Origin of the sequence: Actinoplanes sp. NPDC049316, from assembly GCF_040677315.1 — a bacterium.
GTDB lineage: Bacteria > Actinomycetota > Actinomycetes > Mycobacteriales > Micromonosporaceae > Actinoplanes.
The window spans coordinates 1-56,401 of the sequence record NZ_JBFAQM010000030.1; the positions used below are offsets into that span (position 1 = coordinate 1).

At 71.8% G+C, this 56,401-nt stretch carries 55 protein-coding genes, 2 tRNA genes, 1 rRNA gene and 1 pseudogene; 48 read left to right on the forward strand and 11 right to left on the reverse strand.

Annotated elements, in window-relative coordinates; genetic code table 11:
• Positions 1–88, forward strand: a 5S ribosomal RNA gene (gene rrf / locus AB0K03_RS32920); the annotation flags it as partial.
• A 154-nt stretch (positions 89–242) separates the two neighbouring features.
• On the opposite strand, the gene AB0K03_RS32925 is transcribed toward rrf, so the two are convergent.
• The gene (locus AB0K03_RS32925; protein ID WP_364693124.1) at positions 243–2,198 is read right to left on the reverse strand and encodes a hypothetical protein; all 1,956 of its coding nucleotides are present in this window, start codon (positions 2,196–2,198) and stop codon (positions 243–245) included.
• On the opposite strand from AB0K03_RS32925, the gene AB0K03_RS32930 reads away from it, so the two are divergent.
• Positions 2,187–3,179 (forward strand): Replicase polyprotein 1ab, encoded by a 993-nt coding sequence (locus AB0K03_RS32930; protein ID WP_364693432.1) that lies wholly within the window; start codon positions 2,187–2,189, stop codon positions 3,177–3,179. The two genes, AB0K03_RS32925 and AB0K03_RS32930, sit on opposite strands and share 12 nt — an antisense overlap.
• Complete coding sequence (locus tag AB0K03_RS32935; protein ID WP_364693126.1) at positions 3,176–4,159, forward strand: HAD-IIA family hydrolase; 984 nt, start codon at positions 3,176–3,178, stop codon at positions 4,157–4,159. The genes AB0K03_RS32930 and AB0K03_RS32935 overlap by 4 nt, the downstream gene beginning before the upstream one ends.
• A 47-nt stretch (positions 4,160–4,206) precedes the next feature.
• Here AB0K03_RS32935 and AB0K03_RS32940 read toward each other — a convergent pair whose 3' ends face one another.
• Positions 4,207–4,542, reverse strand: coding sequence for an alkyl sulfatase C-terminal domain-containing protein (locus AB0K03_RS32940; protein WP_364693129.1), 336 nt, complete (start codon positions 4,540–4,542; stop codon positions 4,207–4,209).
• 122 nt (positions 4,543–4,664) lie between these two features.
• Here AB0K03_RS32940 and AB0K03_RS32945 point away from each other — a divergent pair.
• The 20 genes and pseudogenes from AB0K03_RS32945 to AB0K03_RS33040 all read left to right on the forward strand — a co-directional run.
• Positions 4,665–4,955: pseudogene (locus AB0K03_RS32945) on the forward strand (hypothetical protein); the annotation flags it as partial.
• 527 nt (positions 4,956–5,482) lie between these two features.
• Entirely contained in the window at positions 5,483–5,815 is a 333-nt protein-coding gene (locus tag AB0K03_RS32950) for a hypothetical protein (protein WP_364693132.1), read from the forward strand.
• Between the two features lie 28 nt (positions 5,816–5,843).
• On the forward strand, positions 5,844–6,704 hold the full coding sequence (locus AB0K03_RS32955; protein ID WP_364693135.1) for a TlyA family RNA methyltransferase: 861 nt from the start codon (positions 5,844–5,846) through the stop codon (positions 6,702–6,704).
• A gap of 43 nt (positions 6,705–6,747) precedes the next feature.
• Positions 6,748–7,635, forward strand: a complete 888-nt coding sequence (locus AB0K03_RS32960; RefSeq protein ID WP_364693138.1) for an NAD kinase — start codon at positions 6,748–6,750, stop codon at positions 7,633–7,635.
• Between the two features lie 50 nt (positions 7,636–7,685).
• Positions 7,686–9,431, forward strand: a complete 1,746-nt coding sequence (recN, locus tag AB0K03_RS32965; protein WP_364693141.1) for a DNA repair protein RecN — start codon at positions 7,686–7,688, stop codon at positions 9,429–9,431.
• A 103-nt stretch (positions 9,432–9,534) separates the two neighbouring features.
• A complete protein-coding gene (gene steA, locus AB0K03_RS32970; protein WP_364693148.1) occupies positions 9,535–10,713 on the forward strand; it encodes a putative cytokinetic ring protein SteA in 1,179 nt (392 codons plus the stop codon).
• Between the two features lie 39 nt (positions 10,714–10,752).
• Positions 10,753–11,682, forward strand: a complete 930-nt coding sequence (locus AB0K03_RS32975) for a copper transporter (RefSeq protein WP_364693151.1) — start codon at positions 10,753–10,755, stop codon at positions 11,680–11,682.
• A gap of 95 nt (positions 11,683–11,777) precedes the next feature.
• Positions 11,778–12,641, forward strand: a complete 864-nt coding sequence (locus AB0K03_RS32980) for a hypothetical protein (RefSeq protein WP_364693154.1) — start codon at positions 11,778–11,780, stop codon at positions 12,639–12,641.
• Positions 12,596–14,215, forward strand: a complete 1,620-nt coding sequence (locus AB0K03_RS32985) for a lipid II flippase MurJ (protein WP_364693157.1) — start codon at positions 12,596–12,598, stop codon at positions 14,213–14,215. The genes AB0K03_RS32980 and AB0K03_RS32985 overlap by 46 nt, the downstream gene beginning before the upstream one ends.
• Positions 14,212–15,336, forward strand: coding sequence for a glycosyltransferase family 4 protein (locus tag AB0K03_RS32990; protein ID WP_364693160.1), 1,125 nt, complete (start codon positions 14,212–14,214; stop codon positions 15,334–15,336). Before AB0K03_RS32985 ends, AB0K03_RS32990 begins: the two co-directional genes overlap by 4 nt.
• 89 nt (positions 15,337–15,425) lie before the next feature.
• Positions 15,426–17,588, forward strand: a complete 2,163-nt coding sequence (locus tag AB0K03_RS32995; protein WP_364693435.1) for a hypothetical protein — start codon at positions 15,426–15,428, stop codon at positions 17,586–17,588.
• A 131-nt stretch (positions 17,589–17,719) separates the two neighbouring features.
• Complete coding sequence (locus tag AB0K03_RS33000) at positions 17,720–19,444, forward strand: CTP synthase (protein ID WP_364693162.1); 1,725 nt, start codon at positions 17,720–17,722, stop codon at positions 19,442–19,444.
• A complete protein-coding gene (locus tag AB0K03_RS33005; RefSeq protein ID WP_364693165.1) occupies positions 19,441–20,040 on the forward strand; it encodes an NUDIX hydrolase in 600 nt (199 codons plus the stop codon). Before AB0K03_RS33000 ends, AB0K03_RS33005 begins: the two co-directional genes overlap by 4 nt.
• Positions 20,041–20,120: 80 nt before the next feature.
• Positions 20,121–20,432, forward strand: a complete 312-nt coding sequence (locus AB0K03_RS33010; protein ID WP_364693168.1) for a hypothetical protein — start codon at positions 20,121–20,123, stop codon at positions 20,430–20,432.
• Positions 20,433–20,457: 25 nt separating this feature from the next.
• On the forward strand, positions 20,458–20,919 hold the full coding sequence (locus AB0K03_RS33015; RefSeq protein WP_364693171.1) for a DUF427 domain-containing protein: 462 nt from the start codon (positions 20,458–20,460) through the stop codon (positions 20,917–20,919).
• A 43-nt stretch (positions 20,920–20,962) separates the two neighbouring features.
• The gene (locus AB0K03_RS33020; RefSeq protein WP_364693174.1) at positions 20,963–21,844 is read left to right on the forward strand and encodes a TIGR03560 family F420-dependent LLM class oxidoreductase; all 882 of its coding nucleotides are present in this window, start codon (positions 20,963–20,965) and stop codon (positions 21,842–21,844) included.
• 148 nt (positions 21,845–21,992) lie between these two features.
• Positions 21,993–23,108: an alanine dehydrogenase gene (gene ald / locus AB0K03_RS33025; protein ID WP_364693177.1), complete on the forward strand. Its 1,116-nt coding sequence runs from the start codon at positions 21,993–21,995 to the stop codon at positions 23,106–23,108.
• Positions 23,105–24,034, forward strand: coding sequence for a site-specific tyrosine recombinase XerD (locus AB0K03_RS33030; RefSeq protein WP_364693438.1), 930 nt, complete (start codon positions 23,105–23,107; stop codon positions 24,032–24,034). Before ald ends, AB0K03_RS33030 begins: the two co-directional genes overlap by 4 nt.
• Positions 24,035–24,146: 112 nt before the next feature.
• Positions 24,147–25,079, forward strand: coding sequence for a ParA family protein (locus AB0K03_RS33035; RefSeq protein WP_364693180.1), 933 nt, complete (start codon positions 24,147–24,149; stop codon positions 25,077–25,079).
• Between the two features lies 1 nt (position 25,080).
• The gene (locus AB0K03_RS33040; RefSeq protein WP_364693183.1) at positions 25,081–25,758 is read left to right on the forward strand and encodes a hypothetical protein; all 678 of its coding nucleotides are present in this window, start codon (positions 25,081–25,083) and stop codon (positions 25,756–25,758) included.
• On the opposite strand, the gene AB0K03_RS33045 is transcribed toward AB0K03_RS33040, so the two are convergent.
• Positions 25,749–26,543, reverse strand: coding sequence for a class I SAM-dependent methyltransferase (locus AB0K03_RS33045; RefSeq protein ID WP_364693185.1), 795 nt, complete (start codon positions 26,541–26,543; stop codon positions 25,749–25,751). The genes AB0K03_RS33040 and AB0K03_RS33045 overlap by 10 nt on opposite strands.
• A 52-nt stretch (positions 26,544–26,595) precedes the next feature.
• Between AB0K03_RS33045 and AB0K03_RS33050 the strand changes: the two genes are divergently transcribed.
• Positions 26,596–27,183 (forward strand): TetR family transcriptional regulator, encoded by a 588-nt coding sequence (locus tag AB0K03_RS33050; RefSeq protein WP_364693187.1) that lies wholly within the window; start codon positions 26,596–26,598, stop codon positions 27,181–27,183.
• Here the strand turns inward: AB0K03_RS33050 and AB0K03_RS33055 are convergent.
• From AB0K03_RS33055 to AB0K03_RS33070, 4 genes are all read right to left on the reverse strand, one after another.
• Entirely contained in the window at positions 27,162–27,668 is a 507-nt protein-coding gene (locus tag AB0K03_RS33055) for a DUF6985 domain-containing protein (RefSeq protein WP_364693190.1), read from the reverse strand. The two genes, AB0K03_RS33050 and AB0K03_RS33055, sit on opposite strands and share 22 nt — an antisense overlap.
• 87 nt (positions 27,669–27,755) lie before the next feature.
• Entirely contained in the window at positions 27,756–28,388 is a 633-nt protein-coding gene (locus tag AB0K03_RS33060; protein WP_364693193.1) for a lytic polysaccharide monooxygenase, read from the reverse strand.
• Positions 28,389–28,745: 357 nt separating this feature from the next.
• Positions 28,746–29,012, reverse strand: coding sequence for a sigma factor-like helix-turn-helix DNA-binding protein (locus AB0K03_RS33065; protein ID WP_364693196.1), 267 nt, complete (start codon positions 29,010–29,012; stop codon positions 28,746–28,748).
• Positions 29,013–29,089: 77 nt separating this feature from the next.
• Complete coding sequence (locus AB0K03_RS33070) at positions 29,090–29,455, reverse strand: YciI family protein (protein ID WP_364693199.1); 366 nt, start codon at positions 29,453–29,455, stop codon at positions 29,090–29,092.
• A gap of 354 nt (positions 29,456–29,809) precedes the next feature.
• Here AB0K03_RS33070 and AB0K03_RS33075 point away from each other — a divergent pair, with 354 nt between their 5' ends.
• Positions 29,810–29,962 carry a hypothetical protein gene (locus tag AB0K03_RS33075; RefSeq protein WP_364693202.1) on the forward strand — a complete coding sequence of 51 codons (153 nt, stop codon included), beginning with the start codon at positions 29,810–29,812 and terminating at the stop codon, positions 29,960–29,962.
• Here the strand turns inward: AB0K03_RS33075 and AB0K03_RS33080 are convergent.
• Positions 29,955–30,494, reverse strand: coding sequence for an NUDIX hydrolase (locus tag AB0K03_RS33080; RefSeq protein WP_364693205.1), 540 nt, complete (start codon positions 30,492–30,494; stop codon positions 29,955–29,957). The two genes, AB0K03_RS33075 and AB0K03_RS33080, sit on opposite strands and share 8 nt — an antisense overlap.
• A gap of 49 nt (positions 30,495–30,543) precedes the next feature.
• Between AB0K03_RS33080 and AB0K03_RS33085 the strand changes: the two genes are divergently transcribed.
• From AB0K03_RS33085 to AB0K03_RS33130, 10 genes are all read left to right on the forward strand, one after another.
• Positions 30,544–31,233, forward strand: a complete 690-nt coding sequence (locus AB0K03_RS33085; protein ID WP_364693208.1) for an isochorismatase family cysteine hydrolase — start codon at positions 30,544–30,546, stop codon at positions 31,231–31,233.
• Between the two features lie 29 nt (positions 31,234–31,262).
• Entirely contained in the window at positions 31,263–31,541 is a 279-nt protein-coding gene (locus tag AB0K03_RS33090; protein WP_364693211.1) for a hypothetical protein, read from the forward strand.
• 65 nt (positions 31,542–31,606) lie between these two features.
• Complete coding sequence (locus AB0K03_RS33095) at positions 31,607–33,388, forward strand: hypothetical protein (protein ID WP_364693214.1); 1,782 nt, start codon at positions 31,607–31,609, stop codon at positions 33,386–33,388.
• A 115-nt stretch (positions 33,389–33,503) separates the two neighbouring features.
• On the forward strand, positions 33,504–34,100 hold the full coding sequence (locus tag AB0K03_RS33100) for a hypothetical protein (protein ID WP_364693217.1): 597 nt from the start codon (positions 33,504–33,506) through the stop codon (positions 34,098–34,100).
• Positions 34,101–34,174: 74 nt separating this feature from the next.
• Complete coding sequence (locus AB0K03_RS33105; RefSeq protein ID WP_364693220.1) at positions 34,175–35,758, forward strand: serine/threonine-protein kinase; 1,584 nt, start codon at positions 34,175–34,177, stop codon at positions 35,756–35,758.
• Positions 35,755–36,264 (forward strand): hypothetical protein, encoded by a 510-nt coding sequence (locus AB0K03_RS33110; RefSeq protein WP_364693223.1) that lies wholly within the window; start codon positions 35,755–35,757, stop codon positions 36,262–36,264. Before AB0K03_RS33105 ends, AB0K03_RS33110 begins: the two co-directional genes overlap by 4 nt.
• A 274-nt stretch (positions 36,265–36,538) precedes the next feature.
• Complete coding sequence (locus AB0K03_RS33115; protein WP_364693441.1) at positions 36,539–37,594, forward strand: segregation/condensation protein A; 1,056 nt, start codon at positions 36,539–36,541, stop codon at positions 37,592–37,594.
• A 440-nt stretch (positions 37,595–38,034) separates the two neighbouring features.
• Positions 38,035–38,961, forward strand: coding sequence for an SMC-Scp complex subunit ScpB (gene scpB / locus AB0K03_RS33120; protein WP_364693444.1), 927 nt, complete (start codon positions 38,035–38,037; stop codon positions 38,959–38,961).
• Positions 38,948–39,688: a pseudouridine synthase gene (locus AB0K03_RS33125; protein WP_249612532.1), complete on the forward strand. Its 741-nt coding sequence runs from the start codon at positions 38,948–38,950 to the stop codon at positions 39,686–39,688. The genes scpB and AB0K03_RS33125 overlap by 14 nt, the downstream gene beginning before the upstream one ends.
• A 4-nt stretch (positions 39,689–39,692) precedes the next feature.
• Positions 39,693–40,766: a DUF6183 family protein gene (locus tag AB0K03_RS33130; protein WP_364693226.1), complete on the forward strand. Its 1,074-nt coding sequence runs from the start codon at positions 39,693–39,695 to the stop codon at positions 40,764–40,766.
• An 8-nt stretch (positions 40,767–40,774) separates the two neighbouring features.
• On the opposite strand, the gene AB0K03_RS33135 is transcribed toward AB0K03_RS33130, so the two are convergent.
• Positions 40,775–41,548, reverse strand: coding sequence for a phytanoyl-CoA dioxygenase family protein (locus AB0K03_RS33135; protein WP_364693229.1), 774 nt, complete (start codon positions 41,546–41,548; stop codon positions 40,775–40,777).
• 524 nt (positions 41,549–42,072) lie between these two features.
• Between AB0K03_RS33135 and cmk the strand changes: the two genes are divergently transcribed.
• From cmk to AB0K03_RS33190, 11 genes are all read left to right on the forward strand, one after another.
• Positions 42,073–42,753: a (d)CMP kinase gene (gene cmk / locus AB0K03_RS33140; RefSeq protein WP_364693231.1), complete on the forward strand. Its 681-nt coding sequence runs from the start codon at positions 42,073–42,075 to the stop codon at positions 42,751–42,753.
• A 35-nt stretch (positions 42,754–42,788) separates the two neighbouring features.
• Positions 42,789–44,174, forward strand: a complete 1,386-nt coding sequence (der, locus tag AB0K03_RS33145) for a ribosome biogenesis GTPase Der (RefSeq protein ID WP_364693447.1) — start codon at positions 42,789–42,791, stop codon at positions 44,172–44,174.
• Between the two features lie 94 nt (positions 44,175–44,268).
• A tRNA-Pro gene (locus AB0K03_RS33150) sits at positions 44,269–44,342 on the forward strand.
• Positions 44,343–44,458: 116 nt separating this feature from the next.
• Positions 44,459–45,421 (forward strand): tyrosine-type recombinase/integrase, encoded by a 963-nt coding sequence (locus tag AB0K03_RS33155; RefSeq protein WP_364693234.1) that lies wholly within the window; start codon positions 44,459–44,461, stop codon positions 45,419–45,421.
• 223 nt (positions 45,422–45,644) lie between these two features.
• Positions 45,645–46,601 carry a tyrosine-type recombinase/integrase gene (locus AB0K03_RS33160; RefSeq protein WP_364693237.1) on the forward strand — a complete coding sequence of 319 codons (957 nt, stop codon included), beginning with the start codon at positions 45,645–45,647 and terminating at the stop codon, positions 46,599–46,601.
• Between the two features lie 16 nt (positions 46,602–46,617).
• On the forward strand, positions 46,618–46,881 hold the full coding sequence (locus tag AB0K03_RS33165; protein WP_364693240.1) for a hypothetical protein: 264 nt from the start codon (positions 46,618–46,620) through the stop codon (positions 46,879–46,881).
• Positions 46,882–47,001: 120 nt separating this feature from the next.
• Positions 47,002–48,081, forward strand: a complete 1,080-nt coding sequence (locus AB0K03_RS33170) for a hypothetical protein (protein WP_364693243.1) — start codon at positions 47,002–47,004, stop codon at positions 48,079–48,081.
• 50 nt (positions 48,082–48,131) lie between these two features.
• A tRNA-Ala gene (locus tag AB0K03_RS33175) sits at positions 48,132–48,221 on the forward strand.
• A 531-nt stretch (positions 48,222–48,752) separates the two neighbouring features.
• Positions 48,753–49,049, forward strand: a complete 297-nt coding sequence (locus tag AB0K03_RS33180; protein WP_364693245.1) for a helix-turn-helix domain-containing protein — start codon at positions 48,753–48,755, stop codon at positions 49,047–49,049.
• Positions 49,050–49,244: 195 nt separating this feature from the next.
• Entirely contained in the window at positions 49,245–51,722 is a 2,478-nt protein-coding gene (locus tag AB0K03_RS33185) for a phage/plasmid primase, P4 family (protein ID WP_364693248.1), read from the forward strand.
• Between the two features lie 278 nt (positions 51,723–52,000).
• The gene (locus AB0K03_RS33190; RefSeq protein WP_364693250.1) at positions 52,001–52,918 is read left to right on the forward strand and encodes an MBL fold metallo-hydrolase; all 918 of its coding nucleotides are present in this window, start codon (positions 52,001–52,003) and stop codon (positions 52,916–52,918) included.
• On the opposite strand, the gene AB0K03_RS33195 is transcribed toward AB0K03_RS33190, so the two are convergent.
• Positions 52,919–53,779: a helix-turn-helix transcriptional regulator gene (locus tag AB0K03_RS33195; RefSeq protein ID WP_364693253.1), complete on the reverse strand. Its 861-nt coding sequence runs from the start codon at positions 53,777–53,779 to the stop codon at positions 52,919–52,921.
• Between the two features lie 336 nt (positions 53,780–54,115).
• Here AB0K03_RS33195 and fabG point away from each other — a divergent pair, with 336 nt between their 5' ends.
• Both fabG and AB0K03_RS33205 read left to right on the forward strand, forming a co-directional pair.
• Complete coding sequence (fabG, locus tag AB0K03_RS33200) at positions 54,116–54,820, forward strand: 3-oxoacyl-ACP reductase FabG (RefSeq protein ID WP_364693256.1); 705 nt, start codon at positions 54,116–54,118, stop codon at positions 54,818–54,820.
• Between the two features lie 45 nt (positions 54,821–54,865).
• Complete coding sequence (locus AB0K03_RS33205) at positions 54,866–55,279, forward strand: hypothetical protein (RefSeq protein WP_364693259.1); 414 nt, start codon at positions 54,866–54,868, stop codon at positions 55,277–55,279.
• A 79-nt stretch (positions 55,280–55,358) separates the two neighbouring features.
• On the opposite strand, the gene AB0K03_RS33210 is transcribed toward AB0K03_RS33205, so the two are convergent.
• Complete coding sequence (locus AB0K03_RS33210; RefSeq protein WP_364693262.1) at positions 55,359–56,030, reverse strand: hypothetical protein; 672 nt, start codon at positions 56,028–56,030, stop codon at positions 55,359–55,361.
• Positions 56,031–56,401 lie beyond the last annotated feature (371 nt).

The following is a 56,401-nucleotide window of genomic DNA, read 5'->3' on the forward strand; positions in this document are numbered from 1 at the left end:
CGGTCTCATTCCGAACCCGGAAGCTAAGCCCTCCAGCGCCGATGGTACTGCACTCGGGAGGGTGTGGGAGAGTAGGACGCCGCCGGACTCAACGTACAGTCGAGGGCCTTCCCCTACGGGGGTTGGCCCTCGACTGCTTTTGTGCGTCCGGCGCCTAGTAGCGTTGGACGGACGCTCGACCGGTGTGCCTCGTGCACGCCCGGGCGGTACAGCCGCGGCGCCGGGTGCGCCGCGGAGCTTGATCAGACGTTTACCCGAAGTGCCCCCCGTGGCTGAAGTGCTCCGGCGGCCATCGACCATAGTGCGACGGCAGCGCCGAACGTGGAAGGAAATGACCCGTGAACCCAGGACCGCAGGACGGCGGCAACCGCGACGACGAGGGCCGGCCAGGCCAGGGTCGGGACGGCGGATCCGGCGCGTACCCCCGCGGTGACCGGGGAGACCGGGGCGGCCCGCGCCGCGACGGTGGATCCCGCGGCGGTTACCAGAGTGACCGCGACGGTGGCCGGGGCGGCGACCGCGGCGGATACAGCGGTGGAAACCGCGAGGGCGGCCGCGGCGGATACAGCGGTGGAAACCGCGAGGGCGGCCGCGGTGGGTACGCCGGCGGTGGTCGTGACGGCGGCCGCGGTGGATACAGCGGCGGCGGCAACCCTGACGGTGGCCGCGGCGGTTACAGCGGCGGCGGCGACCGTGACCGTGACGGCGGGCGCGGCGGATACAGCGGCGGCGACCGTGGCGGGTTCCGTGGTGGCGACCGGGACCGGGGCGGGTACGCCGGCGGCGACCGTGGCGGCTTCCGCGGTGGCGACCGGGACCGGGGCGGCAGCTCGGGCGGGGAGCGCGGCGGGTTCCGTGGCGCGGACCGCGGCGGTGACCGGGGCGGCTTCCGCAGCGGTGGCGGCGAGCGCGGCAGCTACGGTGACCGGGGCGGCTTCCGCGGCAACAGCGTGGAGCGCGGCAGCGGCGACCGCGGTGGCTCCCGGACCGGCGGCGACCGCGGTGGATACAGCGGCGGGGATCGCGGCGGGTTCCGCAGCGGCGGCGGCGGTGACCGTGGCGGCTACTCCGGCGGCGACCGCGGGGGCTTCCGCGGTGGCGACCGCGACCGCGGTGGGTTCCGTGGCGGTGACCGGGACCGGGGCGGATACAGCGGCGGTGACCGGGGCGGGTTCCGTAGCGGCGGCAGCGGTGAGCGCAGCAGCTACGGGGACCGAGGCGGCTTCCGCGGAGGTGACCGGGACCGCGGCGGCTTCCGTGGCGACAACCGCGACCGGGAGCGCGGTGGCTTCCAGGGTGACCGGGGTCCACGTGAGGGTGGCTTCCGCGGCTCGCGCGACGGTGCGCCGCAGGGCGACAGGGCTCCGCGTGAAGGCGGCTTCCAGGGCGATCGCGGCCCCCGCCAGGGCGGCTTCCAGGGCGACCGTGGGCAGCGTGACGGTGGCTTCCGGGACCGCGGCGGATATCAGGGCGACCGGGACCGGGGCGGATTCCAGGGTGACCGCGACCGCGGCGGGTACCAGGGCAACCGGGACCGGGGCGGCTCCCAGGGTGACCGCGACCGTGGTGGATTCCGGGGTGACCGGGACCGCGGCGGCTTCCAGAGCGACCGGGGCAACTTCCGGGACCGCGGCGACGCGCCCCGGGGCGAGGGTGGTGCTCGGGGCGGCTTCCAGGGTGGGTCCGGTGGTTTCCGGGGTGACCGGGGACAGGCCGGCGGCCGTCCGCAGGGGGACCGGGGCGGTTTCCGTGATGACCGCGGCGGGTTCCGGGGTGGTGACCGTCCCGGCAACCGCAGCGGTGGCGGCGGTGGATTCCGGACCGAGCGGGACCGGCCGTACGGGGACCGTCCGCAGGGCGACCGCGGGCCGCGCGAGGGTGGCTTCCGGGGCGACCGGGACCGGGGCGGCTTCCAGGGTGACCGCGACCGTGGTGGATTCCGGGGAGACCGGGACCGCGGCGGCTTCCAGAGCGACCGGGGTGACCGGGACCGCGGCGGGTACCAGGGTGACCGGGACCGGGGCGGGTTCCGGGGCGAGCAGGGCCGGGACGGTGAGCGGGGTGCGCGCGACGAGCAGCAGTCCGTGTTCCAGGCCCCCGACATTCCCGAGGACATCGTCGCGGGTGACCTCGACAAGGAGGTTCGCGCCGAGCTGCTGAGCCTGTCGCGGGACACCGCCGACCGGGTGGCGCGGCATCTGGTGGCCGCCGGGACGATCATTGACGAGGATTCCGAGCTGGCGCTGCAGCACGCGATCGCGGCGCGGCGGATGGCGTCGCGGATCTCCGTGGTGCGCGAGGCTGTCGGGCTTGCCGCGTACGCCGCGGGGGACTGGACGACCGCCATCGCCGAGCTGCGGACGTACCACCGGATGACCGGGCGGCAGACGCACCTGGCCGAGCTGGCCGACTGTGAGCGCGCCCTGGGCCGCCCGGAACGGGCGATCGATCTGTTCCGTGGCGCCGACCGCGACGCGATGGACAAGGCGGGCGCGATCGAGCTGCTGATCGTGGCGGCGGGGGCTCGGGGGGACCTGGGCCAGCACGACGCCGCCGTGGCGATGCTGCAGGTCAAGGAGCTCACGACCGACGAGGGCGCGGACTGGGCGGCGCGGCTGCGGTACGCGTACGCCGATGCGTTGCTCGCCGCCGGCCGGCGCGACGAGGCGCGGGAGTGGTTCTCGCGGGCCGCGGCCGCCGACGAGGACGACGTGACCGATGCGGCCGAGCGGCTGCTCGAGCTCGACGGCGTCACCATCGAGGGCGACGACGAGGACGAGGACGACGAGGCGGCCGACGGCGAGCGCGGGCCGGCGGTCGACGGCGCCGCCGGGGCCGACGAGGACGGCGCCGACCTGGACGACGACGAGGACGGGGACGACTCCGAGGAGGACGAGGACGCGGCCTACCACGGTGCGGCGTTCCTCGACGACGAGGAGGACGACGAGGAGGAGCCGGTCGACGGGGAGGACCTCGACGTCGACGCGGGCATCGACTCGCCGGAGGACGAGGACGACGACGCCCAGGACGACGACCTCGTCGGCGACGAGACCGACATCGCCGACGACCCGGCCGCCGGTGACGACGACGAGGACGAGAGCCCGAAGGCCGGCAGCGACGAGTTCGTCGGCGGGCAGGCGGACACCGACGAGCCGCGGGCGGCGGACGGCAAGGCGTGAGCGGTCGGCTGGTCGACGCGTACGACCTGGTCATCTTCGACCTGGACGGCGTCATCTACCTGATCGACAAGCCGATCGCCGGCGCGTCCGAGGCCGTCGAGCGGTTGCGGGCCGGCGGCACCGCGGTCGCGTACGTCACGAACAACGCCTCGCGGCGTGCCGCGGACGTCGCCGGGCTGCTCAACGGCATGGGTGTGCCGGCGGCGGCCGGCGAGGTGCTGACCTCGGCCGGAGCCTCCGCGGCGATGCTGGCCGAGCGGCTCCCCGCGGGTGCCCCGGTCCTGGTGGTCGGTGCGGAGGCGCTGCGGGCGGAGGTCCGCGATGCGGGCCTCACCGTGGTGGAGCGGGCCGAGGACTCCCCGGCGGCGGTCGTGCAGGGGTACGGGCCGGACGTCGGCTGGACGATCCTCGCCGAGGCGTCGCTGGCCGTCCGCGCGGGCGCGCTGTGGGTGGCGACGAACACCGACCGGACGCTGCCCAGCCCGCGCGGGCCGCTGCCCGGGAACGGGTCGCTGGTGTCGGTGCTGCGTACGGCGCTGGACCGGGAGCCGGACGTCGTGGTGGGCAAGCCCGCGCCGACGCTGTTCGAGACCGCCGCGTCGCTGACGAAGGCGCGGCGGCCCTTGACGGTCGGCGACCGGCTCGACACCGACATCGAGGGCGCGGTCGGCGCGGGCATGGCCAGCCTGCTTGTGCTGACCGGGGTGAGCGGGCCGGCCGAGGTGCTGGCCGCGCCGCCGTCGCGGCGTCCCACCTATGTCGCCGCGGACCTGGCCGGGTTGTTCGGTACGGCGGAGGCCGCGCGGATCCCGGCCGCGGCCGGTGAGGCCGGCGGGTGGCGGCTCGCGGACGGGCGGCTGGAGGGCGACGGCTCGGCCGTGGACGCGTTGCGGCTGCTGGCCGCGTACGTGTGGGACGGCGGTAAGCCGCAGGCCGGCTCGGACGCCGCCGCGAAGCTGCTCGACGACTGGCTCGCATAGCCGGCCCATCGGCCGGGCTCTCGTGAGAGGGCCCGGCCGATGCGCTGTCAGAGCAGCTTGCGGAGCTTGAGCAGGTCGAACGGGTTGGCCTTGACGGCGACCTGCCGCGCGGCGATCGCCCGGGTGACGTCCATCCGGCCCGTGACGAGGGCGATGAGATCGTCACTGTTCGCGGTCAGGGCGATCTTCGCCCGTGGGTCGTCACCGTCCGCGATGTCGATCAGGCGGCCGCCGGCGAGCCGGCCGTGGAAGGCCGTCGACAGGTCCGGCACCCGGCAGGCGAGGGTCCGGTCCAGGTCGAGCTTGCCGCGGGTCTCGGCGTGCGCGTCCAGTCGTGCCGCCAGGTCGTGCAACGCTTGCCGGCACTCGTCCACGCTCGCCATTCAGCCCGCTCCCTCCGCGACACCCGATGCCGTACGCACGGTACCCGAGGAGTGGGCCGGGTATGCCTTGTAGCGTGGCACCAGCACGATCCGATGAGGCGCGGGCGTGAGGGGAGAGGGACATGCAGGACGCATGGCGGGCGTATCTGGAGATGGCGCTCGGGCTGACCGAGGCACCACGCAAGCGGGCGCAGAAGGTGGCGTCCGAGTTGCTGACGAAGGGCGGCGCGACCGCCGGGCAGTTGCAGGGACTCGTCGAGGACCTCATGTCCACGGGAGTGGCCAACCGTGAGGCGCTGACGAACATCGTCCGGTACGAGGTGGATCGTGCGCTCGGCATGGTCGGCCTGGCCACCGCCGACGAAGTGTCGGAGCTGACCGCCCGCGTACGCGATCTGGAGAAGCAGCTGCGCGCGGCGCAGGCCCGGGCCGACGCGGCCGAGGGCGGCGCGGCGGACCTGACCATCGCCGAGCCGGGCCCCGCGGCGGTCGTGCCGCCGGCGAAGAAGGCCGTGGTGAAGAAGGCCGTGGCGAAGAAGGCGGTCAAGACGGCGACGCCGAACGCCATGCCCGCGGCCGCCACGACGACCGCTGCGCCGCGCAAGGCGGCGAAGAAGACGGCTGCCAAGGCGACGCCGGCGACGACGGGTCCCGCGGCCGAGGCGCCCGGGAAGGCGGTGCCCGCCAAGGCCACGAAGGTCGCGAAGGCGGCGAAGAAGGCCGCGGCCGAGCCGGCCGGGACCGCTGCGGCGCCGACCGCGCCGGTGAAGGCCGCCGCGGCGGAGACGGTGCTGCCCCCGGTGTCCGGGACCGGCGCGCCGGCGAAGAAGGCTCCCGCCAAGGCCGCCGCGAAGAAGACCGCGGCCAAGAAGACCACCCCTGCGAAGAACGCGCCCGCCAGGAAGGCGGCGGGCACGCAATCCTCGACGCCGGAGGCCTCGTGACGTACCCGAATCAGCAGCCGTCCGCACCGCGCCCGGGCCCGCCGGCCGGCGGGTTCCGTCCGGCGCCGCCGCCCGGCGGCTTCCGGCCCGGGCCGCCGCCCGGGGGAGGGTTCCGTCCGGCGCCGCCGCCGGGGCAGCAGCCCGCGCAGCCGCGGATCGAGGTCAGCCCGGGCATGCTCGACGGGTCGGAGACGACGGGGCACCCCGCCGTCGACGCCGTGCTGCAGTCGCTGGCCAACGCCGCCACGCTCGCTCCCGGCGACCAGATCGCCGAGTACGAGGCCGCGCACCAGGTGCTGCAGGAGACGCTGGCGAGCATCGACCGCTGATGACCCGTACCCGCGAAGGGGTGTCCTGATGGCCCGCCGTGCGCGGTTGGACGCCGAGCTCGTGCGCCGCAAGCTGGCCCGGTCCCGGGAGCAGGCCGCCGCCCTGGTGGCGGCCGGCCGGGTGCAGGTGCGCGGCACCGTGGCGACCAAGGTCGCCACCATGATCGACCCGGCGGATCCGGTCGTGGTGACCGGCGACGACCCCGCCGACGAGTACGTCTCGCGCGGCAGTCACAAGCTCGCGGGCGCCCTGAAGGCGTTCGCGGAGCTCACCGTGCGCGGGCGTCGCTGCCTGGATGCGGGCGCGTCCACCGGCGGTTTCACCGACGTGCTGCTGCGTGGCGGCGCCGCCCACGTGTACGCGGTCGACGTCGGCTACGGGCAGCTCGCGTGGCCGTTGCGCACCGACGAACGCGTGACGGTCATGGAACGGACCAACGTGCGTACGCTCACGCCGGACATGCTCGGCGGGCCGGTGCAGCTGACCGTCGCCGACCTGTCGTTCATCTCGCTGCGTCTGGTGCTGCCCGCGCTGGCCGCCTGCACCGCACCGGACGGCGATCTGGCGCTGATGGTGAAACCGCAGTTCGAGGTCGGCAAGGAACGGGTGGGTTCCGGCGGGGTGGTGCGTGACCCGCTGCTGCGCGCCGAGGCGGTGGTGGACGTGGCCACCGCGGCGGCGGAGCAGGGGCTGGGCGTGGCCGGCGTCGCCGCGAGCCCGCTGCCCGGGCCCAGCGGCAACGTCGAGTTCTTCGTGTGGTTCCGCCGGGGCGCGCCGCCGGTGGATCCGGAGCGGGTGCGGGAGGTGGTCGCCGCCGGGCCCTCCGGCGCGGTAGCCTCCGCCGGGTCGGTACCGACGCCGGATTCGCCCCCCTTGGAGGACGTGTGACCCGCTCCGCGCTGTCAGCCGCGCCGGCCCGGCAGGTCGTCGCATGAGCCGCTCCGCGCTCATGGTGACGCACACCGGCCGGCGGCAGAGCACCCAGCACGCGAAGGCCGTCGCGAGCGACCTGGTCGCGGCCGGTTTCGAGGTGCGGGTGCTCGCCGAGGAGGTGGCCGACCTCGAGCTGCCGCCCGGCGTGACGCCGGTGGACGACCCGAACGCCGCGGAGGGCGTGGAGATCGTGTTCGCGCTCGGCGGCGACGGCACGTTCCTGCGGGCTGCCGAGCTGGCACGCCCGGCGAAGGTGCCGCTGCTCGGCATCAACCTCGGCAAGGTGGGGTTCCTCGCCGAGGCCGAGCTGCAGAACATCGACGAGACCGTGCGCGACATCGTCGCCGGTGACTACACCGTGGACGAACGCCTCACGCTCGACGTGCGCGCCGAGTACGACGGCCGGCTGATCGCCGAGTCCTGGGCGCTCAACGAGGTCAGCGTCGAGAAGGGGCAGCGGGCGCAGATGCTCGAGCTGCTCGTCGACGTCGACGGGCGGCCGCTGTCGCGCTACGGGTGCGACGGTGTCGTGTGTGCCACACCGACGGGCTCCACGGCGTACGCGTTCTCCGCCGGTGGGCCCGTGGTGTGGCCGGAGGTGGAGGCGCTGCTGCTGGTGCCGATCAGCGCGCACGCGTTGTTCAGCCGGCCGATCGTCACCGCGCCGACGTCCACGTTCGTGCTGACCGTGGACCCGTACACGTCGTTCGCGGTGCTGTGCTGCGACGGGCGGCGCACGTGGGACCTGCCGCCGGGGGCCCAGGTCACCGTCGAGCGGGGACAGCTGCCGGTGCGTCTCGTACGCCTCAAGCCGCGCCCGTTCACCGACACGCTCGTGGCGAAGTTCCACCTGCCGGTGGAGGGCTGGCGCGGTAATCGACGCTGATGAGCGGCCCGCGGTGGCAGATTGTCGGTGGCCACCGATACTGTTCGCCTGTGCTGGAGGAACTGCGGATCACCGGGCTGGGCGTCATCGACGACACGACGCTGCGGCTGACGACGGGCATGAACGCCATCACCGGTGAGACCGGCGCGGGCAAGACGATGGTGGTGACCGGGCTGGGGCTGCTGTTCGGCGGCCGGGCCGACGCCGGGCGGGTCCGGGCCGACCCCGGCCGGGCGGTGGTCGAGGGGCGGCTGCGGCTCGGCGGCGCGCTCGGCGACTCGGTGCAGACGCGCATCGCCGACGCCGGCGGCGAGGTCGACGACGACGGGTCCGTGCTGCTGAGCCGCACGGTGACGATCGAGGGCCGCTCGCGCGCCCACGTCGGCGGGCGCAGCATGCCGGTGGCGATGCTCAGCGAGGTCGGCGAGCAGGCGGTGGCCGTGCACGGTCAGTCCGACCAGCTGCGCCTGCTGCGCCCGGCCGAGCAGCGTGCCGCCCTGGACCGTTACGCCGGTCCGGAGCACGAGAAGCTGCTGGAGACGTATCGGCAGGCGTACACGCAGTGGCGCGCGGTGGTGGACGACCTGGCGGACCGTCGGCGCAACGCCCGGGAGCGCAGCCAGGAGGCCGACCTGCTGAAGCTGGGCCTCGACGAGATCAGCCGGGTGGACCCGCAGCCGGGCGAGGACGAGGAGCTGCGCACCGAGCTGCAGCGGCTGGAGCACGCCGAGGGGTTGCGCACGGCGGCCGCGCTGGCCGCTCAGGCCCTGGCCGGCGGTGTGGAGGCGACCGAGGACACCCCGGACGCGACGACGCTGCTGGGCACCGCGCGGCGCACCCTCGAGGCGCAGGCCGGCGTCGACCCGGCCCTGGGCGAGCTGGCCGCGCGGGTGGAGGAGGCGGCCACGCTGGTCGGCGACGTGTCGTCGGAGCTGTCGGCCTACCTCGACCAGCTCGACGCCGACCCGGCCCGGCTGGAGGCCATCTACGAGCGGCGGGCGGCGCTGCGGGCGCTCACCCGCAAGTACGCGGACGACGTCGAGGGCGTCATCGCCTGGGCCGACCACGCCCGCACCCGGCTGGCGGCGCTGGACACCTCCGACGAGCTGCTCGAGGAGCTGGACAAGGAGCGCCAGCGGCTGGCCGCGCAGGTCGCCGAGCTGGCCGGGCGGCTGACGGCGGCCCGCACCGAGGCCGCCGGGCGCTTCGCCGAGCAGGTCAGCGTCGAGCTGGCCGGGCTCGCCATGCCGCACGCGCGGGTGGAGATCGCGGTGCTGCCGCGTTCGGCGGGGCGTGACGAGCCGGCGATCGACGGCCTGGCGGCGGGCCCGGACGGCGCCGACGAGATCGAGCTGCGGCTGATCGCCCACCCGGGCGCTCCCGCGCTGCCGCTGCAGAAGGGAGCGTCGGGCGGTGAGCTGTCGCGGGTGATGCTGGCGATAGAGGTGGTCTTCGCCGGCGCCGGTGGCCCGCCGACGCTGGTCTTCGACGAGGTCGACGCGGGCGTGGGCGGCCAGGCGGCGGTGGAGATCGGGCGGCGGCTGGCGCGGCTGGCCCGGACCCACCAGGTGCTGGTGGTCACGCACCTGCCGCAGGTGGCGGCGTTCGCCGACCGGCATCTCGTGGTCGCCAAGGACACCGGTGGCGCGATCACCACCAGCGGGGTGAAGATCGTGGAGGAGACCGACCGGGCCCGGGAGCTCGCCCGGATGCTGGCCGGTCTGCCGGACTCGGACCTGGGTATCGCGCACGCCGAGGAGCTGCTGGCGGTGGCCGATCGGGAGAAGCGGGCCTGACGGCCGGCCGGCGGTGGCTGGGGCGATCGTTTTGCCCCTTTTGGGGGTGACCTTGTGCATGTCGCGTGCGAGGCTCTCGATCGGCCGTGTCAGGATGGCCGGGATGCGACTTCCCACCTTGCGCCGGACCCGGAGCGTCGAACCCGGGGCTGTTTCCGGCACCGCTCGTCTCGACCGCCGGACCAAGCGCCTGGTCGGGCGGCTGCGCCCCGGTGACATCGCGGTCATCGACCACGTGGACATCGACCGGGTCGCCGCCGACTCGCTGGTCGCCGTCGGCGTCGCGGCCGTGCTCAACGCCAAGCCGTCGATCTCCGGGCGCTACCCGAACCTGGGTCCCGAGGTGCTCGTGCAGGCCGGCATCGTGCTCATCGACGATCTGGGCGAGGACGTCTTCGACCGGCTCAGCGAGGGTGACCTGATCAGCCTCGACAACGACACCGTGCTGCTCGGCGGCGAGCCCGTGGCCACCGGCGTGCGGCAGGACGCGCAGAGCGTGGCCGCCGCGATGGCCGACGCGCGCGAAGGGCTCTCGGTCCAGCTCGAGGCGTTCGCCGCGAACACCATGGACTACCTCAAGCAGGAGCGGGACCTGCTGCTCGACGGCGTCGGCGTGCCGGACATCGACACCCGGATCGCCGGGCGGCACGTGCTGATCGTCGTGCGCGGCTACGACTACAAGGCCGACCTGGATGTGCTGCGGCCGTACATCCGGGAGTTCAAGCCGGTGCTGATCGGGGTGGACGGCGGCGCGGACGCGCTGGTGGAGTCCGGGTACACGCCCGACATGATCATCGGGGACATGGACTCGGTCACCGACGACGTGCTGCGCTGCGGGGCCGAGGTGGTCGTGCACGCGTACCCGGACGGACGCGCGCCGGGGCTGGACCGGGTGCACGGGCTGGGGGTGCAGGCGACCACGTTCCCGGCCGCCGCCACCAGCGAGGACCTGGCGATGCTGCTGGCCGACGAGAAGGGCGCCTCGCTCATCGTCGCCGTCGGCACCCACGCCAACCTGGTCGAGTTCCTGGACAAGGGGCGCGGCGGCATGGCGTCGACGTTCCTCACCCGGCTCAAGGTCGGCGGGAAGCTGGTCGACGCCAAGGGCGTGAGCCGGCTCTACAAGCAGAACATCTCCGGGTCGTCGCTGCTGCTGCTCGTGCTGTCCGCGGTCGCGGCGATGGCCTCCGCGGTGGCCGTGTCGACCGTGGGCCAGGCCTACCTCTCCGTGGCGTCCGAGTGGTGGGACAATCTGGTCTTCCAGTTAGGACAGCTTTTCTAAAGGCGCTACGGCCGCGACAGGACCAAGAGGCTTCTTCCCGTGATCAACTTCCGGTACCACGTGGTGTCGCTCACCGCGGTCTTCCTCGCCCTCGCCATCGGGCTGGTGGTGGGCACCGCCGCGCTCAACGGGCCGGTGGTCGACACCCTCAAGGACCGCGTCGACGCGCTGAGCAAGGACAACAGCAACTACCGCGAGCAGGCCAACCAGTATCGCGACGAGCTGAACCGCAGCCAGGAGTTCGCCACCCAGGTGTCGCCGGCGCTGCTGAACGGCAAGCTCGCCGGCCGCAAGATCCTCGTCGTGGTGCTGCCGACCGGCAAGGACTACGCCGACGGTGTCGCCTCGATGCTGGAGGTGGCGGGCGCCACGATCACCGGCCGGGTGACGGTCGAGGACAAGTTCTTCGACCCGGCGAACGCGTACGAGCTGCTCGACCTCGCGGAGCGGGCGTCGCGGCCCACCGTGCCGGCCGAGGGGCTCCCGCTCAACAGCGACGGCGTGGAGACCTCGAGCGCCCTGCTGGCGCTCGCGCTGCTGCAGAAGGCGCCCGCCGTCACCGAGCAGGACCTGACCGCGGTGCTGACGGCGTACACCGAACCGGGGTATCTCGGGGTCTCCAAGGACATGGCGCCGGGCGCCGAGGCGACCGTCGTGGTCTCCGGACTGCCGCCGGTCGACCGGGACGCGGGCAAGAAGAACCAGAACGCCGTCACGCTGACGACCCAGTTCGCCGTGAACCGGCCGGTCGTGGTGGCCGGCAACGGCATCGGCGACGGCAACCTGATCTCCGAGGTGCGCGGCGACCCGAAGCTGGTCAAGGACGTGTCCACCGTGGACAACGTGAGCACCGCGTACGGCCAGCTGGCGACCGCGATGGTGACGGTGGAGCGGGTCGTGGCCGGCAAGGTCGGCCAGTACGGGGTGTCCGCCGGCGCGACCGCGCTGCTGCCCAAGGCCGCCGGCTGACCCGGCCACGCCGCCGTCCTGCCCGGGCGGGCACCTTCTAGACTCAGCGGTCGGCCGCCGTGGGCGCGGCCCCGGCGAGTCAGGAGAACACGCGCATGGCCAGCAGGGTGAAGTCGTCCGGCATCGGCGCGCTCGCCGCCCGCGCCGCGCTGGCCTGGGTGCGCAGCGATCCGCGCTCCGCCGAGCTGGACCGCACGAACTTCCACGGCCGCACGGTGTCGCTGGCCGGTGGGCCCGCGCTGGCCGCCGGCGCCACGCTGGGCGCTGCGGCCGGGGCTCCCAGCACGGCCGCCGCCGCGGCGGTGATCGCTGCCGGCGCCGCCTCGGGGGCCGTCGGCTTCTACGACGACGTGATCGGCAACCGCCCGGAGCAGAAGAGCGCGAAGGGCTTCAAGGGTCACCTCGGCGCGCTGCGCGAGGGACGGGTCACCAGCGGCCTGGTCAAGATCGCCGGGGTGGGCGCGGCGAGCCTGGCCGCGGCCGCGCTGCTGGCCCGCGACCCGGGGGTGCGCTCGCACCGCGCGCGGGCCCGTGGCGGCGTGCTGCGCCGCTCGGGTGACGTGCTGCTCGGCGCGGGCGTCATCGCCGGCACGGCCAACCTGCTCAACCTGCTCGACCTGCGCCCCGGCCGGGCGATCAAGGCCGCCACGGTCATCGGTACGCCGCTGGTCGCCGGTCGTGGCGGCGCGCTGACCGCGGGCACGCTGGGCGCGGGCGCGGCGCTGCTCCCCGACGACCTGGGGGAGACGATCATGCTCGGTGACGCGGGCGCCAACGCGCTCGGCGCGCTGCTCGGCGTGGCCCTCGCCGCGCGGACCGGGCCGGCCGGGCGTGCGTTCGCGCTGACCGTGCTCGCGGGTCTGACCGCGGCGAGCGAGAAGGTCAGCTTCACCAAGGTCATCCAGGACACCCCGTGGCTGCGCGAGCTCGACGCGCTGGGCCGCCGCCCGGCTTCGTGACCTCCGCGGCCCGCGCCCGTGCGGGGGTGGCCGGCGCCGCCGCCGTCATCACGGTCCTGACCGTCGTGTCGCGGCTGGCCGGCTTCGGGCGTACGTTCGTCTTCCTCCATACGGTCGGCGCGGACGGGCTGGCCAACGTCTACAACGCGGCCAACACCATTCCGAACATCGTGTTCGAGCTGGTCGCCGGTGGTGCGCTGGCGAGTCTGGTGGTGCCGCTGATCGCCGGCGCGGCCGAGGCGGGCGACCGCGAGCGGGTCGGCGCGGTCGCGTCCGCGCTGCTCACCTGGGTGCTCACGCTGATGGTGCCGCTGGCGTTGCTGGTGGCACTGCTGGCCGGTCCGATCGCCGGGTTGCTCGACGTGCCGCCGGACCACCAGGTGGTGGCCGCGCGGATGCTGCGGATCTTCGCGCCGCAGCTGCCCCTGTACGGCATCGGCATCGTGCTGACCGGGGTGCTGCAGGCGCACCACCGCTTCGCCTGGCCGGTGATCGCACCGCTGCTGTCGAGCGTCACCGTGATGGGGGCGTACCTCAGTTATGCGGTGGTGGACGGGGCGCGGACCGGCTTCGCGGGGCTGAGCCGCGGCGGGGAGCTGATCCTGTCCGCCGGGACGACGCTGGGCGTCGTCGTGCTCGCGCTGTGCCTGCTGATCCCGCTGCGCCGGCTGCGGTTGCGGCTGCGGCCGGGTTACCGGTTCCCCGGCGACGAGGGCAGCCGCGCGCTGCGGCTGGGCTGGGCCGGGGCGGTCACCGTGGGGTCGCAGCAGATTCTGGTGCTGGTCGTTGTGGCCGTGTCGGTGGGTGGGGCGCTGACGGCGTACACCGCGGCGCAGACGGTGTTCCTGCTGCCCTGGGCCGTGCTGGCGGTGCCGCTGGCCACGGCCGTCTATCCCCGGCTGGCCGCCGCGGCCGCCCGCGGGGACGACGACGCGTACGCCGGGTCGCTGGCCGCCACCGCCCGCCCGGTCGTGCTGCTCGCCTGCCTCGGCGCGGCCGCGATCGCCGCGCTGGCGTGGCCGGTGGCGTACCTGGTCGGGGCGCCCGCAGCCGCGCCCGGCATCGTCGCCTTCGCGCCCGGCCTGCTGGGGTACGCGCTGTTCGCCCTGCTGTCGCGGGCCCTGTACGCACGCGGCGCCACGGTGGCCGCGGCGAGCGCCACCGCCGCCGGCTGGGGCGTCGCCGCGCTCGCCGCCGTCGTGCTGTCCGCCGCGCTGCCCCCGGAGCGGCAGATCATCGGGCTGGGCGCCGCCAACGCGGCCGGCATGTCGGCGATCGGACTGCTGCTGGCGCTGGCCGTACGCCGCCACGCCGGCCCGCAGGCGCTCACGGGACTGCCCCGGGCCGCCGCCGTGGGTATCGTGGCGGCGGTCGCGGCCGGGTTCGCCGGGTGGGGCGTGGCGGAGGCGCTACGCCACGCGTCCGGCGGCACCCCGGCAGCGGGCAGCAGCCTCGTGCAGGGCATGCTGGGCGGGATCGCGGTCGCGGCCGTGTTCGCCGCGGTGGCGTACCCGCCGGCCCGCCGCGACCTCCGTCCGCTGGTCTCGAGAGTCACCGGGAGGAACCGCAGGTGAGCGACGCGGCGCAGGCCACCCCCGGCACGGTCGCGCTGGTGCTGGGCTCCAGCACCGGCGGCGTCGGCCGGCACGTCTCCTCGCTGACCCGCGGGCTGCTGGCCGCGGGGCGGCGCGTGCTGGTCTGCGGGCCGGCCGCCACCGACGAGATGTTCGGTTTCGCCGCCGCCGGGGCCGAGTTCGCCCCGGTGGAGATCCCGGCCAGCCCGGGACCGCAGGACTCCGGCGCGATCCGCTCGCTGCGCCGGGCGCTGGCCGGCCGGGACCTGGACGTGGTGCACGCGCACGGGCTGCGTGCCGGGTTCGTCGCCGCGCTGGCCCGCCCGCCCGCGCCGCTGGTGGTCACGTGGCACAACGCCGTGCTGGCGCGGGGCCTGCGCGGCAGCGCCTCCGCGCTGGTCGAGCGGATCGTCGCGCGGTCGGCCGCGCTGACCCTCGGCGCCTCCGAGGATCTCGTCGAGCGGGCCCTGTCGCTGGGCGCCCGCAACGCCCGTCTCGGGGCCGTGGCCGCGCCGGAGTTCGCCGCGCCGAAGCGCACCCGCGCCGCCGTGCGCGCCGAGTTCCGCCTGGCGCCCGGGGCGCCGCTGATCCTGTCGGTGGGCCGGCTGCACCCGCAGAAGCGCTACGACGTGCTGCTGGAGGCGGCGGGCCGGTGGCGGGAGCTGGACCCGGCGCCGGTCACCGTGATCGCCGGCTCCGGGCCGAGCTACATGCTGCTCGCCCAGCGCGCCTCCGAGCTGCACGCCAAGTTCTACCTGCTCGGGCACCGCACCGACGTGCCGGACCTGCTCGCCGGCGCCGACCTGGCCGTGATCACCAGCGACTGGGAGGCGCGGCAGCTGTTCGCGCAGGAGGCGCTGCGGGCCGGCGTGCCGCTGGTCGCCACCGCGGTGGGCGGGCTGCCCGGGCTGGTCGGCGACGCCGCGGTGCTGATCCCGCCGGGTGACGTGGACGCGCTCGACGCCGCCGTGCGCGAGATGCTCGCCGACGCGGACAAGCGCGCCGACTACGCCGCGCGCGGGCCCCGGCAGGCCGCGACCTGGCCGGACGAGGCGGACACCGTGACGGACGTGCTGGCCGCGTACGCCTCCGTCACCGGCACCCGGGCGGGCCAGGGGTGAACCTGCTGCGGCGCCTGCTCGCCTCGGTACGGCGTGGACACCGTCCGGACTCGGCCCCGCCGTCGCGGTCGCCGCGGCGCCGGGCGTGGGTGCCGTACGTCCTCGTGGTCCTCGCCGCGCTGGCGAGCCTGGCCGGCCTCGCGGTGCGTCCCGCCACCGGGGTGCCCGGCGACACGGCCGACTACGTGATCGTCGCCGGGGCCGCCGGGCTGCGCTGGGACGACCTGGACCCGCAGCGGACCCCGGCGCTGTGGCAGGAGGCCACCCGCGGCTCGATCGGCTGGCTGTCGGTGCGTTCCGCCCATCACGCCACCTGCCCCGCCGACGGCTGGCTGACCCTGGGCGCGGGCAACTACGCCGTCTGGGACGCCCGGCGGGTCTCGGGCCGGTGCCCCCCGCTCGCGCCGGTGGTGGAGCAGCCCGACGGCATCGGCGCCAACCTGCCCGAGATGGCCCGCATCGTGCGCGCCAACGCCGACAATCAGCCGTACGGGGCGGTGCCCGGCGCGCTGTCCGAGTCGGTGCGCTGCACGGTCGCGGTGGGCCCCGGAGCCGCGGTCGCCGCCGCCCGGCCGTACGGGCGCGTCGACCGGTACGCCGCCGCGCTGCCCGACGACCCGCAGGGCCTGTTCACCCAGTGCCCGCTGAGCCTGGTGGACCTGGGCACGATCAACGGCGGTGGCACGGCCCGCCAGGCGCAGGTGGCCCTGGCCGACGCCACGCTGGCCCGGGTGCTGGCCGCCCGCCCGCAGCGTTCCCTGGTCGTGGTCGCGGGGGTCTCGGACACCGACACCTCGTCGCGGCTGCACGTGGCCATCGCCGAGGGACCGGGCTGGCAGGGCGGCTGGCTGACCTCCGCCGGCACCGGCCGCGACGGCTACCTGCAGCTGGTCGACCTGGCGCCGACCGTTCTCACGACGATCGGCCGGCCGGCGCCGGAGGGACTGTTCAGCGGGCGTACGGCCAGCATCGTCGCCGGGCGTCCCGCGGATCTGGCCGGCTCGGTGCTCGGCGAGCACGACGCCGACCGGCGCGCCTCCGCCCAGCGCGGCATCGCGGGCATGTTCTTCACCGGCCTCGCCGCCGTGCAGGTGGCGCTGTTCCTGCTGGTCGTGCCGCTGATGATCCGGGCGCGGCGGCACGCCGGACCGACCGGTCCCGCCTCGGCGCCGCGGCTGATGGTGCGCGCGGTGGAGGTGCTGCTCATCGCGGCGGCGCTGGCCATCCCCGCGGCGCTGCTGACCGACGCGCTGCCGTGGTGGCGCACCGGACGGCCCGGCATCGTGTTCGCGCTGCTGACCCTCGCGCTGGTGGCGGCGGGCACGGCAGCGGTCCGGCTCACCGCGCGTTATCCGCGCACGCTGTGGCCGATGGGGGTCATCGCGGCCGCCGCGGCCACGGTGGTCGGCGCGGACCTGCTCACCGGCGCGCGGCTGCAGCTCAACGGCGTCGCCGGCTATTCGGCGGTCGAAGGCGCCCGCTACTCGGGCGTGGGCAGCGTCGGGCTCGGCGTGTTCGTCGCCGGTGCGCTGCTGGTCGCCGGCTGCGCCGCGCAATGGGTACGCCGCCCGTGGCGCCCGGTCGTGGTCGTGCTGGTCGGCGGCTTCGCGGTGATCATGGTGGGGAGCCCGTACCTGGGCGCGGACCCGGTCGGGGCGATCGCGGTCACCGCCGGGGTGTGCGTGGCCGCCGCGATCAGCGCCGGCGGCTGGCTGACGTTCCCGCGGTTCGCGTGGGCCACCGTCGCGGGTCTGGCGGTGACGATCGGTTTCGCCGTGCTGGACCTGCGCCGCCCGCCGCTGGAGCAGGGCAGCGTGGGCCGGTTCCTGACCGCGCTCGGCGAGGGTACGGCCGGCCCGGCCATCCAGCGGGCCGCGGCCGCGAGCGGGCTGGCCCTGGACAGCCCGCTGACGTTCCTGGCCGTGGCGGGCGCGCTGATGCTGGCGTTCAGCCAGTTCTCGCCGTGGGGCGGGCTCAACCGGGTCTTCGGCCTGCACCCGGCGCTGCGGGCCGCGCTGGCCGGCACCACGGTCGCCGTCGTGCTCGCCGGGATCTTCGGGGGAGCGGCGTTCGCGGTCGCCGGCGCCGCCGCGGCTGTGGCCGTACCCGTGATGGTGCTGACCACGATGCGGGTGCTGGAGCACGCGGCCGACCGGACGCGCCCGGAGGGTGAGACCGACGGGCCGGGCGGGCCCGGTCTGTCCGGGCGACGGCACCCGGCGACGGACAATTCCGGCGCCGCGGTGCGCTGACACGCGCGCCCAGCAGCCCGGACGTGCGCTCGCCGCCGGGGGTGTTACGGTTAAATCCCGTGGATGGCCCGATCGAAAGTTTGGTCGGCGCCGGTCTGCAAGACCGAACTGACCGACCACGGGAGCAGGCCTTGGCAGCAACAGTGCGCGAGACGCGGCACATCTTCGTCACCGGGGGCGTCGCCTCCTCGCTGGGCAAGGGCCTCACCGCCTCCAGCCTCGGAAACCTCCTGACCGCGCGCGGCCTGCGGGTCGTCATGCAGAAGCTGGACCCCTACCTCAACGTCGACCCGGGCACGATGAACCCGTTCCAGCACGGCGAGGTGTTCGTCACCGAGGACGGCGCCGAGACCGACCTGGACGTCGGCCACTACGAGCGCTTCCTCGACCGGGCGCTGTCGGCGAAGGCGAACGTGACCACCGGGCAGATCTACTCGGCGGTCATCGCCAAGGAGCGCCGCGGCGAGTACCTCGGCGACACCGTGCAGGTCATCCCGCACGTCACCAACGAGATCAAGGAGCGCATCTTCGCGATGGCCGCTCCCGACGACTACGGCCGCGTGCCGGACGTCGTGATCACCGAGGTGGGCGGCACGGTCGGTGACATGGAGTCGCTGCCGTTCCTCGAGGCGATCCGCCAGGTGCGCCACGAGATCGGCCGGGACCGGGTGTTCTACCTGCACGTGTCGCTGGTGCCGTACCTGGCGCCGTCGGGCGAGCTGAAGACCAAGCCGACCCAGCACTCGGTGGCCACGCTGCGCAACATCGGTATCCAGCCGGACGCGCTGGTGTGCCGCAGCGACCGGGAGATCCCGGACAAGCTCAAGCACAAGCTCTCGCTGTACTGCGACGTCGACCGCGAGGCCGTGGTCGCCGCCCCGGACGCGCCGAGCATCTACGACATCCCCAAGGTGCTGCACCGCGAGGGCCTGGACGCGTACGTGGTGCGCCGGCTGGGCCTGTCGTTCCGCGACGTCGACTGGGCCACCTGGGACGACCTGCTGGAGCGGGTGCACCACCCGCGGCGCACGATCACCGTGGCGCTGGTCGGCAAGTACGTCGACCTGCCGGACGCGTACCTGTCGGTCAGCGAGGCCATCCGCGCCGCCGGATTCGCGAACACGGCGAAGGTGCAGCTGCGCTGGGTCCCCAGCGACGACTGCGACACCATGGCCGGCGCCGCCGCCGCCCTCAAGGGCGTCGACGGCATCGTCATCCCCGGCGGGTTCGGCATCCGCGGCATCGAGGGCAAGATCAACACTTCCCGGTACGCGCGGGAGAACGGCATCCCGATCCTGGGGCTGTGCCTGGGGCTGCAGTGCATGACGATCGACGCGGCCCGCAACATGGCCGGTCTCGAGGGCGCCAACTCGCTGGAGTTCGACGAGAAGGCCCCGTACCCGGTGATCTCCACGATGGCCGATCAGGAGGACATCGTCGCGGGCAAGGGCGACCTGGGCGGCACCATGCGGCTGGGGGCGTACCCGGCGAAGCTGACCGAGGGCTCGGTGGTGGCCGAGGCGTACGGCAGCACCGAGATCTCCGAGCGGCACCGCCACCGGTACGAGGTGAACAACGCCTACCGCGACAAGCTGGCCAAGGCCGGCCTGAAGTTCTCCGGCACCTCCCCGGACGGCCGGCTCGTGGAGTTCATCGAGCTGGACCGTGAGACGCACCCGTTCTTCGTGGCCACCCAGGCGCACCCGGAGCTGAAGAGCCGCCCGACCCGCGCGCACCCGCTGTTCGCCGCGTTCGTCAAGGCCGCCGTCGCGTACGCGGCCGCCGACGAGCTCCCGGTCGAGGTCGCACCTTCCGCCGACCCGGACACCACGGTCGCGGCGGTGCCCGCCTCATGACCGCCTTCGCGCACGAGACCACGTCGCGCACCGAGAAGTACGCCGGTCCGGTGTTCACCGTCTACACCGACGAGATCACCATGTCCGGCGGCGGCACCGCCCACCGCGACGTCGTGGTCAACAAGAACGCGGTCGGCGTGGTGGCCCTGGACGAGGTCGGCCGGGTCGTGCTCATCCGCCAGTACCGGCACCCGGTCGGCAAGCAGCTGTGGGAGCTGCCGGCCGGCCTGTGCGACGTGCACGGCGAGGACCTCACGGTGACCGCCCGCCGGGAGCTGGCCGAGGAGGCCGACCTGCACGCGGGCCGCCTCGACCTGCTCGTCGACCTGCACACGTCGCCGGGCTTCAGCGCCGAGACGATCCGCATCTTCCTGGCCCGCGACCTGACGGCCGTGCCGGAGGACGAGCGGCACGAGCGGCAGGAGGAGGAGGCCGACATCGAGATCTGCTGGGTGGATCTCGACGAGGCCGTCGCGATGGTGCTGCGCGGCGAGGTCACCAACGCCGCGGCGGTCGGTGGCCTGCTGGCCGCCGCCCGGGCCCGCGACGACGGCTGGGCGACGCTGCGCCCGGTGGACACGCCGCCGCTGGCCTGATCCGGCGGGAGACGGGCGGGTCCTGTGCAGGTTCTGTGCAGGACCGGCCCGTCCGGCCCCGCGGATGCCACGATGCGCGCGTGGAACTGATCATCGTCATCGCCGTCGTCCTGACCGTCCTCAGCGCCGGGCTCACGTTCCTGGTGGTGCGCCGCGATCTGCGCCCCGGGCCCGCCGTGGCGGTCTCGGCGGGCGCGGGGCTCGCGGTGGGCCTGTGCTGGTTCTTCATCCTCTATCTCGCGCTGGGCGCGTTGGCCGCCGCGCTGCTCGCGTACGTGGCGGTGCGGCGGCTGGGGACCGTACGGGCGGCGGCGGTCAGCGGGGTGGCGGCGTACGCGATGGTCGCGCTGGCCTCGGCGGCCCTGATCGCCGCCGCGCTGGAGTCGATGTGACCCGGCGCCGACGTACGGTGGACCGGTGGAATCCGTGTGGGACTACCCGCGCCCGCCGCGGGTGGAGCGCAGCGCCGCCCTGGTCACCGTGACCCACGCCGGGCAGGTGATTGCGGAGAGCCGCCGCTGCCTGCGGGTGCTGGAGACCTCGCACCCGCCGGTCTACTACGTGCCCCGCGACGACATCGCGCCCGGGGTGCTGCGCGCCGCCGACGGTCAGTCGTGGTGCGAGTTCAAGGGCACGGCGAGCTACTGGGACCTCGTCGTCGGCGACAGTGAGGTGCCGGCCGCCGCCTGGTCCTACGAGCGGCCGAGCCGAGGGTACGAGCAGCTCACCGGCGCCGTCGCGTTCTACCCGGGCCGGGTCGGCGAATGCCGGGTCGACGGCGAGGTGGTGCGCGCGCAGGAGGGCGACTTCTACGGCGGGTGGATCACCGCGGACATCACCGGACCGTTCAAGGGCGGCCCCGGCACGCGCGGGTGGTGACCCGGCTGCGGCGCCGCGGCTCTCCGGTGGCAGGGTGACCGGCATGCGACTGTCGATCTGGCCCGGCGCGGGGCAGCCCTACGCCGACATGCTCGAGGTGGCCCGGCACGCCGCCGGCACCGGATGGGACGGCGTCTGGGTCGCCGACCACTTCATGCCCAACGCGGCCCCGGGCCGGGATCCGCTCACCCCCACGCTCGAGGCCGGATCGCTGGTCGCCGCGCTCGGCGCGAGCGTGCCCCGGGTGCGCATCGGCACGCTCGTCTACGGCAACACCTACCGGCACCCGGCCGTGGTGGCCAACATGGCCGCGACCGTCGACCACATCACCGGCGGCCGGTTCACCCTCGGCGTGGGCGCCGGGTGGCAGGTCAACGAGCACGAGCAGTACGGCATCGAGCTGCCCCCGGTGAAGCAGCTGCTGGACCGGTTCGTCGAGGCGCTGCAGGTGCTGCACGGCCTGCTGCGGCAGCCGGCGACCACGCTCGACGGCGCGTACTACCGGCTCGCCGGCGCGGTCTGCGAGCCGAAGCCGGTGCAGGACCCGCTGCCCATCCTCATCGGCGGCAGCGGGGAGAAGCGCATGCTGCGCATCGTCGCCGAGTACGCCGACGCGTGGAACACGTGGGGCCGTCCGGAGCTGATCGCGCACAAGTCCGCGGTGCTCGACGAGCACTGCGCCGCGGTGGGCCGGGAGCCGAAGGCCATCGCACGGACGGCCCAGGCGCTCACCATGGTCGGCGGGGAGCTGCCGGATGATCTTCCGATGCCGGCCATCGGCGGGTCTGTCGCGAAGTTGACCGAGGACGTCGAGGGGTACCGGGCGATCGGCCTCGACGAGCTCATCGTGCCTGATCGGCTGCTCGGCACCGGCGCCGACCGGCTGCGCGCGATGGACGTCATCCGGGGAATCGTGCCGGTCTGACCGGGCACGGACACCCGCCGGCGCCCCCTTCTTGATCTTCGGGCGACGGATCGGCAGTATCTTCCACTTGGTGGGACGGTAATCTGCGAAGCAGCCCGTCTCGGGTATGAGCCATCGACGTCTCTCCCGGAAAGGACGGTGTCGACTCGTGAAGGTCGGCATTCCGAGCGAAGTCAAGAACAACGAGTTCCGGGTGGCGATCACCCCCGCGGGTGTCTTCGAGTTCACCCGCGCGGGCCACCAGGTGTACGTGCAGGCCGGGGCGGGTGCCGGCTCCTCGATCAGCGACGCGGACTACGCCTCCGCCGGCGCCACCATCCTCGACGGGCCCGACGACGTGTGGGGCACCGCGGACCTCGTGCTCAAGGTGAAGGAACCGATCGCCGAGGAGCACGCCCGCATGCGCGAGGGGCAGGTGCTGTTCACGTACCTGCACCTGGCCGCCTCCAAGGAGTGCACGGACGCGCTGATCGACCGCAAGGTCACCGGCATCGCGTACGAGACCGTCGAGCTGCCCGACCGCTCGCTGCCGCTGCTGGCCCCGATGTCCGAGGTCGCCGGGCGGCTCGCGCCGCAGGTCGGCTCGTACCACCTGATGCGTTCCGGCGGCGGCCGCGGCGTGCTCATGGGCGGCGTGCCCGGCGTGTACGCGGCCAAGGTCGTGGTCATCGGCGCCGGCGTGTCCGGCATGAACGCGGCGGCGATCGCGCTGGGCATGCAGGCCGAGGTGCTCGTGCTCGACAAGAACATCGCCCGGCTGCGCGCGGCCGACGCCGACTACCGCGGCCACCTGCAGACGATCGCGTCGAACGCGTACGAGATCGAGAAGGCCGTCATCGACGCCGACCTGGTGATCGGCGCGGTGCTGGTGCCCGGCGCGAAGGCCCCGAACCTGATCTCCAACGAGCTCGTGTCGCGGATGAAGCCGGGCAGCGTGCTCGTCGACATCGCGATCGACCAGGGCGGCTGCTTCGAGGACTCGCGGCCCACCACGCACGCCGACCCGGTCTACAAGGTCCACGAGTCGATGTTCTACTGCGTGGCGAACATGCCCGGGGCGGTGCCGCACACCAGCACGTACGCGCTGACCAACGTGACCCTGCCGTACGCGCTGGAGCTGGCCAACCGCGGCTGGCGCGACGCGCTGCGGGCCGACCCGGCGCTGGCCCTGGGCCTCAACACGCACGCCGGGCACGTCACGTACGGCCCGGTCGCCGAGGCGCACGGCATGAGCGTGCTCACCCTCGACGAGGTGCTGAACTGAGTTCACCGGCGTTGCGGCGGGCCGTGCAGACGTACCTCGATCACCTCACGGTCGAGCGCGGCCTGTCCCGCAACACCCTGGCGTCGTACCGCCGGGATCTGGACCGCTATCTGGAGTCGCTGACCGCGGCCGGGGTCACCGACCTGGCCGCGGTCGGCCCCGCCGACCTGACCCGCCACCTCGCCGAGCTGCGCGAGGGCACGCCGGAGCATCCGGCGCTGTCGGCGGCGTCCGCGGCCCGGGCCGTCAGCGCGGTCCGCGGCCTGCACCGCTTCGCCGCCCGCGAGGGCATCGCGGGCGACGACCCCGGCCGCGACGTCAAACCGCCGGCCCCGCCGAAGCGGCTGCCCAAGGCCCTCGACGTCGACCAGGTGTCGCGGCTGCTGGCGGCCGTCACCGGCGACGAGCCGCTCGCGCTGCGCGACCGGGCGCTGCTGGAATTCCTGTACGGCACCGGTGCGCGCATCTCCGAGGCGGTCGGGCTGGCCGTCGACGACCTCGACGAGTCGGTGGTGACCCTGCACGGCAAGGGCGGCCGGACCCGGCTCGTGCCGCTGGGCTCGTACGCCCGTGCCGCCCTGGACGCCTACCTGGTCCGGGGCCGGCCGGTGCTCGTCGCGGCGGGCAAGGGCACCCCGGCGGTGTTCCTCAACGCGCGCGGGGGAGCGCTGTCACGGCAGAGCGCCTGGACGATCCTGCGCCGGGCCGCGGCCGCCGCCGGGTTGCCCGTGGACGGCCCGCACGCCGTGTCGCCGCACACACTGCGGCACTCGTACGCGACCCATCTGCTCGACGGCGGCGCCGACGTCCGCGTCGTGCAGGAGCTGCTCGGGCACGCCTCGGTGACGACCACGCAGGTCTACACGCTGGTGACTGTGGACCGGCTGCGGGAGGTGTACGCCACCGCACACCCGCGCGCTCGTTAGGCGATGCGCACGAGTCCACGACACGCCGTACGGGTGACCCTGGATCGGGTGCCCCCGTGGCGTACAGTCGGGCATCGGCTCCGGCTGCGGGTCGAGAGGGGGCTAGCGGGACATGGCGGTACACGAGCAGCGCGCGGAGGCCTGGACCTCGGCCCTGAGGGATCAGCAGAATTCCCTCGACCTGGGCGCGGACCTGGGCCCGGCGGATCCGACGGCGTACACGATGCGCCGGCCGATCCCCGAGCCGATGCCGACGGACCGGCACGGCCCGGCGCGGATCATCGCGCTCGCCAACCAGAAGGGCGGCGTCGGCAAGACCACGACGACGATCAACCTGGGCGCGGCGCTCGCCGAGTACGGCCGCAAGGTCCTGCTCGTGGACTTCGACCCGCAGGGCGCCTGCTCGGTCGGCCTCGGGGTCAACCCGCACAACCTCGACCTGAGCGTCTACAACCTGCTCATGCAGGACGACGTCACCACCGAGGACGTCATCATCAAGACCGACGTGGCGGGGCTGCACCTGCTGCCGGCCAACATCGACCTGTCCGCGGCCGAGATCCAGCTGGTCAACGAGGTCGCCCGGGAGATGGCGCTGGCGCGGGCGCTGCGCAGCGTACGCCGCGACTACGACTTCATCCTCATCGACTGCCAGCCGTCGCTGGGCCTGCTCGCGATCAACGCGCTGACCGTCGCCCACGGCGTGCTCATCCCGCTGGAGTGCGAGTTCTTCAGCCTGCGCGGCGTGGCGCTGCTGCTGGACACCATCGACAAGGTCCGCGAGCGGCTCAACTTCGACCTCGAGCTCGAGGGCATCCTGGCCACCATGTACGACAGCCGCACCACGCACTGCCGCCAGGTGCTGCAGCGCGTCGTCGAGGCCTTCGGCGACAAGGTGTACCAGACGGTCATCACCAAGACCGTGAAGTTCCCCGAGTCCACGGTGGCCGGCGCGCCGATCACCACGCTGGACCCGGCCTCCTCGGGCGCGCGCAACTACCGCCAGCTCGCCCGCGAGGTCATCGCCGCGAAGGTGGAGCGAGGCTAGGGTGCTCTTCGCCCTCGGCGAACCGGTCGCGTTCGCCGCGCTCGTCGTCGCCTTCCTGCTCGGTCTCGTGCTGCGCGCCGTCGCGATCCGGCTCACCGCCCGCACCCTCGGCCTGAGCGACCGGCGCGAGACCATCACCCCGCGCCTGCGCGAGGACATCGATCCGTTCGGCGCGGTCGCCGCCGCCGTCGGCGGCACCGGCTGGGGCAAGGTCATCTCCGTCGACGAGGTGCCGCGCTTCCGCGGCCGGGGACGCGCGGCGGCGGTCTTCCTGGCCGGCCCGCTGACCTGCATCGTCGTGGCCCAGCTCTGCTTCGCCGCGTACGCCTTCAGCACCGACCTGAACGTGCTCCCGTTCCTGGACCCGGGCGAGATCCTGCGGGCCGGCATCGGCCTGCCGCTGCTGGACCAGGTGCTGCTGTCGCTCGGTACGGGCCTGCTGGCGTTCGGCCTGCTCGCGCTGATCCCGGTCCCGCCGCTCGACGGCTTCGGGGCGCTGTGGTCGGCGCAGAAGCGGCCGGGGCCCAGCATGCAGTGGATGCGGCTGTGGTTCGAGGAGAAGAACCTCGGCGTGCTGATCCTGCTGATCTGCTGCTTCTTCCCGCTGGGCTACCCGTTCCTGCTGATGATCCTGGACGTGCTCGGGGTGCTGTTCCTGCGGATCTGGGGTCAGGTCTGACGCCTCGCGGTGACCGCCGCGGTGCTGATGTGGACGGTGACGGTGTCGCCGACGGCCGCGCGGATGCCGGCGAGGACCTCGTCGCGCTTCTCCGGCGGCAGGAAGGTCAGACCGCCGGTCGTGAGAACCTGCTCGAGCCACTCGTCGCGGCCGTAGGTGACATCCCATTCGACGTGCCACTGCTCGGGCTCGTCGAAGCCGCCGGCCGCGCGCATACCGTCGACGGCCCGGGTGAGCAGCAGCTGATAGCCCGGCACGCCGCGCGGAATCGACCCCGGCCGCACCGGCGAGTCGGGCACGACCCGCCGGTAGACCTCGGCGAGGGCCGCGGTGACGTCGGCCGGCGGGTCGAAGATGTGCCAGATCGGGGCCAGCAGGCCGCCGGGCCGCAGCACCTCGGCGGCCCGCTCCGCGCCCGCGACCGGGTCGATCCAGTGCCAGGCCGTGCCGGCGACGACCGCGTCGAACCTGCGCCCGGCGGCGTCCCAGTCCTCGAAGGCCGCCACCTCGACCTCGATCCCGGTACGCCGGGCGAATGCGGCCATCCGCTCGTCCGGCTCGACGCCGAGCACGGTGCAGCCGGCGTCGCGCAGCTGGCGGGCCTCGATGCCGCTGCCGCAGCCGACGTCCAGCACGCGGCGGCCCGGGGCGGCGGCGAGGACGCGGTCCAGCACGGCGGTGGGGTAGCGGGGCCGGGCGCGGTCGTAGCGGTCCGGATCCACGCCGAAGGACCGGGCGACGTGGTGCTCGCGGTGCGGCTCCGGCTCCGGCGGTAGAGTGGGCATGTGCCCATTCATAGTGGGCATGCGCCCACTCGTCAACCACGGGGAGTGCTGAGTGCCCACCGGGGTCGCTATCCGAGACGTACGCCGGCAGTTGTTCGACGCCGCCGAGCGGGTGCTGCTGCGTGCCGGCCCGAGCGCGCTGACCAGCCGTACGGTCACCGAGGAGGCCGGCGTCGCCAAGGGCGTGCTGCACCGGCACTTCGCCGACTTCGACGCGTTCCTGGCCGACTTCGTGCTGGACCGCATCGACCGGATGGACGCCGCTGGGCTGCGCGACGCGGCCGGCTCCGGCACCGTCGTCGGCAATCTCGCCGACGCGCTCACGGCGGTGTTCGGCTCGGTGGCGCTGGCGATCGTGCCGCTGGTGACGTTCCGCGACGAGCTGCGCGCCCGGCTGCGCCGGACCTGGCCGGCGGGGATTCCGGTGCTGACGGACGCGGCGATCATGATCGGGGAGTACCTGGCGGCGGAGCAGGGCCTGGGTCGCATCGCGGCGAACGCGGACGCGGACACGCTCGCGGCGATGCTGATCGGCACGGCCCACCTGAAGTTCGCCGGGCACCCGGATCCGCCGCCGGACGCCGCGGCGGTGCGGGCCGTCGTGACGACCGTGCTGGCTCAGGCGGTGGGCGAGCGGTAGACGACGTGCGCCGGCGCGTTGGTCAGGTGGCCGTCGTACGGGCCGACCTTGCTGACCGTACGGCCGTCGCGGAACACGATCTGCAGGCCGTGCTCGGGTTCCCAGGCGCACTCGCACTCGACCGAGACGTAGACCTGGCCGTCGCCGTACCGGTCGCGGCTGACCGTGGGTTCGTCGCCCGGCCGGACATGGTCGAGGACGTCAGCGGGGCCGGCGATCTCGACGTACCCGTCGTCGGCCGGGGAGAGCGCGGACATGACGTCGCGGTAGTAGGCGAAGATCGCCGGAGCCGCCGCGCGAAGGGTCTCCGGGCCGGCGGCGAGGAACGCTCGGATCGCCGCGTGGAAGTCGTCCTGCGCCTCGTCATCGTCGTAGCCCTCGACGGTGATCCGGCACGGCCGGCCGCCGAGCACCGGTACGGGGATGGGCTCGCTGACGTACGCGTCGTCGTCCTGGGTGACCGGGCCGAGGCCGGGGATGTGCATGGGGCCCACCATAGGCTCCGGCCTCGTCGCGCGTCCGGCCCAGGGCGCTGGCGCCCTGGGCCGGAGGGGTGCGGCGGGTGTGTGTGATCAGGCGAAGGTCACGTCGCTGCACCACATGTAGGTCTGGTCCTGGTGCGAGGCCTGCCAGATCACGAAGACGACGTGGTTGCCGGTGTATCCGGACGTCGAGACGTTGAACGTGATGTCCTTCGCCGGCGCGTACCGGCCGGTCTGCGTGATCAGATCGAGGTTGCCCCACCCGAGGCGCTGCGTGGCGGGGTTGAACCCGTTCTTGCTGACGTAGACCCGCAGGAAGTCGGCGCCGTGGCTCGCCTGGTCGTACAGGTGCACCGAGAAGTTCCTGCCGATGGTGGTCGTCTTCCACGCGCCCGGCGTGTTCAGGCTGTCGTTGCGGCTCAGCGCGTTGCTGCACAGCTGCCCGTCAGGGGTCTTCGCCTGGAACTGGCCACCGAGGCCGTCCCGCAGCGCGCTCATCCAGTTCCACATGGTGTCCGGGTTGGCCTGGAACGCCGCGTAGCACATGGGATCCTGCTGCTGCATGGCCGGATCGGTGTGGTGGCTGCCCCACGCCTCCCAGCAGTGGTACGCCCGGGTGGCCGGCCCGACGATGGTGCCGTGGGCCTGGGCGGCACCGCTGAAGGGCAGCACGCCGGCGGCCAGGGCGAGCAGCAGGACGAGCGCGCGAAGGGGCTGGCGCACGGCCGATCGGGAGCGGCCGGGGGATGAAGCGGGCTTGGGGGAAAGCACAGTACGACCTCCGTTTCTCGGTGCTGATCATCATGGGAGCGCTCCCAACAGTGAAGCAGCTGCGGAGGTAAATATCAATATTGATCTATCTCTAGGTAAGTGTGCCGAGTTGTCCGAGCCGGTGCCGCTTGCACCCGGTAGATGCCGCAGTCCCACTCCGAAACCACCGCGCCGCCGGCCGTCAGGGCCAGGTCGACGCTGCGTCCTTCGCGGCGCGGCCCGCACGATCGCTCCGCGGCGGTCTCGCACCGCCCGGCGTTTACGCCGTGCAGCGGCGGCCCTTCCGGCGCTGCACCGGCTCCCCGCAGGTCAGGCCGACTCCTGCCAGCAGCCGGCGACGTCCTGGCGATGGAGGGCGACCATGACCGACAGGCCACGCATCGCCTGGTAGAGCCGGGCCGTGGCGGCGTCCGGCGCGAGGCCGAGCAGCTGCGCGGCCTCGCGCGTCGTCCGGCCCTGGAAGTACGTCGCCACGAGGATCTCCCGGTGCTGAGCCGGGAGGCTGCGCAACATGGACTCCATCGGAGGCCGCTGAGTCTCACCGACCGTGGACGGGTGGGCGTTGGTGGTCAGCATCCTCAGCACTCTGGTCACTCAGCGTCCGCATCTCCAGTGCGCACCTGCGACGTAGTCGCCCGGTCACCGAGACGTCATCACCTGCCGGCCCGGCGAAGCATCGCCTCCAGCTCGAGATCAGGCAGCAACTCCCGCACCTCCTGCGCGCACCGGCACGCTCGAGCAATCTTGGCGGCCCACGTCAGCGCGTCCTCCCGCGCGGCCACGTCGAGGACCACGAAACCGCCGATGACCTCCTTGGTCTCCGGGTACGGGCCATCGGTGACCACCCCGTCCGTGTCCACGATGCTCGCCTGCTGGCGCTCCAGCCCGGTGCCGTACACGAACACGCCGGCGTCGACGGCCTCCTGCATCACCGCGTGCGCGGCCTTGCCGACATCGGCCAGCTCCTCGGCGGGGATGTGGTCCATCGCGCCGTCGTTGAACGAGATCAAATACCGCATCGTTCCATGACTCCTCTGTCACGGCGGCCTCCGTGCGGCCACCCCTCGCCTGCTCTACGAACGAGTCGCCCCGGATCCGACGCTATGCCAGAACAATCCTGGCTCTCCGCAGCCCGGCGTTGCAGCCCGGCGTTGCGGCCCCGCGTTGCAGCCCGGCGTTGCGGCCCCGCGTGCGGCCCCGCGTGCGGCCCCGCGTTGCGGCCCCGCGTTGCGGCCCCGCGTGCGGCCCCGCGTGCGGCCCCGCGTGCGGCCCCGCGTTGCGGCCCGGCGCTGCCGCCCGGCGTTGCGGCGGGCGAGAGCGACAGGTTCGTCGACTGGAGTCAGGACAGCGGCCGCGGCATCGCCCCGATCGGCGTGCTCGCGGGTGAAACGCATTCATGGACCAACCTCGGCCTCGACGAACACGGCGAGATGTACGCGGTGATCGACGGCCTCGCCACGTTCGGCCGTGTTCCGCAGGCCCTCGACCGGCTCATCCTCGGACACCTGCCTCTCGACATCAGCTGACGCCGTCCCGCCGCCGGGAAACACCGCCAGCCAGCCACTGCGCATGCTCGCGGATGCGGAACACGTCGTCGGGAAACCAGCTCTCCCACGACTCATCCAGGTCCGTCCAGGCGGCGGGCTGACCGGCCTCGGCCATCAGCGGAGCCGCCGGGTCGGCGATCGCGGCGTAGGACAGACTCAGGGTCGCCGGTCTGCGGGGATGGTACGAGCGGATGTTGACAGCCGCCGGCCGGACGAGGAGCTCGGCATCCACGCCGGTCTCTTCGCGTAACTCACGACGCGCTGCTTCCCGGGGCGTCTCCCCGGGTTCGACCTGGCCGCCGGGCGGAACCCAGCCCCTCCACGGATGATGCACCAGCAGCACCTGGGACAGCGCTGCGTCGAACACCCAGACATCGGCTCCCAACGGATCCGCCGGACTGGCGCCGGCGGCGGCCACCCAGCCTGCGACGTCGTCGAACGCGACGCGTGCGACCCCGGCGTCGCGCAGGGCGGCCTCCAGGGACTGCCGCTGTAACTCCTCACGACTCATGGCTGCAACCTAGCGAGGGGGTGTGACACCGCGGCGATAGCGTGGCGCGATGGAGCGCAAGACGCACGCGTGGCGGATCGAGCAGCGGGAGTACGACCGGCAGGAAGCGCGGCGCGGGCGCCGGCACGCCTTCACGACCCTCGTGCCCGGACGCACCGCGCTGGTGGTCGTCGACATGGTGCCGTTCTTCGTGGAGGAGAACGAGTACACCTTCGGCACCGTGCCGAACATCGCGCGGCTGGCCGACGCCCTGCGCGCGGCCGGCGGCGCCATCGTCTGGGTGTTGCCCGGCGTGGTGGAACCGTCACCGGGCACCGTGGAGTTCCTCGGTCCGGATATCGCGAGGATGTTCTCGCGGAGCGGGGGTGAGGGGCCGTTGCGGTCGCGGCTGTGGCATGAGTTCGTGGTGGACGATGCCGACCTGCTGGTCGAGAAGACGGCGGCGAGCGCCTTCTTCCCCGGGTTCTCGCCGCTGCCGGGGCTGCTCGAGGAGCGCGGCATCGACACGGTCCTGATCACCGGGACCGTGACGAACGTGTGTTGTGAGTCGTCGGCTCGCGATGCCGGCACGCTCGGTTACCGGGTCATCATGGTCGCCGACGCGACCTCGGCGCCGCGGGACGAGGTGCACAACGCCACGCTGCGCACGATCTACCGCACCTTCGGTGACGTCCGGTCGACCGGCGAGGTGCTCGGGCTCATCGGTCGTCAGGTGTGGAGTGGGCCGGGCGGCCCCTGACGGCGGAGGGCCGGTTACGGTTGGCGACTATGACGACCTACTCCGGTCCGGCGCGGCTGACGCTCGCTGACGGCACTCGCGTATCCGGCATGGCTTCGCTCAGCACCAACCAGCGCGCGGGTGTCGACGGGTGGGGTGGGACCTTCCGCCCCGACGATGTCACCGACGACCTGCGCAACGCGGGCGAAGGGTTGCTGCTGGAGTTGCCGTACGACGAAGTCAGTGCGGTTGCGGTCACCGGCGTGCGGAGCCTGCTCGCGACGCAGATCCTGTTGTCGCTCGCCGGGCGGGGACCCGCGCCGTTCTGATCATCTCGACACTCGATGGACGGATTCCGGCGGGGGAACGGGATTAGGGGCGGCAGGAAGTGTCTGTGCAACCGGCGGTGACGGACACCGCTCCTGAGACCGCGCCGACGGAAACCGCGCCGACGGAGCTCGCGGCCCGGCGGTGGCCGTGGCACGTCGCGGCGGCGCTCGTCTACGTCGGGCTCGGGCTGCTGGTCATGGGCAACTTCGTCGGCGCGCCCAGCGACCGGATCTCGAGCCACCTGCCGAACGACAACACCTGGTTCGAGTGGCTGCTGTCGCACGGGGCGTACACGGTGCGGCATCTGGAGAACCCACTGTTCTCGGTACGCCAGAACTACCCCGTCGGCGTGAACATGATGGCGAACACGTCCGTGCTGGGCGTGACGCTGCCGCTGGCTCCGGTGACGATGCTGTTCGGCGCGCGCGTCGCATACGTGGTGTGGATGGTTCTCGGGCTGGCCGGCACCGCCTTCTCCACGTACTGGGTGCTGCAGCGGTGGGTGGTGCGCTCGCGGGCGGCGGCGTTCCTCGGCGGGGCGTTCGCCGGGTTCGCGCCGGGCGTCGTGCACCACGCCAACGGGCAGCCGAACTTCGTCAGCAACTTCGTGCTGCCGTTCATCGTCGTCATGGTGTTCCGTCTCGGTGTGACCGGGCGGTGGCTGCGCGACGGGGTCATCCTCGGGCTTCTGGTGACGTACCAGGTGTTCCTCAACGAGGAGGTCCTGGTGGTCACCGCGCTGGGCTGCGGCGTGGCGGTTGTTGCGTACGCGGCCCTGCGGCCGGGAGCCGCCTGGGGGCGGGCGAAGCACTTCGGGCTCGCCACGGCCGTCACCGCGGCCGTGGCGGGCACGCTGTGCGCGTACCCGTTGTGGTTCCAGTTCCACGGGCCGCAGTCGTTCACGTCGCTGCCCACGTACCAGTCGTGGGGCGAGGACCTGGTCACGTACGTGACGTTCGCGCGGGACACGATCGCCGGCGATCCGATCGCCGAGAAGACGATGGGGCGCCCGGAGCAGAACAGCTGGTTCGGCTGGCCGCTGACGACCGTCGTGGTGGTCGCGGTCCTGGTGCTGCTGTGGCGCTCGGTCACCGTACGCGTCGCCGCCATCACCGCCATCGTGCTGGCCGTGTTCTCCATGGGGCCGAGGATCCGCTGGGCCGGCACGTACACCGACATCGCCGGGATCTGGCACTACATCCCCGACGATCTGCCGGTCATCGGGCTGCTCGTGCCCAGCCGCCTCACGTTCGGCGTGGTGGGGATCTTCGCCCTGATGATCGCTGTGGCGTTCGACGCGCTGACCCCCGTACGCGGGAAGAGGCCGCCGGCCCGGGTGGCGTCGGTCGCCGGCCTGCTGGCGATCATCGCGGCCCTCGTGCCGTTGATCCCCAAGCCGTTGCCCGCGCGCGCCGACGAACGGCCGCCGGTCTTCATCACCTCCGGCGCGTGGAAGGCGTACGTCCCGGACGGCCGCTCGCTGATCCCCCTGCCACCACCCAACAAGTTCGCCGGGCGCGACGCGCTCAGCTGGAGCGCGTGGGCGGAGCACGAGTTCCCGGTGCCGGAGGGGTATTTCCTGGGCCCGGACGCGCGCGGCATCGGTCGCGCCGGGGTGGAGTACAGCACGCTGACGAAGCTGGTGAACCAGACCGTCAAGGAGCGCAAGATCCCGCCGATCACGCCCGAGGTGCGGGCGGCGGTGCAGGGCGACATCCAGCGCTACCGCGGGTCGGTGCTGGTGCTGCGCGCACGGCCGGGCAACGACAAGGTCCGGCAGATGGTGGACCAGCTGGTCGGGCCGGGCGAGCAGTACGCCGACGCGTGGGTGTGGCGGGTCGGCTGACACATCAGCGATTGACGTCGAGCTGGACGGCTGCCGCGCCTGCTCGCGGGAACGGCGCTGCTGCAGGCAACGACGGGACTGACACGGGCGCTCGGATAGGCCATGATTCCGGCTCATGGGTTTCTGGGGGAGTTTCGTCGTCCGCCGCGGCGCCGCGCCGCTGAGTGAGCTGCTGCCCGGCATCAAGGAGTTGCGCGACACCGATCCCGCCGACGACATCGTCCGCGGGCCGTGGCGCATCAGCCGGCTCTGGGCGTCCTCCGGCGACCTGCCGGACACGTTCCTCACCGACCTGCGCGACGCCACCGCCGCGCCCGTCCTGGCCGCCGACATCCTCGACAGCGACGCGGCGTACGTGCACGCGGTCGGGCTGCGGACACCGTTCTGGGACACCTGGCTGGAGATCGACGGCGCGGTCGCGCACCTGGTGCTGCCGCCGTCGCCGTTCGACGACGACGGCAACTTCCTCGGCGACGACTGGGTCGACCCGGAGTACGAGGCCGAGGCGGCCGAGGCCAAGCAGAAGATGCTCGCCGAGACGTTCACCGGGACCGCGGCGGCCGAAGCCGCCGTGGCCTGGGCCGATGAGGCCGGGCTGAACCCGTCGCCGGCGACGGAGGTCGCGGCGGCGCTCGCCCGGGAGGAGACCTTCGCCGAGAGCCGGTTCTTCGCCCTGCTCGGCACGCTCGGCCTGGACACCGCAAGCGGCTGATCGGGTACGGGTACCTGCCGGTTCCCGCCCTCGGCCTGGCATCCGGTGACGCGGCAGCGGTAGCGTGCGATTCCGTGCCGACCGAAGCGCTGCGTCCCGGCGACCCCCAGACACTGGGTGGTTACCGGCTGCTCGGCCGGCTCGGCCAGGGCGGGATGGGCGCCGTCTACCTGGGCCGCGGCCCGGACGGACGGCTCGTCGCGGTCAAGGCGATCCGGCCCGAGCTCGCCGACGAACCCGAGTTCCGGGCCCGGTTCCGCAGCGAGGTCAACCGCGCCCGCGCGGTGCCGTCGTTCTGCACGGCCCCGGTGCTGGACGCCGACCCGGAGCACGCCACCCCGTACCTGGTCGTCGAGTACGTGGACGGGCCCAGCCTCGCCGAGGTGGTCGCCGAACGCGGCCCGCTGACCGGCGGTGACCTGCACAGCGTCGCCATCGGGGTGGCGACGGCGCTGACCGCGATCCACGGCGCCGGGGTGATCCACCGCGACCTGAAGCCGCGCAACGTGCTGTTCTCCCTCGGCACCCCGAAAGTGATCGACTTCGGGATCGCGCGGGCGTTCGAGGCGACGAGCCATCACACGCGGACGGACCAGATGGTCGGGACGGTCGCGTACATGGCGCCGGAGCGGTTCGACACCGACCGGCCCGGCGTCGGCCCCGCCGCGGACGTCTTCGCCTGGGGCGTGGTGGTCACGTACGCGGGAACCGGCCGCACCCCGTTCCGCGCCGACTCCCCGGCCGCCACCGCCGCCCGCATCCTCACCCAGCCGCCCGACCTCGGCGAACTGCCGTCCCCGCTGCGCGACATCGTGGCGTTGACGCTCGCGAAGGACCCGGCGAAGCGGCCCACCGCGGCGGAGCTGCTGGAACTGCTGCTGGACACCGGCTCGCACAGCCTGTCGGAGCTCGCCGGGCGGCCCGAGCTGCAGAAAGCGGCGCGAGCGGCCCGGGCTTTCCGCGGCCGCATCCGCCGCGGCCGCCGCCGTACGGTGATCGCCGGTGTGGCCGCGGTGGCGGCGCTGGCCTGCGCCGGCGCCGGCACGTACGCGGTCATCGGCAGCCCGAACCTCGACCCGGAGGTGTCCTCGGTCCCGGCCAACGCCGCGCCGCCGCCGATCGGGAACGGCCCGATGATCCTCGACCGGCTGGACCGGGCCGGGCAGTGGAACGCGTCCCGGGACGAGATCGGCACCTGTGCGTTCACCGGAGGCCGGCTCGTGGTCAGCAGCCGTGACTCCCAGTACTACGTATGCCGCGGGCCGAAGGACACCTTCGCGGGTGACCAGTCCATCTCCGTCACGGTCGCGCTGCTCAAGCCGGGCAGCTGCGCGTCCGTCGGGTTCCGGCGCGTCGACGACGGCGTGGGCTATGTCGCCGCGCTGTGCGGTGACAAGGTGACGCTCGCCCACGAGGGCGACGACGCCAGAACCCCCATCGGTACGGCACCGTCCACGATGCTCGCCGACGGCGGCGAACACCGCGTCGACCTGGTCGTCCGCGACGACGTGGCAACCGCCACACTGGACGGCACGCCGGTCGTCGAGGCCCGCGTGGACGATCGGCGCCTGATCAGCGGCCGGGTCGAGCTCGGCCTGGAGAGCGCGGTGGCGGATGCGAGCGTGGCGTACCGGGATGCGGAGATCCGTACGCTGTGAGACGTCTGCTCGTGCTCCTGCCGCTGGTGCTGCTGCTCGCCGCCTGTGACTCTGACACGTCCCCGCCGGCTGCTCCTGCGGTGGCCTCGCGGTCCGCGGCACCGGCGTTCACCGACGTGAGCCGCGGCGACACGGACTCGATCGTGCGGCTGCTGTCGTTCCGGCCCGGCAGGAACACCGCCGTCGTCGTCGAGCCGGTCATCGTCATGAACAACCCGGCCTTCTGCCAGGCGTACGGCATCCCGCCCGACGACAAGCGCTGCGCGTACCCGTGGAACATCGCCCGCAGCGAAGCCAAGATCACGCTGCCGCGCGCGGACGACGCCGAGCTCGCCCTGCTCGACCCCGACCACCCCGACCGGTGCACGGACCGTACGGGCGCCGCCACCTGCACGGTGTCGGCGGGGGAGTTCGACGACCGGCTCGGCGACCACGAGGAGCTGATCCGGCTGCAGACCCGCAACGGGGTGGCCGTACGCCTCGCGGAGTTCCGCCCGCCGGACTGAGTCTCCCCGGTTGCCGGTTCGTCGCCGTGTCCAGTTACCGGTTCGTCGCCGTGACGTTGACCTTGGCGAGGGCTGCCCGGCCGGCGCCGCGGCCGAGGTTGTGGGGGTGTGGGCAGTGAGCCGGGAACAGCTTGTCGGACCCGTGGTCTACGGTCAGCACGTGCCTGAAGAGCCCGCCATCCCCACGCCCGGCGACCCCGACGCCTCCCTGGCCACCCAGGGTGCGCCCGCGGTTGCGGACGAGGCTGCGGCGGCCGAGGGTGCGGTCGCGGCCGTGGACGAGGCCGCGGAGGCCGACTCCGGCAAGTTCACCGTGCGGCTCACGAACTTCACCGGGCCCTTCGACCTGCTGCTGCAGCTCATCGGCAAGCACAAGCTCGACGTCACCGAGGTGGCGCTGCACCAGGTCACCGACGACTTCATCGCGTACATCCGCGGCATGGGCGACGACTGGGACCTCGGCGAGGCCAGCGAGTTCCTGCTGGTCGCGGCCACCCTGCTCGACCTCAAGGCGGCCCGCCTGCTGCCCGCCGCCGAGGTCGAGGACGAGGAGGACCTCGCCCTGCTCGAGGCCCGCGACCTGCTGTTCGCCCGCCTCCTGCAGTACAAGGCGTTCAAGGAAGCCGCCGCCCACATCGCCGAGCTCGAGAGCACCGGAGCCCGCCGCTGGCCACGCGCGGTCTCCCTCGAGCCCCGGTACGCCGAAGCGCTGCCCGAGCTCGTCCTCGGCATCGGCGCGGACCGCCTGTTCAAGCTGGCCCTCAAACAGTTCACCCCCAAACCGGGCCCGCCGCAGGTGTCGATCGCCCACATCCACCAGGTGCGCGTCAGCGTCCGCGAACACGCCAACCTGCTGCGCGAACGGCTCCGCCGCGCGGGCACGGCGACCTTCACGCTGCTGGTCGCCGACTGCGAGAACACCCTCGAGGTGGTCGCCCGCTTCCTGGCGCTGCTCGAGCTGTACCGCGAGGGTCTGGTGGACTTCGAGCAGCCGGTCTCCCTGGACGAACTCACCGTCCGATGGATCGGCGGCGACGATGCGGGCGCCGACCTGGACATCGACGACTACGAGGGCACCCCGCCCGAGCCCGACACCGCCGCCACCGACCCGGACGCCGCGGAGGTGGAGGCCGTGGCTTCTGGTCTCGAGGGTGCGGACGTGGACGCCGTCGCTTCTGGTCCGGAGGTTGCCGACGCGGACGCCGTCGGTTCCGGTCCGGAGGGCGCGGACGTGGATGCCGTGGGCGCGGAGCCGGCGCTTGCGGACCGGGATGGGCCGGACAGCGGGCCGGAAGCTTCATCGGATGAGGACTCGGAGAAGGACGCATGACCGACGAACGCCCCGATTCGCTCGCCGCGCAGGCGGCCTCCTGGGTCCCGCCCTGGGAACGCGCCCAACGACCCCCGGACCCCGCCTACGCCGCAGCGCACACCGTCGAGCATGACGACGACGAGGAGTCGCCGGCGCAGGGACCGGATGACGACGGCGCCGGTGACGTTCCGCCGGAGCTGCCGCCCGTGCCCGGTGAGGCCGGCGGGCCCGCCACCGTCGACGCTCCGCGGGAGGTGCCGGGCGAGGAGGAGCCCGAGCCCACCGATCTCGGCGCCGGGCCGGAGGTGCCGATCCCCGATGCGATCGAGGAGGCGTCCGAGCACGAGATCGGGTCGTCGCCGCTGGTCGACGCGCCGCTGCCGGAGGAGGGGGACGATGCCGGGGACGTGTTCGACCAGGCGGCCGACGACGACCTGAGCGACGACGCCGAGGCCGATCTGCCGTTCGCCGAGGAAGTGCCCGGGCCGGACGAGGACGAGGACGAGCCCGAGGACGCCCAGCCCGTCGAGGACATCCAGCCCGTCGAGGACGCCCAGCCCGTCGAGGACGCCCGGGCCGGAGAGGACGACACCCGGCCCGCCGCCGGGGGCGCTGAGCTCGCTGCCGGGGGCGCTGAGCCCGCCGCCGGAGGCGCCCAGCCTGGGGGCGCGGCGCGGGGGGACGGCCGGGGGGTCGAGCAGGACGCCGCTGCGGAGCCGGCTGGGCGGGGCTCCGGCGGGGCTTCGGTGCCCGGGCAGGCGCGGCGCGGCCGGTCAGCCGGTGCTGCTTCTGTCGCGGACTCGGCCCGTACCGTCGAAGAAGTAGAGCTCAAGCCCCTCGATGATCAGGAATTGCGGGCGGCGCTGGAAGCGATTCTGCTCGTCGTCGACGAGCCCGTCGCCGAGATGCAGCTGGCGCAGATCATGGAGCAGCCGACCGAGCGGGTCGCCGCGATGCTGGAGGACATCTCCGCGCGGTACACCGCGGCCGGGCACGGGTTCGATCTGCGGCGGGCCGCCGGGGGGTGGCGGTTGTACACCCGGCCGGAGTACGCGCCGTATGTCGAGCGGTTCGTGCTGGACGGGCAGTCGGTGCGGCTCACGCAGGCCGCGCTGGAGACGCTCGCGGTGGTCGCCTACAAGCAGCCGGTGACGCGGTCGCGGATCTCGGCCATCCGCGGTGTGAACTGTGACGGCGTGATGCGTACCCTTGTCACGCGCGGCCTCATCGAGGAATGCGGCACCGAGGGTGAGACCGGGGCATTCCTGTACCGGACCACGGCGCTGTTCCTCGAGAAGCTCGGCCTCAACTCGGTGGACCAGCTACCCCCGCTGGCCCCGTTCCTGCCCGACGACGTGGAAGAAGTGCTCGATGCCTCAGGTTGATCCGGACAACTCCGTGCGGCTGCAGAAGGTCCTCGCAACCGCCGGCGTCGGATCCCGGCGCGCCTGCGAAGATCTCATCTTTCGCCGGCGCGTCACCGTCAACGGCCGCGTGGCCAAGCTCGGCGACAAGGTCGACCCGGCCACCGCGGAGATCCACGTCGACGGGCAACGCGTGGTGACCGACACCAAACTGGTGTACCTGGCGATGAACAAGCCCCGCGGCGTCGTCTCCAGCATGGACGACGAGAAGGGCCGCAACGAGCTCGCCGACTTCCTCGGCACGTTCGAGCAGCGCATCTTCCACGTCGGCCGCCTCGACGCGGACAGCGAAGGCCTGCTGCTGCTCACCAACGACGGCGCGCTGGCCCACAAGCTCATGCACCCCTCGTACGGGGTCTCGAAGACCTATCTCGCCGAGGTCGCCGGTCCGCTGCCGCGCAACGTCGGCCGTCGGCTGCTGGCCGGGGTCGAGCTGGAGGACGGGCCGGCGAAGGTCGACGCGTTCAAGCTGGTCGACGCGATCGGCAAGACCGCGCAGGTGGAGATCACGCTGCACGAGGGCCGCAAGCACATCGTCCGGCGGATGATGGACGAGGTCGGTCACCCGGTGTCGCGGCTGATCCGTACGGCGGTGGGGCCGATCCGGCTGGGCGACATGCGCCCGGGCGGCTTCCGGCACCTGTCCAACGCGGAGATCGCGGCGCTGTTCAAGGCGGTCGGCGAGTAGAGCGGTGGAGGATCCCGAGGAGGTCGCCGCGGGCCTCACCGACCTCGACAACGTCACCGACGTCTGGGCCGCGGCCGACCGGCGCCTCGCCGCCGGGGACGCGGCCTACGTCGCGGACCTCGGCATCGCGGTGTGGCAACGGTACGGCCGGGACCCGGCACCGCCGTGGCAGTCCACGAGCGTCTTCGACCACATCCTGCGGCTGCTGACCCTGACACCCGGCGTGATCGAGCAGGCCCTGCGGCTGATCTCGATCACGCTGGACCGCCGCCGATGCCGGTACGCGGCCTCCCTGCTGGCCTCCGCCCACCCACCCCGGGCGCTGGACGCGGTGTTCAGCGGGGTCGCCGCCGAAGAACTGCGTGCCTGCCTGCTGCAGGAAATCGTGCTGCGCGGCGGGTCGGTGGACCATCCGTGGACGGAGTCGTCGCATTGGCGGCACCACCCGCTCGCCTGGCTGCCCCGATCGCTGACACCGATGGAGGGGCGGCCGGACCTTCCGGCGTACAGCCGCACCGGCGGAAGCGGCCCGGTGCCGAGCCTGACGGCACCGCCCGCGCGCAACCGCGGGCCCGTGCCCGCTGCCCGGGAGACCACCACGGACACCGAGGCGGCCGCCATCAGCTCGGCGGTGGCGAACTGGACCGAGCGATCCAACGGGCGCATCGAGGCGCGCACCTTCGCCCTCGACGGCGACCTCGACCCCGGCGCGGTCGGCGGCCTGCTGCGCAGCCTGCGGCTCGCGAGCTTCGAAGATCCGAAGACCGAGCCCGGCCCGTGCACGGTGACGCAGGTCTGGCAGCTGCTCTTCACGGCTGCCTCGTGCGGGGGCGCCTACGGCGACGCACAGCACGGGGCGTACGGGCGGTTGCTCGCCTGGCGATCGGTCGCCGCGCTGGCCGGAGCCCCGCACGGCGCCTCCGCCGTCGAGGTGGAGGCGCTGGCACAGCAGTGTTCGTGGCACTCGTACGCGCTCGCGACCGACTGGTTCGAGGACGTGACCTGGGACGTCGGCCTGGCGGCCGGGTCACCGGACCGGCGCCGGCTGACCGTGCTCGCCGCCACCGACACCGACTGACGGGTTTCTCAGAAGCGCACCTGGCTCGTGTCGCTCAGGCCCTCGACGATCGCGCGGGCGACCGGCGACGGGTCCGAGCCGTCCAGCGCGAACCCCTCGGCGTGGATCGCGGGCTGCGCCATCATCCGCGGCTCGCCGCCCCGGTGCGGCCACGTCGCCGTGTGCACGATGAACGGGTGACACAGGAAGACGTCGCCGGCCGCGCCGGTCGCCTCCGCCGTCGTCCGGCAGAACGTCGACTCGCGCAGCAGCGGCGCGATGTCGCCGCCCGGCATACCGGCTTCCCCCTTCGTGGCCAGGGCCGCCGCGGCGTACCGGTGTGAGCCCAGGATCAGCTTCGTCGGCGCGTCGCCCGGCCCCACGTCCGAGAACAGGAACAGCGCGAGCAGCCCGCGGTCCCGCGACCGCACGTTGGCCCACCAGTCGGAGCCGCCCCACCAGGACCCTTCGATGTGCCAGCCCACCTCGCCCGGATACTCCTCGGACGGGAACCGCACCGGCACCGTGCCACCGACGTCCGGGTTGGCGCTCCACCGACCGGCGCCGACAAGCTCGTCGTACGCGGCGCTGAGCGCGGGAGACGCGGCGGCCGCCCGGAACGGCGGCCCGCCCGGGGTGTCGATCCGGATCGCCGGGCGCTGCCACGTGGCCCGGTCGTCGCGCCGGACGCCGTGCTCGGCGAGCGCGTCCCAGATGCGGTCCCGGCAGGCTGCGGCGGTGCCGGCGTCGAACGCGCCGCGGACGACGGTGTAGCCGTCACGTACGAAGCCATCGACGTCCATGCAGCCATGCTCGCCCTCGACCCAGCAGCCTGTCGACCGAATTGCCCACCGGCTGGACACCGCAAAGTCAGCGTCAGGCCTGTGCCGGCCGGCGCATTCCCCGCCGGCCGGACACCGCAGTCAGCATCAGGCCGGCGCCGGGGGAGCGCGCCCCCGCCGGCCAGCCGACCCGTGACCGGCTCGCCGAGCCGGACCACCGCCAGCACCGCCACCGCCAGCACCGCCACCGCCAGCGCCTCCGCCGCCAGCGCCTCCGCCGCCAGCGCCTCCGCCGGCGCCAGCGTCGTCGCCACGACCGGCGCCGTGGTCGCCATCCCGCGAATCCACAACCGGTGCCATGGGCGCTTGCCGGAGTCCGTTCCGCCTCGCCGGCCGCCGTCGACCTTCTCGCCCCGCCGCTTGCGGGTCTGCCCGTCGGCCGTACTTGTGAAGTGGGAAGCCGGACCACCCGCGGCCGGGCGAAATCCTGTCGGAGGGACCGGGCACAATAGGACCGTTCGTCTTCCCCGGCTTTGGAGGTCACGGTGGCGCAAGCAGTACGGCCCGAGCGGTGTGTGGTGGCCGTCGACGGTCCCTCGGGATCGGGCAAATCCACCGTTTCCCGGCGCCTGGCGACGGCGATCGACGGCATCTACCTGGACACTGGGGCGATGTACCGGGCCGTGACCTGGGCCGTTCTGCAGGCCGACGTCGATCTCACGGACACCGACTCGATCATCAAAGTCGCGCAGGAGACGGACCTCTCGATCGGCACCGACCCGCGGGCGCCGCACTTCGAGGCCAACGGGGTGGACGTCGACGCGGCCATCCGCGGGCCCGAGGTCACCGGCGCGGTCTCGGCCGTCGCCGCGATCCCGCAGGTACGCGCCATGCTCGTGCAGTTCCAGCAGGACATCATCGCCGGCGCCCCGCGTATCGTTGTCGAGGGCCGCGACATCGCATCCGTCGTGGCGCCCGACGCCGACCTCAAGGTGTACCTGACCGCGTCCGCCGCGGCCCGCGCCCAGCGGCGCAGCGCCGAGGACGCCACCGACGTGGCCGCGACCGAGGCCGACCTGGCCCGGCGCGACAAGCTCGACTCGTCGCGCGCGGCCGACCCGCTCCAGCAGGCCGCCGACGCGACCGAGCTCGACACCACGGGCCTGGGCATCGACGAGGTCGTCGAGCGGCTCCTGGACATGCTGAACAGCAAGGTGAGTAAGTGACTGACTTCCCCGTCGACCTCTCCGAGTTCGACGACGTGACCTTCAGCGACGGCACCACGGTCGACGGCGACGAGCCGGCCGGCCCGCAACCCGTCGTGGCCATCGTCGGCCGCCCCAACGTGGGTAAGTCGACCCTGGTCAACCGCATCATCGGCCGCCGCCAGGCGGTGGTCGAGGACGTCCCGGGCGTCACCCGCGACCGAGTCCCGTACGACGCCCAGTGGAACGGCCGCCGCTTCACCGTGGTCGACACGGGCGGCTGGGAACCCGACGCCAAGGACCGCGCGGCCGCCATCGCCGCCCAGGCCGAGATCGCCGTCCAGACCGCCGACGTGGTCGTCTTCGTGGTCGACGCCACCATCGGCTCGACGGACATGGACGAAAAAGCCGTCCGCATGCTGCGCCGCAGCAACAAGCCGGTCATCCTCGTCGCGAACAAGGCCGACAACCAGGCCATCGAGCTCGAAGCCACCTCGCTGTGGTCCCTCGGCCTCGGCGAGCCGTACCCGATCTCGGCCCTGCACGGCCGAGGCTCCGGCGACCTCCTCGACGCCATCCTCGACGCGATGCCCCCGGCGCCCCCCATCATCGAGGGCGGCCCCCGCGGTCCCCGCCGCGTCGCGTTGGTGGGCCGCCCCAACGTGGGCAAATCCTCGCTGCTCAACCGCCTCGCCCGCGAAGAGCGCGCGGTGGTCGACTCGGTCGCCGGCACCACCGTCGACCCAGTTGACAGCCTGGTCGAGATGGACGGCGAAATCTGGCAGTTCGTCGACACCGCAGGCCTGCGCAAGCGCGTCAACCAGGCCTCGGGCACGGAGTACTACGCGTCGCTGCGCACCGCGGGGGCCGTCGAGGCCGCCGAGGTGGCAGTGGTCCTCCTGGACGCGGCAGAGGTGATCTCCGAGCAGGACCAGCGGGTGCTGACCTCGGTGGTCGAGGCGGGGCGGGCGCTGGTCATCGCCTTCAACAAGTGGGACCTGGTCGACGAAGACCGGCGGTTCTACCTCGACAAGGAGATCGACCGGGAGCTCAAGCGGATTCCCTGGGCGATCCGGGTGAACATCTCGGCCAAGACCGGCCGCGCGGTGGACAAGTTGGCGCCGGCCATCCGCCGTGCTTTGGCCAGCTGGGAGAAGCGCATCCCGACCGGGGCGCTGAACCAGTGGCTGACCGCGCTGACGCAGGCCACCCCGCACCCGGTGCGGGGTGGGCGGGCTCCTCGAGTGTTGTTCGCTACGCAGGCCGGGGTGGCTCCTCCGCGGTTCGTGCTGTTCACGACCGGGCCGTTCGATGCCGGGTATCAGCGGTTCGTGGAGCGCAAGCTGCGAGAGGAGTTCGGCTTCGAGGGCAGTCCGGTGGAGGTCGCCGTACGGCCCCGGAAGAAGCTCGGGCCTGGGGGGCGGGGGAAGGCGCACGGGTGATCCGCAGCTCCCGGCATGCCGGTGTGAACTGGGTTGAGGTGCTGGGGTAGGGTAGTTGTGTTGCCGCGCGCTGGGGGATCTCGGGGCGTGGCATCGGGCTGTAGCGCAGCTTGGTAGCGCACTTGACTGGGGGTCAAGGGGTCGCAGGTTCAAATCCTGTCAGCCCGACAGCGAAGGGGTTTTCGCAGGTCAGAGACTTGCGGGGGCCCCTTTTTCGTGTCTGGCGACGTCAGCCGGGTCGAGCACGCCGCTTGTAGACCCCTTGACTCGGCAGGTGACGAGAGATGCCCCTACTGAAGCTCGACCGACTGTGCGACGGCCTGGAGTCCGGCGACTGGGCCGGCTTCCTGCGCGACTGGGACCGCGCCCTGCGGGCCGGGAATCACCCGGAGACAACCCGCTACAACTACCTCCTCGCGGCCGCCCAATTGGCGAAGTATCTGGCCGACGAGTCGCCCGATCCGGACGCGGATGACGCCGCGCAGGACCCGACAATGGTGACGAAAGCGCATGTCGAGTCGTTCCAGGCGTGGATGATCGAAACGCGGTCGCCGTCGACCGCGTTGAACAAGCACAAGTCGTTGCAGCAGTTCTTCAAGTACCTCCTCGAGGAAGAGGAGATCGACAAGTCGCCGATGGCCCGGGTGAAGCAGCCGCAGACCCCGCAGAAACTTGTGCCGATCATGGGTGACGACGACACGAAGAAACTGCTTGACGGCACCAAGGGCAAGACGTTCATGTCGCTTCGGGACGAGGCGCTGATCCGGCTGTACTACAACACGGGCGCCCGGCTGTCCGAGATCGGCAATCTGCTCTTGACCGATCTGGACATGAACACCGAGTCGGTGCACCTACACGGCAAAGGCGCCAAGGACCGCCGGGTGCGTTTCGGCCCCAAGACCTCGCGAGCGATCGCTCGGTATCTGCGGGCCCGGGCGAAGCGGAAAGGCGCCGCTGACGTGCCGCATCTGTGGATGGCCGAGAAAGGCGCGAAGCCTTTGTCCCCGAACGGCATCAAGCTGATGCTCAAGCGCCGCGGTGCTGCCGCCGGCGTGACGAATACGCACGCGCACCGGTGGCGGCACAACTTCGCCCACGAATGGCACAAGGGCGGCGGGAACACCGGCGACCTGATGCTGTTGCTGGGGTGGGCGTCGGAGGACATGCCGCGTCGCTACGGCGCTAGCGCGGCGGCGGAGCGTGCGCAGGAGCTCCAGGTGCAGATGGGCATCGGCGAGCGGGTCTGATCGGTTCACCGGCTGCGGCGGCGCGTAGGGTCGCCGCAGCCGGATCAGCCGCCGGGGGAGTGGTGGGGGAGGAGTTAGGGGAAGACAGCCGCAGACAGCTTTCGCCTGTTGCGCCGCAGCTCGGATGATCGAACGAGCGCCGCGCGTACGGGCTCGTGGTGCGATACGTGCCCTTGTACGTAGTCAAGGGATGCACGGTGTCGGCCCGGCGAATGTCTGCGAGGTGGATGTGTTCGATCTGCAGAAGGTCTGCCGCGATGTGCCGCCCGCCTGGTTCGATTACCTGCGGGACTGGGACCGGATGTTGCGGTCCGGGAACTATCCCGAGACCACCCGCTACAGCTACCTTCTCGCCGGTGCGCAGCTGAGCCGGTTTCTCGTCGACAACGCCGAACCGCTGGGCGCCGAGGACGCGGCGGAGGATCCGACCGAGGTCGAGCGCGGGCACATCGAGGAGTTCCAAGCCTGGATGGTGCGGACCCGTTCGGCGTCGACGGCGTTAAACAAGCACAAGGGGTTGCAGCAGTTCTTCCGGTGGCTGACAGAGGAAGAAGACCTGGAGCGTTCGCCGCTGGCCCGGGTCCGGCAGCCGAAGACCGCCCAGACGCTGATCCCGATCCTCGGCGACGACGACACCGCGAAGATCCTGGCCACCTGTAAGGGCAAGGACTACCTGTCGGTGCGCGACGAGGCGATCATTCGGCTGTTCTATAACACCGGCGCACGGCTGTCGGAAGTCTCCGGGCTTCAGCTCGATGACGTGGACCTCAACAGCGACTCGCTGTTGTTCCACGGCAAGGGCATGAAGGACCGACGGGTGCGGTTCGGCCCGAAGACCGGCCACGCTCTGACCAAGTTCCTTCGAGCGCGCAGCCAGCGTAAGTCGGCCTCGTCGACGGCGATGTGGTTGCCGGCTCGAGGCGCGGTGCCGCTGTCGAGCAACGGCATCAAGCTCATGCTGCGCCGGCGCGGAGTCCTAGCCGGGGTGGACAACGTCCATGCGCATCGGTGGCGGCACAACTTCGCGCACGAGTGGAAGCTTGCCGGCGGTGACACCGGCGATCTGATGCTGGTGCTGGGTTGGTCCTCGGACGATATGCCGCGCCGATACGGCGCGTCAGCAGCAGCCGAGCGAGCCCAGGCGACCCACGCGCGGCTGCGAATCGGCGAACGAGTCTGAACGGGGGAGACAAGTCATGGCGTTGACCGCGAAGCAGCGATCGAGGCGGGCGCGGATCGCCGCGCACGCCTCGTGGGCGAACACGGCCGATCGGCAAGGCCGCACAGCGTCGGGGACGGCGTCGTTCCTGGCCCGGTTCGAGAAGCGGGTCGATCCGCTCGGTGTGCTGGAGCCGGAGGTGCGGAAGACGATGGCGCTGCATGCGCGGCGGGCGTACATGCTGCAGCTGGCGGAGCGTTCGGCGAAGGCGCGAGCCCGGGCCGCGGTTGGTGACGGCTGATGTCCCCGTTCGAGGTACCAGCTCGGCTGCGGTACGCGGGGCGCGCGACGATCGAAGCGGCACCGTGGTTCGAGATCAGCAAGGCGACATGACCCGCGTCTACTTGAGAAGGAGACCATCGTGACCAACTATGCCGTCGACGAGGACACCGGAACGCTGCTGCGCATCTGGCCGACGGGACGAGGGCAGCGTGCGGCGGTGGTGGGCAGTTTGCCCACTACGGCCGCGGTGGAGGACCGGTTACGGCTCGCTGCGACTCTGACGTCTTTGTCCGAAGCGTTGTGGCGGTGCTACACCCATCCTGGCCTCGCGGCCGACGACCGAGGGGACGGCAACGGTGAGGGCTGGCGGCGCGAACAGAGCCGGGAGGCTTTCTCGCAGCTGGTCGGCTTCGTCAGGGAGCCGAATCTGCCCGGGGAAGACGGGGTCATGATCGAGAGTTACGACCCCGTCGAAGAATGGTCTCATCGCGTCGGCCGGGCGGTCCGCGCCGTTGGCGACGCGCAGGTGCTCGAGGCGGTCAGTGCGGACGTCGCCGCGGAGATTGAAGCGGTCGAGTCCGCCGAGCGCGGTGACTTGGGTGGTCGGGCCCAGCAGGCGGTGGTGTTGAGTCGCACCGATGTGAGCCCGGTCCAGGTCGCCGCCGCCGATGGCATTCTGGCGCTGGATCCGTTGGATCGCGAGCGGCTGTTCCTCGACGTCGACCCGACGGCGGCGGCGGTGGCGGTGGCGCACTGGCTCAAGGCGGCCGCCGATGTCGTCGCCGAGGTGTCCGGCATGTCGCCGGACCAGGTGTTGTACGCCGCCGATGACCTCGAGGCTTTGCCGGTCGAGACACCGAGCGAAGTCTTGGAGCTGTTCGACTTCAGTAACACCTCCTACGGCGTAGTAGTGGAAATGGTCCGCGCGGCGATGGACGTGGGTGAGGGGGTCCTGGCTGACCTTGGTGCCTTTCTGGTCGCGCATGACACCGGAGACGACAACGACGATGCCGACGACGAGGCGGCGCCAGTACGGCTGACCCCGCTGGACCCGCGGCGGCCCGCGGTGGACTTGCTCGAGGATCTGCTCACCGGCATCCGCGCCTGCCGTCTGGTTTACGAGGAATACGCCGGGGCCGGAGACGCGGCATCGACCGACGCGCAATTCTGTGCGGCGGTTCGTGAGGAAGCGAGGAAGAACTACACCCGTCTGATGTGAGGACGAGCTCGGCAGCACGGCGGCACGTGTTCCTCGCGTACTCTTACGCGAGGCACATGGTGCCGTCTCTGCCTTGCCTCCCCGCCGCCGCCGTCACACTGGCAGTGTGGGGGTCAGGGGTTCGAGTCCCCTCAGCTCCACCCTTCTGAGCAGGGCAAATGCACCGTCTGACTCTCCAAGTTAGACGGTGCGATTTTTTTTGCGCACACATGTGCACACCTGACGATCTTGAAGTCGGGCCCCGACGGTGCTGCCAGGGGGCTGGATTCTAGGCACTAAACCGCCTCTGAGCTGCGTAAACTCTCGAGGGCGACTGTGTTTGGCCTTAGGGTGGGTCGCTGACATGCCTGTCTAAATCCTGGGCTCCAGTGGCCCAAATCACATCCTGCTGCTCGGCGGGCCGGCCTTCCTGTGGCGGGCTTGGACCTCCCACCAGCCTCCCCTGGGTCCTCTCCAAGGCGCCAGTTCGCCTCAGGCAGGACAGCCCCGGACAGTGTCAGTTAGGGCCTCTGCGGGTGTCTCCAGCCGCCAACCTCGGCAAGGCTCGGAAGAGCCAGCACGAGCCTTCCTCGGGGCTCCGACTGGCAGCCGCGGACACCTTCGTAGCGGTCCGGCCCTACGGCTGGCCTCCACGGCCGCACCACAGGCGTCCACACGACGGGGAGGACCGAATGCCAGAGCACGATGCCCAGCAACCGCCACACCGGGACGCCGACCAGGATCTCTATTTCTCCGTAGAGCAGGTGGCGGCCCAGCTGAAGGTCTCAGCACGATGGCTCGCCGATCAGTGCCGTGATGGCCGAGTCGAGCACGTGCACCTCGCAAGGAAGCGCAAGTTCACTGCCGCGCAAGTTCAGAAGCTCCTCGACAGCCATACGGTCAAGCCGGCAGAGGTTCGAGAGCAAGAACTAGGGCATGAGCGAGCGGTGCAACGCGTGCGCCGGGAACGCGCGCGACAGCGCCGCTAGAGCCGCCTAATACGCACCTGAGTGACCTCGGGAAGGGCCTGACTCCCACAAGAATTCCTGTGGGGGTCGCCCCTCCCTGACCGCAATCAAATTGCGCTCCGACCTCCCGAAGACTGTATCCCGGCGGCGCCTACACCGCCAGCGGCACGACAGCTCTATGTCGTCGATGCGTGCAAGTAACTCAATGGGGACCAAGTGAATAGCACACCAAACACCCTCTCGGCAGCAATCGCCTGGCTGGATGCAGGTTGCACAGTCATCCCTATTCGCGCAGACGGGAGTAAGGCGCCTCTCGTCCCATGGCGCAGTTATATGCACGCACCGCCAGATCGAAGACAAGTCGAAGAGTGGTTTACGGGCAATCCCCCGGGAATGGCGATTGTGTGTGGCAGCGCCTCCTCGGGGCTTGAGATGCTCGAGTTGGAAGGCCGCGCAGTCGACGAGGGGCTGGGGCAGGCGCTGATTGAGCTTCTAGCCGAAGCTGGTTTAGCCGATCTGTGGAAACGCATAACTTCCGATGGCTACTGGGAGAAGACGCCATCGGGTGGAGTCCATATCCTCTATAGGATCGCCGATGCCGCGGTCGATAGAAATCTCAAACTTGCGCGGCGACCCGCGACCGAGTTCGAGCTTTCAATCGATGCGACTGACAAAGTCAAGACCCTTGCCGAAACCCGAGGCGAAGGCGGCTACACCATCGTCGCCCCGTCCTACGGCACCGTGCACGAATCACGCCGCCCGTGGGTGACTCTGAACGGATCAACCCCAGCGCGGATTCCGACCATCAGCGTGACCGAACGTGCGGCATTGTTGGACGCGGTTCGAGCACTTGATGAAATGCCGGCCCCGCCGCCCGCCGCGCAGCCTCGTCTGCCTGCGCCGCCAACCGGACAGGACGTCACACCAGGGGATGACTTCGAGCGCCGCATGGATTGGAGCGACCTATTGGTGCCAGCTGGGTGGACGCTCGTACACGCGATGGGACGTACGCGGTATTGGCGCCGCCCAGGGAAAAGCACTGGAATCTCTGCGACGACGGGCCGCGCTGACGACCGCGACCGCCTCTTCGTCTTCAGCAGCAGTACAGAGTTCGAGACGGAGACCCCGCTGACGAAGTTTCACGTCTTCGCGGTCCTGCACCATGGCGGAGACCACCGCGCTGCCGCCCGGGCGCTGCGCCAGGACGGATACGGCCGACGTCTCGATACGCATTCGGGGCCAGGCGGCTCGGGTTCCGGCTCCGGGCTCCGAGATGCTCAGGACGCGGCGCCACTCCGCGCCCGTGTCGTACGGGAAGCGGTGTCGCCACCGGCGGCATGGGGACCGACGGAAGACGGGCTGGCGCGGGCCCTGGTCGCCCACCACGGCCACGAGCTGAGGTATTGCCCTCAGCGGGGAGCTTGGCTGCTGTGGTCGGGGCATCGGTGGGTCTGGGATGACGCAGAACGCCACAGGGAGTACGTGAGGGAGCTGGCTCGGCAGTTGCCCGGCGCCGGCGGCTGGCGTCGTTTCCGATCTCAGGCGTTGTCCGCCGGTGGAGTGTCGGGCGTGGTGCGCCTGGCGCGGTCTGACCCCGCGGTGACCGTGTCCTTGGCCGCGTTGGACGCCCGTCCTTATGAGCTGAACACCCCGGCAGGTGTGGTGGACCTGCGGACCGGTGAGGTTGGCGCCGCGGACCCGGAGCTTCTGCACACGCGATCAACAGCGGTGGCGCCGGACTTCGAGCGGCAGTCGGAAGTCTTCGACGCCTTCCTGCATGACACCTTCGGCGGGGACGACGAGCTGGCCGGCTACGTGCAGCGGTTGATCGGAGTTTCGGCCATCGGCAGCGTCCTCGAGCAGCTGCTTCCGTTCGCGGTCGGTCCTGGAGCCAATGGCAAGTCAACGCTGTTGGAAGCGGCGATGCATGCCCTCGGTCGGGGTGACGACGGCTACGCGCGGGCGGGGTCGTCGGAGATGTTGATGGTGCGCAAGCACGCCGAGCATCCAGCGGAACTGGCGCAGCTGTCCGGTGCGAGGTTGGTGGTTTGTGCGGAGCTCGACGAGGGGCAGCGTTTCGCTGAGGCGCGGGTCAAGCAGCTGACGGGCCGGGATTCGTTGTCGGCGCGGTTCATGCGGCGGGACTGGTTCACGTTCGAGCCGAGTCACACGCTGTGGCTGCTCGGCAATCACCTGCCGGCGGCTCGGGCGGGCGGGCCGGCGTTCTGGCGGCGGATCCGGGTGCTGCCGTTCAACCGCGTGGTGCCGCCGCAGCGACAGGACAAGCAGCTTGGGGAGCGCCTGGCGCAGGACGCTTCTGCGATCTTGGCGTGGATCGTCGCGGGGGCTGCGGCATATCACCAAGGCGGGCTTCGCGAGCCGGTATCGGTGTCTAGGGCGACTGAGGCGTACGCCCGGGATCAGGACACGGTTGGCCGTTTCGTCGACGAGCAGTGCCATCGTCAGCCCGGGTCAGTGGGTGTGCGGATTGCTGTCAGTGTGCTGCGGGAGGCGTACGAGCAGTGGTGCGAGCAGTTGGGCGAGCGGCCGGTGTCGGCAAAACGCCTGACTCAGGAGCTGCAGAGCCGTTTCGGTGTCGCTGACGCGCGGGGCGGCAAGGGGCAGCGTTTCTACACCGGCATTGCACTGCTGGAGGCTGATGATCCCCAGGCCGTCCTGCCGGTCGAGTCGTGATCAGCGGTACTGCTCGTCGCCGCCGAGGGGTGACAGGTGACAGATGTTCCCGGGTTTCCCGGTTGACGGCTATTACACGCGCGGGCGCGCGGGCATGTGGTGCGCGCGCGATGCCGGTCAGCCTGCGATGGCGGGATGATCTGTCACCCGTCACCCACCACGGTTCTGTCGGGAAGCCGACATCTCACTCAGTGACCGATGCCGATACGGCGGGTTGTGTCGCACGCGGATCTTGCACCAGGATGTCCGGCATGGGGGGTCCGGAATACCGGCGAGGAATGCACCAGTTGGGCCGCGGTACATGGGCCTATCTCAGTCCACCGGGCACGTGGGGGTGGAGCAACTGTGGTCTGCTCGTCGATAGCGACGTTGCGCTGCTGGTGGACACGCAGTTCGACTTGCCGTTGACGCGGGAACTGCTGGCGGCCGCGGCCGAGGTCGCGCCGGGGGTGGAGATCGGCACAGTGGTGACGACGCACGCGAACGGCGATCACTGCTGGGGCAATGAGCTCCTCCCGCGAGCGGAGGTGGTGGGCTCGTCGGCGTGCGGGCACGGTATGGCGCACGAGGTGCAGCCGGCCGAGTTGGCGGCGCTGAGCGGCCCCGGGGCGCCTGCCACACCGCTCGGCGATTACATGCGCCGACACTTCGGCTCCTTCGACTTCGAGGGCATCACAGTGACGCCTCCGACGCGCACCTTCCATGGTCACCTTGACCTGACCGTGGGACACCGGCGGGTCGAACTCCTGGAGGTCGGACCGGCGCACACCGACGGCGACGTGATCGTCCATGTGCCTGACGCGGGTGTCGTGTTCGCCGGCGACATCTTGTTCATCGACGGGCATCCGATCATGTGGACCGGACCTATCGAGAATTGGATCACCGCCTGCGACCGGATCGCCGAGACCGGCGCGGAGCATGTTGTCCCCGGTCATGGACCCATGACCGACCAGGCTGGGGTGGCCGTGTTCCGGGGCTACCTCGAGTGGGTTGCCGAATGGGCTCAGAAGGCTTACGCGGCGGGCCTGCCGTACTGGGTGGCCGGCGCTCCGGACAGGGTGCCCGCGCCGTATGCCGGGTGGGGCAACCCAGAACGGCTGGTGATCACCATGGCTGCCGCTTACCGGGAGCTAGGTGAGGCACCCCACGAGCTGCTGGACGTGCTTGCGCGAGTTGCTGACGCTGAGCCGAAGTAGTCAGTGCGACCGCGTGGCGTCGTCGAGCTCGATCGGCACGAGCATCATCAGCCGGCTCGCCTGTGCTCGCAGTGGCGCGAAGGCGATCAGCTCGATCGGCTGCAGTCGTTTGTGTAGAGGCAGGTGCAGGTAGCGGTGGTCGCCGTCGGGGTGGGGGTAGGTGATCGGGTGCTGCTGGAAACGCCGGGCGTCCGGGTTGACGTCCAGGATCTCCTCGATCACCGCGGCGAGCCGCTTGTTCTCCGGCTGGCGTGCCTGAGCGAACTGCATCTGGGCGAACATCTGCGGTCCCCAGTCGGTGTCCCACTTGTGCAACTGTGTGCGGGCCTCGGGGAACGTGAAGACCCAGCGCATGATGTTGTTCTCGTGGCCCTCGACCCAAGGGAACCAGCGACTCATGTGCTCGTTGTAGGCGACGAGGTCCCACGCTTCGTCGTTGACGTAGGCCGGCCAGGGCTGGGCGTCGACGATGCGCTGGATCGTCTCAGTGGATCGCATCCTCGACTGGTGGATCGTAATGGTGAGCGCGTGCCCGGTGGCCAGGAAGAACAGCATGCTCTTCTCGGCCTCGTTCAGTCGGAGTGTGTAGGCCACGCGGGTGAGGAAGTCGTCGGAGTAGTTTTGCAGCACCCCGCGCTCGAGGGCGCTGTACCAGCCGACGCTGTAGCCGGTCAGTGCTGCGACGGTCTCTTTGCTGACGCGCCGGTGACGGCGTGCACGAGGTAGGGCCGCGTGCAGGCCGGGGATCTCGTCGGGGTTGAGCCGCAGCCGCCAGGCGTGAACATGGCGCGCGAGATCTTCGCTGAGTTCGGGCGGAGTCTGGCGGGAGGTCGTCGCATCGGTCGGTGGCTGAGCGGTCATCGCGCTTCCTCGGGCGTCGTCGCCATGGATGCCAAGGTACGAAACTCCTTCATGGAAGGATCGAACCTAGCAGCGTTGATCTATCGGTAAGGACCCCTTTCTGAAGATCGCTGCCGCTGGGCGCTCTGCCTTGGACGCTGCGGCCATGCCTTTGCGTGACAAGCAGACATTGCTAATTCCGGCAGTGTGACTGTGGATCTCACACTGTGTGGGCAAACGCCGTCGCAAGGTGCACGATATTGGCTTCATCACGGCGTGGGGGGCGTCCTCGATGGCCAAGGGCACTGTGACCAGCGGTTCCAGGGTTCGGCCGCCACGCATGGCGGAAGGGAACCCATGGGTCGGACTGCTCTGGTTGTCGGCGGTGCGCGAGGTATCGGCCTTGCGACGGCTCACGAGTTGATCAAGGACGGGCATCGCGTTGCCGTCACCTACCGTGACTCGAAGCCGCCTACGGACATCGTCTCTGTCCAATGTGACGTACGCAACACGGCATCAGTGGACGCTGCCTTCGCTCACGTGGAGCGCGAGATCGGTGCCGTGGAGATCGTCGTCGTAGCTGCCGGAGTTACCCGCGACAAGCTGCTGATGCGCATGGGCGAGGAGGACTTCACCGATGTCCTCGACACCAACCTGACCGCGGCGTTCCGCGCCGCCAAGCGCGCCAGCCGCGCGATGCTGCGCGCTCGGTGGGGGCGATTGGTCTTCATCTCGTCGGCGGTTGCAATGCGGGGAGAAGCCGGCCAGGCCAACTACGCGGCCTCCAAGGCGGGCCTCGTCGGGTTGGCCCGATCACTGACGCGTGAGCTCGGCAGCCGCAGCATCACGGCGAATGTCGTCGCGCCCGGCTATACCGAGACGGACATGACCGCGTCGCTGACAGAAGAGCAGCGCGAGCACATGCGTTCGCAGATCCCGCTCGGCCGAGCCGCCCAGCCGGAGGAAATCGCCGCTGCTGTGTCGTATCTGGCCAGCGACAAGGCCGCCTACGTCTCCGGCGCCATTATCCCCGTCGACGGAGGTGCCGGCATGGGTCATTGACGGGCCCGGCAGCAAGGGCCCGCATCAAGGAAAGCCAACATCACCATGGGGGACGATGTGCTGATCACCTGCAACAAACCGGCGATGACAACGACCGAGCCCGCGGAACCGAGTTCGATCGGGTCCGCTGCGATGACAGATGAGGAAGGAGACGAAGCGGGAATGGCGCCGGCCGAGGCGGCCGACAACGACTCAGGAGACGACTTCACCTACGGGCGGCGTTTGCGTCGCGCTCGGCTGGCCAAGCAGTGGTCCCAGCTACAGCTGGCGCACCGGATGCGCGAGGTCGGTGCCCAGCATCGCGGCGCCGCCACGCTGCACTCCTTGCTGATCATGATCAGCAAGTGGGAGAACGATCGCAAGCACCCGAACCAGTACAGCTTGCACCTGATCGCCGCTGCCCTCGAGATCGACGTGACCAGTCTTGGTCTGCCCGTCGATCACGACTTCGTCTTCTAGCCGACCGACCCGCATAAGGCACCTGCTTTGCCCTCACGTGGCCGTCAATTGCTGGCCGATGCCCAGCACGGCTTTTCTGCTAGTCGTCGTGCTTGACGCCGCTGAAGACGCTCAAGGCCCAGACCAGCACGCTGGCGTAGGTATGCAGCGCATCAGGGAACTCCACAAGCCGGCTTTCGCCACCGTCGTTGCCCGCAGCGACGGTGGCGATGTCGTCGTATGCCTCGGACCGGGTGCCCTGCATCTGATTCGTGATCAGATCGAGCAAATGCCGCCGTGCCTGGGCGATCATCGCGTTCTGCTCCGCAACTACCCGCGATGCGGCGTCGCAGCCTGCGAAGTCAACGTCCGGTAGATAGAGCCCAGCCGCGGTGATGAGGTCGGACGGAGCAATACGCTCCGAGCCGGGAAGCGGCGGCGGATTTCCCGCTGCGACAGCGACGGCCACCTGCGACGCATACACGGCATAGACCGTGCTGGCCCGGGCCAGCACGACGATTGCCTGCTCGAAATGTTGATCAGCGAGGCGCTGGAGATCAGTATTGACCTGCGCAAGCAGCATGCCCGCCCGGTGTCCGGTCCGCTGCGTCTCCAACGCGGACTCGACCTGCAGGGTAAAGGTCAGCGCCTGGTGCAGATGAACGGCGGCTTGATTGCACGCCGTGCCCATCTCCAGTAACGGCGCTCGCACGTCCGCTGGTAGCCGTAAGCCCATCTCGGGCTGCAACAGCTGGTGCGTGGTCAGCACCATCTGTGGCCGTCACCCCTCTCATCGGACTTACGAACGCCTGTCCACAGCAGATTCGCAGACTGTTGCAAGGTATCTATCCGGCGCGCTGCGCCGTGTCAAGAAGACCAAATTGGCAGCCGGAAGGACAGCCCCGGACAGCCTCGGTTAGCTACCCCGAACGCACGATGTCACCGAGGGTCGAACTCGTGGCAAACGTTGCTCCGACTGTAGACGTGCACCCCCTCCGCTCGGGAACAGCCCCCGGTGCGGGTGCACCAGTTCACGTACCTACGGCGATGCGGCCAGAGCTCCGGCGCGCCGTATCGGGCCTGGCCCGAGTTCCCCGCCGTCACCGCGCCGCGATCGTCCATCGCCTGCTCATCCTGGCCTGC

What these genes read in the sequence shown, in the direction of transcription:
- AB0K03_RS32925 (WP_364693124.1), bottom strand. Translation starts at nt 2,198, where the DNA reads ATGCCGCGCCACCCGGTCGGCGGTGTCCCGCGACAGGCTCAGCAGCTC.
- AB0K03_RS32940 (WP_364693129.1), bottom strand. Translation starts at nt 4,542, where the DNA reads ATGGCGAGCGTGGACGAGTGCCGGCAAGCGTTGCACGACCTGGCGGCA.
- AB0K03_RS32955 (WP_364693135.1), top strand. Translation starts at nt 5,844, where the DNA reads ATGGCCCGCCGTGCGCGGTTGGACGCCGAGCTCGTGCGCCGCAAGCTG.
- AB0K03_RS32960 (WP_364693138.1), top strand. Translation starts at nt 6,748, where the DNA reads ATGAGCCGCTCCGCGCTCATGGTGACGCACACCGGCCGGCGGCAGAGC.
- steA (WP_364693148.1), top strand. Translation starts at nt 9,535, where the DNA reads ATGCGACTTCCCACCTTGCGCCGGACCCGGAGCGTCGAACCCGGGGCT.
- AB0K03_RS32980 (WP_364693154.1), top strand. Translation starts at nt 11,778, where the DNA reads ATGGCCAGCAGGGTGAAGTCGTCCGGCATCGGCGCGCTCGCCGCCCGC.
- AB0K03_RS33005 (WP_364693165.1), top strand. Translation starts at nt 19,441, where the DNA reads ATGACCGCCTTCGCGCACGAGACCACGTCGCGCACCGAGAAGTACGCC.
- AB0K03_RS33020 (WP_364693174.1), top strand. Translation starts at nt 20,963, where the DNA reads ATGCGACTGTCGATCTGGCCCGGCGCGGGGCAGCCCTACGCCGACATG.
- AB0K03_RS33035 (WP_364693180.1), top strand. Translation starts at nt 24,147, where the DNA reads ATGGCGGTACACGAGCAGCGCGCGGAGGCCTGGACCTCGGCCCTGAGG.
- AB0K03_RS33045 (WP_364693185.1), bottom strand. Translation starts at nt 26,543, where the DNA reads ATGCCCACTCTACCGCCGGAGCCGGAGCCGCACCGCGAGCACCACGTC.
- AB0K03_RS33055 (WP_364693190.1), bottom strand. Translation starts at nt 27,668, where the DNA reads ATGCACATCCCCGGCCTCGGCCCGGTCACCCAGGACGACGACGCGTAC.
- AB0K03_RS33065 (WP_364693196.1), bottom strand. Translation starts at nt 29,012, where the DNA reads ATGCTGACCACCAACGCCCACCCGTCCACGGTCGGTGAGACTCAGCGG.
- AB0K03_RS33070 (WP_364693199.1), bottom strand. Translation starts at nt 29,455, where the DNA reads ATGCGGTATTTGATCTCGTTCAACGACGGCGCGATGGACCACATCCCC.
- AB0K03_RS33080 (WP_364693205.1), bottom strand. Translation starts at nt 30,494, where the DNA reads ATGAGTCGTGAGGAGTTACAGCGGCAGTCCCTGGAGGCCGCCCTGCGC.
- AB0K03_RS33085 (WP_364693208.1), top strand. Translation starts at nt 30,544, where the DNA reads ATGGAGCGCAAGACGCACGCGTGGCGGATCGAGCAGCGGGAGTACGAC.
- AB0K03_RS33090 (WP_364693211.1), top strand. Translation starts at nt 31,263, where the DNA reads ATGACGACCTACTCCGGTCCGGCGCGGCTGACGCTCGCTGACGGCACT.
- AB0K03_RS33100 (WP_364693217.1), top strand. Translation starts at nt 33,504, where the DNA reads ATGGGTTTCTGGGGGAGTTTCGTCGTCCGCCGCGGCGCCGCGCCGCTG.
- AB0K03_RS33125 (WP_249612532.1), top strand. Translation starts at nt 38,948, where the DNA reads ATGCCTCAGGTTGATCCGGACAACTCCGTGCGGCTGCAGAAGGTCCTC.
- AB0K03_RS33135 (WP_364693229.1), bottom strand. Translation starts at nt 41,548, where the DNA reads ATGGACGTCGATGGCTTCGTACGTGACGGCTACACCGTCGTCCGCGGC.
- AB0K03_RS33155 (WP_364693234.1), top strand. Translation starts at nt 44,459, where the DNA reads ATGCCCCTACTGAAGCTCGACCGACTGTGCGACGGCCTGGAGTCCGGC.
- AB0K03_RS33165 (WP_364693240.1), top strand. Translation starts at nt 46,618, where the DNA reads ATGGCGTTGACCGCGAAGCAGCGATCGAGGCGGGCGCGGATCGCCGCG.
- AB0K03_RS33180 (WP_364693245.1), top strand. Translation starts at nt 48,753, where the DNA reads ATGCCAGAGCACGATGCCCAGCAACCGCCACACCGGGACGCCGACCAG.
- AB0K03_RS33190 (WP_364693250.1), top strand. Translation starts at nt 52,001, where the DNA reads ATGCACCAGTTGGGCCGCGGTACATGGGCCTATCTCAGTCCACCGGGC.
- AB0K03_RS33195 (WP_364693253.1), bottom strand. Translation starts at nt 53,779, where the DNA reads ATGACCGCTCAGCCACCGACCGATGCGACGACCTCCCGCCAGACTCCG.
- fabG (WP_364693256.1), top strand. Translation starts at nt 54,116, where the DNA reads ATGGGTCGGACTGCTCTGGTTGTCGGCGGTGCGCGAGGTATCGGCCTT.
- AB0K03_RS33205 (WP_364693259.1), top strand. Translation starts at nt 54,866, where the DNA reads ATGGGGGACGATGTGCTGATCACCTGCAACAAACCGGCGATGACAACG.
- AB0K03_RS33210 (WP_364693262.1), bottom strand. Translation starts at nt 56,030, where the DNA reads ATGGTGCTGACCACGCACCAGCTGTTGCAGCCCGAGATGGGCTTACGG.